This window comes from Streptomyces sp. bgisy100 (assembly GCF_057709105.1).
Window position 1 is genome coordinate 1 of record NZ_JBYITE010000038.1, and the last position, 57,671, is coordinate 57,671.

Sequence of the window (57,671 nt, forward strand, 5' to 3'; positions counted from 1 at the left end):
CCCCCCCCCCCCCCCCCCCCCCCCCCCCCCCCCCCCCCCCCCCCCCCCCCCCCCCCGCCCCCGAAACCCGCGACGACCCGCACCAACAAACCGGCACAGGCACCGATCCCGCACCCCGCACCCCGCAGGGGAACCCGCCCCACCCCGCCCCCGAGACACGCCCCACCCGGCGCTCCGCAGTCCGGAACCACCCCGCAGTCGGAACCACCCCGCAACCAGAACCACCCCGCACCACACTCCCGCGCACCCACACCCCGCCCGAGGAGGACCACCACCATGCCCCCCGACACCGCCCACACCCGCAACCCCGGCCACCGCACCCCCAACCCCCACCCCCTCACCGGCGTCATCGTCGCAACCGCCCTCCCCTACACCGAGGCCCCCACCGCCCCCGCCGCCCTCCGCCCCGACCTCGACCGCTACGCCGAGCACTGCCGCTGGCTGGTCGACAACGGCTGCGACGGCGTGGGCCCCAACGGCTCCCTCGGGGAGTACTCCTCGCTCACCGACGCCGAGCGCCGCGCCGTCGCCCGGACGGCCGTCGAGGCGGTCGGCCGGGACGCGGCCGTCGTCGTCGGAGCCCACGGACCCGGCGCCCACCAGGCCCGCCACTGGGCCGAACTCGCCGCCGAGGACGGCGCGGACGGGGTGCTGGTCCTGCCGCCGACGATGTACCGGGCCGGCACCGCCGAGGTGGTCCACCACTTCACCGAGGTGGCGAAGGCGGGCCTGCCGGTCATGGCGTACAACAACCCGATCGACACCAGGGTCGACCTGACCCCCGAGATGCTGCGCGAGATCGCCGCGATCGACAACGTCGTGGCGATCAAGGAGTTCTCCGGGGACATCCGCCGCATCCTGCACATCCAGGAGCAGGCACCGCGGCTCGCCGTCGTCGCCGGCGCCGACGACCTGGTGCTGGAGGCCCTGCTGATGGGGGCCACCGGCTGGTTCGCGGGTTTCCCGAACGTCTTCCCCGCCGAGTGCGTACGCCTCTACGACCTGGCGCGGGCGGGAAAGCTCACTGAGGCGCGGGCGCTCTACGAACCCCTGGTCGCGGCCTTCCGGTGGGATTCGCGCACCGAGTTCGTGCAGGCCGTCAAGCGCGGGATGGACCTCGTCGGCCGGTACGGCGGCCCGAGCCGCCCGCCGCGCGGTCCGCTGACCGGGGAGCCCCTCGCCCGGCTCGACGCGGACCTGCGGCAGGCCATCGCGTCACTGGAGCGGTTCGAGGCCGGGCCGCTGCCCTCCGAAGCCGGGCCGCTGCCCAACTCGTCCGGGCCGGTGCCCAACCCGTCCGAGTCGATGCCCGGCGCGGCCGGACCGACCTCCAGGACGCCCGGCCCGACCCCGACGGAGGCCGACTGATGCGAGCGGCCCGGTACTTCAGCGCGGTCGACTCGCACACCGAGGGGATGCCCACCCGGGTCGTCACCGGCGGGGTCGGTCCGATCCCCGGCGACACGATGGCGGCCCGGCGCCGGTACTTCGTCGAACACCTCGACCACATCCGCCGGTTGCTGGTGAACGAGCCGCGCGGCCATGCGGCGATGAGCGGCGCGATCCTCCAGCCGCCGACGCGGCCGGACGCGGACTGGGGCGTGCTGTTCATCGAGGTCTCCGGCTGTCTGCCGATGTGCGGGCACGGCACGATCGGGGTGGCGACGGTGCTGGTGGAGACCGGCATGGTCGAGGTGACCGAGCCGGTGACCACGGTGCGGCTGGACACGCCCGCCGGTCTCGTCGAGGTCGGGGTGGCCGTCCGGGACGGGCGGGCGGAGCACGTCACGCTGCGGAACGTGCCGTCGTACGCGGACGAGCTGGACGCGGCCGTCCGGGTGCCCGGCCTGGGGGAGGTCCGCTACGACATGGCGTACGGCGGCAACTTCTACGCCGTCGTTCCGCTCGAACGGCTCGGCATCCCGTTCTCCCGGGAGCACAAGGACCGGATCCTCGCCGTGGGCCTCGACCTCATGGCGGCGATCAACAAGGAGCGGCGGCCGGTGCACCGGGAGGACCCGGCGATCTCGGGCTGCCACCACGTCCAGTTCACGGCGCCGGGAACGGCGGCCCCTGGAACGGCGGCCCCTGGAACGGCGGCCCCTGGAACGGCGGCCCCTGGAACGGCGGCCCCTGGAACGGCGGCCCCTGGAACGGCGGTGCCCGGAACGGCGGCCCCCGGAACGGGGGTGCCCGGAACCACAGCACCCGGAGCCACCCCCTCCGGCACCGGCCACCCCGAATCCACAGCCCCCGAATCCACAGCACCGGAATCCACAGCACCGGAATTCACTGACCCCGCATCCGCTCTCGCCCCCACCCCCCTCAGCCACGCCCGGAACGCCATGGTCATCCACCCCGGCTGGTTCGACCGCTCACCGTGCGGCACCGGCACCAGCGCCCGCATGGCGCAGCTCCACGCCCGCGGCGACCTGCCGCTGCACCGGGACTTCGTCAACGAGTCGTTCATCGGCACCCGCTTCACCGGCCGTCTGGTCGGCACGGCACAGGTCGGCGGGAGGGAGGCCGTCGTCCCGACCGTCACCGGCCGCGCGTGGATCACCGGGATGGGCCAGTACCTGCTGGACCCCTCGGACCCGTTCCCGTCCGGCTTCACCCTGTAGCGCCGGCACGTCCCCGGCCGGAGCGACCCCGTCCGGCCGGGGCGGTGGCCCACGGGCCACGCCCTCCCACCCGAGGCGCACCGCCCCCCCGAGGCGCCCCCCCGAGGCGCACCCCCCGACCCGCACCACCCAGCCCGACGCACACCACCACCCCCGCCCCTCCCACCCCGCCGGCCGGCAACAGAGCCGCAGGATTTCCCGCCGTGGCGCCGCGCCTTCCCGCCGTGCCACCGCCTCTCCCTGTTGACTACGCCTATTCACCCAAGGAGTATGTGCAGTGCCCTATTCAAAGGTGCCGCATTCACCGGTGCCCATGCAGAAGTGTCCGACTCAGTAGGGTCCGGTCCCCGCCTCCGGCGGACGGGCGCGGACCGATGGCAGGGAGGCAGTGCCGATGTCAGGACCGCGACCCGTGCGAGCGCCGCGTGGTACGGAACTGAGCACGTTGGGGTGGCAGCAGGAGGCCGCCCTGCGGATGCTGCAGAACAACCTCGACCCCGAGGTGGCCGAGCACCCGGACCGGCTCGTGGTCTACGGCGGCACCGGCAAGGCGGCCCGCGACTGGCGCTCCTTCGACGCCATGGTCCGCACCCTGCGGACGCTGAAGCAGGACGAGACGATGCTCGTCCAGTCCGGCCGTCCGGTCGGCGTCATGCAGACCCACGAGTGGGCGCCGCGGGTGCTGATCGCCAACTCCAACCTGGTGGGCGACTGGGCCAACTGGGAGGAGTTCCGGCGGCTCGAAGCCCTCGGCCTGACCATGTACGGCCAGATGACGGCCGGTTCCTGGATCTACATCGGCACCCAGGGCATCCTCCAGGGCACCTACGAGACGTTCGCCGCGGTCGCCGCGAAGAAGTTCGGCGGCAGCCTGGCCGGAACGATCACGCTCACCGCCGGTCTCGGCGGCATGGGCGGCGCCCAGCCGCTCGCGGTGACCATGAACGACGGTGTCGCGATCTGCATCGACTGCGACCCGCGCGCCATCGAGCGCCGGATCGAGCACCGCTTCCTGGACGTCCGGGCGGACAGCCTGGAGCACGCGCTCGCCCTGGCCACCGACGCCCGCGACCGCCGCAAGCCGCTGTCCATCGGGCTGCTCGGCAACGCCGCCGAGCTGCTGCCGCGGATGCTCGCCGAGGGCGCGCCGATCGACATCGTCACCGACCAGACCTCCGCCCACGACCCGCTGGCCTACCTCCCGCTCGGTGTCGACTTCGCCGACATGGCGTCCTACGCGGCGGAGAAGCCCGCCGAGTTCACCCAGCGGGCCCGGGAGTCCATGGCCCGGCACGTCGAGGCGATGGTGGGCTTCCAGGACGCGGGCGCCGAGGTCTTCGACTACGGCAACTCGATCCGCGGCGAGGCCCAGCTCACGGGCTACGAGCGGGCGTTCGCCTTCCCCGGCTTCGTCCCCGCGTACATCCGGCCGCTGTTCTGCGAGGGCAAGGGGCCGTTCCGCTGGGCGGCCCTGTCCGGCGACCCGAAGGACATCGCGGCCACCGACAAGGCGATGCTCGACCTCTTCCCGGAGAACGAGTCCCTGGCCCGCTGGATCAGGATGGCCGGGGAGCGGGTCCACTTCCAGGGCCTGCCCGCGCGGATCTGCTGGCTGGGCTACGGGGAGCGGGACCGGGCGGGGGAGCGGTTCAACGAGATGGTCGCCGACGGCACCCTCCGGGCGCCGCTGGCCATCGGCCGCGACCACCTCGACTGCGGTTCCGTCGCCTCCCCGTACCGGGAGACCGAGGCCATGCTCGACGGCTCGGACGCGATCGCCGACTGGCCGCTGCTGAACGCCATGGTCAACGTGGCCTCCGGCGCCTCCTGGGTCTCGATCCACCACGGCGGCGGCGTCGGCATGGGCCGTTCGCTGCACGCCGGTCAGGTCACGGTCGCCGACGGCACCGCGCTCGCCGGGGAGAAGATCCGCCGGGTGCTGACCAACGACCCGGGCATGGGCGTCATCCGCCATGTCGACGCGGGCTACGACCGGGCCGACGAGATCGCCGGGGAGCGCGGCGTGCGCGTCCCGATGCGTGAGGGCGAGTCCCGTTGAGTTCCTCCTTCCACGAGATGTGGGCGGAGCTGCTGCCCATCGGCCGCAGCTCCGCCACCGGCGGCTACCGCCGCTACGCCTGGACCGGGGCCGACGCCGACTGCCGGGCCTGGTTCCGGGCCCAGGCCGAGTCCCGGGGCCTGGCCTACGAGCTGGACCGGAACGGCAATCAGTGGGCCTGGCTGGGCGACCCGGAGGCCGGGAACGCCGTGGTCACCGGCTCCCACCTGGACTCCGTGCCGGACGGCGGCGCGTTCGACGGGCCGCTCGGCGTGGTCTCGTCCTTCGCGGCCCTCGACGAGCTGCGCGCCCGCGGCGCGCAGCCCGACCGGCCGCTGGCGATCACCAACTTCGGGGACGAGGAGGGGGCCCGCTTCGGGCTCGCCTGCGTCGGCTCCCGGCTCGCCGCCGGACAGCTCACCCCGGAGCGGGCCCATGAGCTGCGGGACGCCGACGGCGTCAGCCTCCCGCAGGCCATGGAGCACGCCGGATACGACCCGGCGGGCATCGGGCCCGACCCCGAACGCCTCGCCCGCATCGGCGCCTTCGTGGAGCTCCACGTCGAACAGGGCAGGGCGCTCGCCCTGCCGTCCGACGGTGCCCCCGACGGGTCGCCGGTCGGGGTGGCGTCCGCGATCTGGCCGCACGGCCGCTGGCGCTTCGACTTCCGGGGCGAGGCCAACCACGCGGGGACGACCCGGATCGAGGACCGCCGCGACCCGATGCTCACCTATGCCGAGACGGTCCTCGCGGCCCGTGCGGCAGCGGTGCGGACCGGCGCGCTCGCCACGTTCGGCAAGGTCGCCGTGGAACCCAACGGCGTCAACGCCATCGCCTCCCTCGTCCGTGGCTGGCTCGACTCCCGGGCGCCGGACGAGGGGACGCTCGACGCCGTCGTCGGCGAGATCGAGCGCGCCGCCACCGGGCGCGGCGCCCGGGACGGCGTCGCGGTCGACGTCACCCGTGAATCCTTCACCCCCGTGGTCGAGTTCGAGCACGGCCTCCGGGACAAGCTCGCGGCCCTGCTGGGCCGGGACGGCACCCCCGTCCCGGTGCTGCCCACCGGCGCGGGACACGACGCGGGTATTTTGTCCGCCTCGGTGCCCACCGCCATGCTGTTCGTACGGAACCCCACGGGCGTCTCGCACTCACCCGCCGAGACGGCCGCCGAGGACGACTGCCTCGCCGGGGTGAGCGCACTCGCCGACGTACTGGAGGGCCTCGCGTGTCGCTGACGGCGCAGACCTACTGGGCGGAACACGCCTGGCTGAACGGCGTGGTGGAGCCGTCAGTGATCATCGACACGGCCACCGACGGGCGGATCACCGCCGTGCGCACCGGCGTGCCGGCCCCGCCCCCGGGATCGGTCGCGCTGCGCGGCCTGACCGTCCCCGGGCTGGCCAACGTCCACTCGCACGCCTTCCACCGCGCACTGCGCGGCACCGTCCAGGTCGGCTCCGGCACCTTCTGGACCTGGCGCGAGATCATGTACCAGTTCGCCGCCGGGCTCACCCCCGACAGCTACTTCGATCTCGCCCGGGCCGTCTACGCCGAGATGGCGCTGGCCGGCGTCACCGCGGTCGGCGAGTTCCACTATGTGCACCACGCCCCCGGCGGCGCGCGGTACGACAACGCGAACGCCATGGGGGAGGCGCTGATCCGCGCCGCGGCCGAGGCCGGCATCCGCATCACGCTCCTTGACACCTGCTATCTCTCCTCCGACATCGGCAAGCGCGGCCGGGGCGTCGCCCCCAACCGGCACCAGCTCCGGTTCAGCGACGGCAGCGCCGAGACCTGGGCGGAGCGGGTCTCGGCCCTCGCCGCAGCCGACCACGGCGGCCACGCCCGGATCGGCGCCGCGATCCACTCCGTACGGGCCGTCCCGGCGGCCGAGCTCCGCACCGTCGCCCAGTGGGCCCAGGACCGCCGGGCGCCGCTCCACGTCCACCTCTCCGAGCAGACCGCGGAGAACGACAGCTGCCGGTCCGTCCACGGCGTCACCCCCACCCGGCTCCTCGCCGACCACGGGGTCCTCGGCCCCCGCACCACCGCCGTCCACGCCACCCACCTCTCGGCGGAGGACATCGCCCTGCTCGGCGGCTCGTCCACCGGCGTGTGCATGTGCCCCACCACCGAGCGCGACCTCGCCGACGGCATCGGACCGGCGAAGCGGCTCCAGGACGCCGGCAGCCGGCTCAGCCTCGGCAGCGACAGCCACGCCGTCATCGACCTGCTGGAGGAGGCCCGGGCGATGGAGCTGGACGAGCGGCTGCGCACCCGCGCCCGGGGCCACTGGACGGCGTCCCAACTGCTGCGGGCCGCCACCGAACAGGGCCATGCCTCGCTCGGCTGGACGGAGGCCGGACGCATCGAGGAGGGCGGGCTCGCCGACCTCACGACGATCGCACTGGACTCCGTCCGCACGGCCGGACCGGTGCCCCGGCTCGGTGCCGAGACCGCGGTATTCGCCGCGACGAACGCCGATGTCCGGCACACCGTGGTGGCGGGCCGTCACATCGTCCGCGACGGAACCCACCAGCTCGTCCCGGACGTCCCGACGGCGCTGGCCGACGCGATCGCGGCCCTGCGCACCTGACGGACCGGAACCCGGATTCCCCGGCAGCCCCGCGCCCGCCCGGCCCCCGTCCGATCGCCCCGACCCCGAACCACCCGCGGCTGAAGGAGCACAGCGCGCATATGGCCACCACCGCCATCACCCACATCGCCGGCCTCGTCACCAACGACCCCTCCCTCGGCTCGGGCCCCCTCGGTCTGATCCAGGACGCGGCGGTCGTCATCGAGGACGACCGCGTCGCCTGGGTCGGTGCGTCCAGTTCAGCACCCGCCACTGACAACCGGGTCGACGCCGGCGGCCGCGCGGCCCTCCCCGGGTTCGTCGACTCCCACTCCCACGTGGTCTTCGCGGGCGACCGCACCGAGGAGTTCAACGCCCGTATGTCGGGCCGTGGCTACACCGCGGGCGGCATCCGCACCACCGTCGCCGCCACCCGCGCCGCCTCGAACAACGTCCTCGACGCCAACGCCGCCCGCTACGTGCGGGAGGCCCTCGGCCAGGGCACCACCACCCTCGAGATCAAGTCCGGCTACGGCCTCACCACCGAGGACGAGGCCCGGTCGCTGAGCATCGCCGCCGCCCACACCGACGAGGTGACCTTCCTCGGCGCGCACATCGTGGCCCCCGAGTTCGCCGACGACCCCGCCGCGTACGTCGCCCTCGTCACCGGCCCGATGCTCGACGCCTGCGCTCCGTACGCGCGGTGGATCGACGTCTTCTGCGAGCAGGGCGCCTTCGACGGCGACCAGGCCCGCGCGATCCTCACCGCCGGCGCCGCCCGCGGCCTGATCCCCCGGGTCCACGCCAACCAGCTGTCCTACGGTCCGGGAGTCCAGCTCGCCGTCGAACTCGGCGCCGCCTCGGCCGACCACTGCACCCACCTCACCGACGCCGACGTCGACGCCCTCGGCCAGAGCGGGACGGTGGCGACGCTGCTGCCCGGCGCCGAGTTCTCCACCCGCGCGACGTACCCCGACGCGCGCCGGCTGCTCGACGCGGGCGCCACGGTCGCGCTCTCCCCGGACTGCAACCCCGGCTCCTCGTTCACCAGCTCCATGGCCTTCTGCGTCGCCCTCGCCGTACGGGACATGGGCATGACGCCCGACGAGGCGGTGTGGTCGGCGACCGCGGGCGGAGCGGCGGCGCTGCGCCGCACCGACGTCGGCCGGATCAGCCCCGGCGCCCGCGCCGACCTGGTGCTGCTCGACGCGCCCTCGCACGTCCACCTCGCCTACCGGCCCGGCGTGCCGCTCGTCTCGGCCGTCTGGCACCGCGGCGAACTCGTCTGACCGAACCCCGCCGAGCCCGCCCCCGCAGCCTCGGCCGGGCCCGGCCCGGACACAGCCGGTCCGGGCGGGGGAGCCGGCCGGCCCGGGCAGGAACACACTCGGCCCGGGCCAGGAATCGATCAGCCCCTGGCCCGGCTCGGCTCGGTCCTGGACCGTGGCCGGTCCGTCACCCGGCCCGGAGACGCCGCCCGGACACCGTCCCCGCCACCGCGCTCTCCCGTCACCACGCCCCGACGCCCGGACGTGGCCTCCCCGGCGGCGGGCCAGGCGTGTCGCCCCGGCCCCCGCCGGCACCGGCATACGGTGTCCGGGCGGAGGCCGGATGCGGCGACCGGGCGTCCCGCTCGCCCAGGACCCGGGCCCAGGACCGGGGAAGGAGCCGCGTCCTTGCAGGCGACACGCGGAACGCTCCTGGTGGTGGCCATGGTGGCGCTCACCGTGACCACCGGGATGATCGAAGCTGTCAGCTTCCTCGCACTGGGCCAGGTCTTCACGGCGATGCAGACCGGGAACCTGCTGTTCCTCGGCTTCGCCCTGGCCGGCGAGGGCGGCCTCTCCGCCGCGGCGTCGGGGCTCTCCCTCGGCGCGTTCGCGGTCGGCGCCGTCCTCGGCGCCCGGCTGGAGGCCGAGGCGGACGCGGTACGCCGGCGCTGGTTCCTCGGCGGCCTCCTGACCGAGGCCGTCCTCCTGGGCGGCGCCGCCCTCGTGGCCTGGGGGAGCGATCGCTCCGGCGAACCGCTCACCACCCACCGCTACGCGCTGATCACGCTGATGGCCCTCGCCATGGGGCTGCGCAACGTCACCACGCTCCGGGCGGGCGTCCCCGACCTGCCGACCACGGTGGAGACCCGGGCCCTGACCGCGCTGCTCAACGGCCCGCCGGTGGGACGGACACCCGGAGCGGGCGAAGCCGTCCACCCCGCGCTCCGCCGCACGGCGTCGGTGGCCGCGATGTTCACCGGGGGCCTCGTGGGCGCCTGGCTGCTGCACGAGGGCCGGCACGCCCCGGGAGTGCTGCTGGTGGCCGCCGTCGTGGTGCTGGCCGTCGCGCTCGTGTACGGCGCGGCTCCCCGCCGCCCGCCGGGCGGAGAGGGCTGAGCCGTGCGCCGTTCCCGTGCGATCCGGCAGGCATGACGGCGTGACCCCTGGGCAGGCGGACGTCAGGGAAACAGCGGCGGCGCGCCGCCCGGTACCACCGAACGCAACACGACGGCCGAACAACAGGACGGCAGCTTCACGGTGCTTCTGCAGCCTCCCGCCACCGGACGGCCCACCGCCACCGGACGCGTTCCCGCGCCCGGCCGGTGTCCCGCCCCCGGCCGGGGAGCGGGACAGCGAAAAGCGCCGCCGGGCCACGGACGGCGTACGGCCGTCCACGGCACCCGACGGCGCCCTGTGCTCACCCGCGCGGTGCAGGACGGCGGCAGCGCCGGAACCCCGAGGGATCCGGCTCCGGGCGCGTCCCGGCGCGGGTCACTCCTCGATCATCAGGCCCTTGCGCAGCCGGCCCAGCGTCCGCGACAGCAGCCGGGACACGTGCATCTGAGAGATGCCCAGCTCCTCACCGATCTCGGACTGCGTCATGTTGCTGACGAAGCGCATCGACAGGATCCTGCGGTCCCGCTGCGGCAGTTCGGCGATCAGCGGCTTCAACGACTCGACGTACTCGATGCCTTCGAGGCCGTGGTCCTGGTAGCCGAGCCGGTCCGCCAGCGCGCCCTCGGTGTCGTCCTCCTCGGGCTGGGCGTCCAGCGAGCTCGCGGTGTACGCGTTGCTCGCGGCCATGCCCTCGGCGACCTCGTCCTTGGTGATCCCCAGGCGCTCGGCGAGCTCGCCCGCCGTGGGCGCCCGGTCGAGCTTCTGCGCCAGCTCGTCCCCGGCCTTGGCCAGGTCCAGGCGCAGCTCCTGGAGCCGCCGCGGTACGCGCACGGACCAGCTGGTGTCCCGGAAGAACCGCTTGATCTCGCCGATGATCGTCGGCATCGCGAAGGTGGGGAACTCGACGCCGCGGCTGAGCTCGAAGCGGTCGATCGCCTTGATCAGCCCGATGGTGCCGACCTGGACGATGTCCTCCATCGGCTCGCTGCGGGAGCGGAACCGGGAGGCCGCGAACTTCACCAGGGCGAGGTTGAGCTCGACCAGGGTGTTGCGGACGTACGCGTGCTCGTGCGTCCCCTCCTCGAGCGATTCGAGGCGGGCGAAGAGCGTCTTGGACAGGGCCCGTGCGTCCACCGCGCCCACCTCGTCATAAGGCGGGATCTCGGGAAGCTCGGCGAGGACGTCCTCGCCGTGGCCCTGGAGCTCGTATTCGACCTGCTCGGTGTCGATCTGCTCGGTCAGGGGGTCCACCCGCCGGGGGGAGGGGGCGGTTGTCGACGTCGCGGTCCGTGCGCTTTCATGGGCGCTGTCAACGGTGCGCGGTGCGTCGAGCCGGGGTGACATGGTCTCCTCCATCATTCTCGGCGTATGGCTGCCGATGCCGATATCTCCTACTACGGTGTGCGGCGCCTCCGAGCCGGCCGTGGTTGAACGTGTCCCTACTAGCCCTACCCGGTCGGACCCGAACAAAGCAAGGCCGGAATGTGGCGGTGTGACCGTTTCGAGGGGATGTTCGGCTACCAGACGGCGTATCGAAGGCGTAGGGTTCTCAGTGCGCCGTCGCAAGCAACCAGAAGGGGTGCGCATGGACCGCGGGATGGTCGGCAGTACCAGTCGGGGCCGACTCCAGGTCGAGGTTCGGCACCACGGGTCCAGCGCTGTCGTGACGCCTGCGGGTGAGCTCGACCACCACACTGCCGAGCTGCTGCGGGAGCCGCTGGAGGAGTGCGTGGACCAGGGGCGTTCGCGCCTGGTCGTCGACTGCTCACAGCTGGAGTTCTGCGATTCCACGGGCCTCAATGTGCTGCTCGGTGCCAGACTGAAGGCCGAGGCGGCAGGGGGTGGCGTGCACCTGACCGGCATGCTCCCCGTGGTGGCGAGAGTGTTCGAGATCACGGGTGCGGAAGCGGTCTTCACCGTGCACGACACTCTGGACGAGGCGCTCGCCGACTCGCCGACCGACTGATCGTTCCCCTCTCCGCTCGGGGCGTGATGTGCGCCGTTATATGCGTCACACGTTTCGTACCGAAGAAGTGGGTGTTCTCACCGATCGGTCGGGCAGGAGACAGCTGAATCTGATGAATCCGTCAGGTACTCGTTACCTGCCTATCGGCGAATCGGTGAGGTGAAGCACTGATGAGCACCACTCGGCCGTACTCGCCGGGCGATCGTGGCCCGGAGTCGGACGGTGCTTCCCCAGCCGTTCCCGCGGCCGGACAGGTGCGCAGGCTGCGACTCAATGGAGCCAGCGGCATCGTCCCGAGTGCCCGGGACTTCACGCGGCAGGCGCTCTACGACTGGGGCTGGCTGCCCGCGTCCACCGGCGACCAGCGCGCCGCGGCCGAGGACGTCCTGCTCGTCGTCTCCGAGCTGGTCACGAACGCCTGTCTGCACGCCGAGGGCCCCGAGGAGCTGCGCGTCGGCTGTGTCGGGAAGGTGCTCCGCCTCGAGGTCGTCGACCTGGGGACGGGCTCCCCGGCGCCGCGTACCCCGCACCGGGCCGGCCGGCCGGGAGGCCACGGCATGTTCATCGTCCAGCGGCTGTGCCTGGACTGGGGCGTCGTGCGCAACCCCGAGGGCGGCACCGGCAAGACCGTCTGGGCGGAGCTGGCCGCACCGGCCTAGCGCCACGGGCTTCACCGCTCTTTCCCCGAACACGCCGATCCGGCGTGTTCTTTGTCTTCCCTCCTTGACGGGCCCGGCGTACTGTCGGCGCCCGATCTGATGTGCCGTCAGCAAACGTCGCCGGGCGGCACGCGCCGAGAGGGGAGCCCGAGGTGTCCCACACGAAACGCCGGCCGGTCAGCCGCGGGGGCGCTCTCGCGGTGGCCGCGGCAGTGGCCGGGTCCGCCGCGCTCTGGGCGGCTCCGGCCGCCCATGCCGATGTCGTGGACGTCAACTACCAGTGCAAGACGCCGATCGGGGACAAGAGCGCGGTGTCGCCGATCGACATCAAGAGCGTGAAGAGCGGCAGTTCGTACAAGCTCACCATGTCCTTCCGGAAGGGCGTCTCCTCCAGCCCCGTGGAGCTGGGCAAGGGCGCGATGAACCCGAGTGCGCTGATCAAGCTGGGCGGCGCGGAGAGCGGCACGCTGCCCGTCTCGGGGCCACCGAACCCCGAGGCGATCCCCGCCAACACCCCCATCAAGATCACCGACCTGTCGGGTACGTACCGGCCGAAGGCGAGCGGCAAGGTCACCTTCACCGCCTCCACCCTCACCATCAAGGCGCTGGGCACCACCACCACCTGCACACCCAAGAACAACCCCGGGCCGTCGCTGACACTCGATGTGCAGGGCACGGGCGGGGGCTCCGGGTCCGGCTCCGGTACCGGCTCGGGCTCGGGCTCGGGCGGAGGGACCGGCTCCGGTACGGACGGCTCCGGGGGTGCGCCCGCGGGCCCGTCGGGCGGTGACGCGCTGCCGCAGACCGGACCGGCCGACTCGGCGGTCGCGCTGGGCACGCTGGGCGGGACGGTGCTGCTCAGCGGCGTGGCCGGCGCGCTCTGGCTGACCCGGCGGAACCAGCGGCCGGCCCGTTAGGGGCGGTCGTCCGGACCGGGCCGGGATCGCGGGCCGCGCCACGCCGCGGGGCGGTGTCGCCGTGGTCCGGGCCGGATCGCGGGGCCGCACCACGCCGCGCCGCGGGGCCCCCGGTCGCCATGGCGTCCGCCACGACTCCCGGCTCCGCCCTGTGACGCTCCCGGCGGTCCCGGGGGCTCCCGGCACCGGGCTCGCTCCCTGAGGCCGCCCCCGGTCCGCACACGACTGCCCCAGCCGCCCGCCCGATCCGTACGACACTGCCCCGGCCGCTTGCCCGATCCGTACGACTGCCCCGGCCGTCTACCCGGTCCGTACGACTGCCCCGGCCGCCCGTCCGATCCACACGACTGCCCCAGTTGTCTGCCCGGTCCGCCGCACGACAGCCCCCAGCTGCCAGCCCGGTCCGCACGACAGCCCCGGCCTCCTGCCCGGGGTGGCCGCCGCTGGGTGTGTCCGGACCGCGGCGGCCCGGGCCCCGCCCGTCCACCCGCGAGCGAACCTCTGGAGCCGCCGATGCCGCCCCGCCCGCGCAGCGCCGTCCTGTGCGCCGCCACCCTGTCCGCGGCCGCTCTGACCGTGCTGTGCGGGCCGCTGGGCCCGCGCCCCGCGGCTGCCGCCGGGCCCGGCGCCCCGGAACGGCCGGCGGGCGGACCGGACTGGTCGGTCGCCCCCGCGTCCGGCGGCGCGGGCGGGCCCCGGGCGGACCGGCGGCGTTACGTCTACCTGGAGGGCCGGCCCGGGGCCGTGCTCCAGGACCGGCTCTCGGTCACCAACCGCGCCGACCGGGCCCGCACGGTCCGGTTGCGCGGTCGCACCGGTCCGGAGACCGGCCCGGGCGTCCGGGTCTCCTTCGCCGAAGCGGCGGTGCGGATCCCGGCCCGGACCCGCGCCGACATCCCGTTCACGGTCGGCGTCGCCCCGGACGCCGTCCCCGGCGAGCGGACCGGGGCGATCGTCGTCACCGGTGGCAGCCGCGCGGCGGACGTCCGGATCCATCTGCGGGTCACCGGGCCGACGCTGGCCGCCCTGGCCGTCGAGGACGTGGCGGTCGTCCGGACCGGGGCCGGCGCCGAGATCCGCTACGCGCTCGTCAACCGCGGGAACACCGTCCTCCGGCCGCGCCTCGCCGTGCGGGCCGAGGGGCTGTTCGGCGAGGTGCTGCGCCGGGACGCGCGCCCGCTCCGTCGGAGGCTGGAGCCGGGGCGGCGGGTCCGGCTCACCGAGCGGTGGCCGGGGGCACCCCGGCTCGACGCGGTCGACGTCCGGCTCGTCGCCACCGCAGCGGGCGGTGCGCACGCCGCGGCCACCGCCCCGTACTCCGGAGTCCCGCGGTACGCGGCCGCGTTGCTGCTCGGCCCGGCGGCGGCCGCGGGAGCGTGGTGGGTCCGGGCCTCCGGACGGCGGCGCGGCGTCCGGAGCTGCCACGAGGAACCCGGTTCCGCCGAGAGACACCCTGAGGGGAGCTGTCCCGAGGGGGATCACCCGACGGTGAGTCGCCCAGGGAGGAGCGGCCCCGAAGCAAGCGGCCCCGAAGCGAGTGGCCGAGAGGGCGGGCCGCGGGGCCAGGACACGGACGGCCCGACACGGGGCCGGGGCACGGACGGCCCGGCGCGGGAGCGGACGGGGGTGGAGCGGTGATCGGCGACGGTTCCCGGCCGGTGCCACGCGGGCGACGGGCCCGGGCTCTGTCGTGGTCCTCCGATGTGCCCCGGATCCGTACAGCGGCCCGGTCGGGTCCCCGGGCCCCCGCGCCGGAACCCCCGGGACGTGCCCATCGCTGCCCTGACCTGCGCAGAGTCTTACGCGCTGTCCTGCGGCCCGGGCGCCGGTACGCCGCCCCGGTGACCGCTGCCCCGCGGTGGCCCGTCCAGGCGGTGGCCGTCCTCGCCGCCCTGCTCTTGTGCGCGCTGCTCCCGGTGCAGGCGAGCAGCGCCGCCACCGTCACCGCCTCCGGCCCCGGTACCGTCTCCGCCTCCGTCACCGCCATCGCTTCCGCCTCTGCCCCCGGCACCGCCGCCTTCGCCACGTCGACAGCCGCCGTCGGGCCCGCGCTGCGGCCCGCCGTCGCCCCGGAGGCCCGATCCCCGAAGAAGCGGGCCCCCGCCGTCACGGTGTCGAAGAAGAAGGCCGGAGCCGGGGGCAGCATCACCGTCCGCGGTACGGGGTGGCGGCCCAAGGCGCTGCTCACTCTGCTCATCTGCGGGCAGAACATGATCGGCGGGACCAACGCCTGCGCCAACGCCGACGGCCGCGCCGTCACCGCCCGCTCCGACGGCACCTTCCGCAGGGAACTGCCGGTGAGCGAACCGCCCAAGCCCTGCCCGTGCGTGGTCCACGCGGCGACCGTGGAGGGCGAAGCGGCGTCGGCGGACGCCGCGTTCGCCGTCGCCGGGCACCCGGTGAAGCCGCTGCCCCGGGAGGGCGGCACCGGCCGGCTCACCGTGCTCGACGCGCGGCTGGACGGTTCGAGCGGGCTGCTGACCTGGTTCGGCGCGCCCCCGCAGCGCCGGCTCGTGCTGACCGTCGGCAACGTGGGCTCCGCGGCCGTACGGAACCCGGTCTTCCGGGTGGGTACGTCGCACGGGGTGTTCGCCCCCGCGTGGGAGGAACAGCAGTGGCGGGGGACCGTACCGGCCGGGCGCCGGGCCCGGATCGACCTGCCGGTGGAACTGTCCGCGGGGGCGCACGGCGACTACCTGGTGTCGCTGAAGTACGGCGACACCGTCCTCACCGAACAGCCGTGGGGCGTGGGCCGGCCGTGGGGCGTCACCCTCTTCTGGCTGCTGCTCTGCGTCGTCGTGCCCGCCGCGGTCTTCCGGATCGGGATGGCGGTCGTCGACCGGGTGCGGCCCCGCGCCCCGGCCCGCACCGGACGCCACCGCACCCGGCGTCCCGGGGGCCCGGCCCCACCCCGGCGCGGCGGAAGGCCGTCCGCCGGGCAGCCGCCCGGCTTCGGGAGGTCCCGCACCGGGAGGCCCCGCACCGGGGAGCCAAGTGCCGGGAAGCAACGTGCCGGCGAGCAGTCCGGCCGGGACCGGGCGGGGGACGGCGGCGCCGGTGACCTGCCCTGGTTCAGCCCGGACACGCTGCCCGGCTCACCAACCCCTGTCTCCGCACCGTCCGATGACCCCTCGACGAAAGGAAACACGTGACCACGCAACGGAGGATGAGCGCGGCCGGTGTCGCGCTGATGCTCGGCGGCGCGGGGATCGTGATCGCCGCGAGCCCGGCGCAGGCAGCCGACGTGAGTTACGCGACGGAGTGCGTTCCGCCCCCGATCTCCGGAATGGATCCGGTGCAGGGCACCACGAAGGTGGAGGTCCGGGCACCGGCGACGGCCAAGGTGGGCGACGAGGTCGAAGTGGTGTGGAAGACGGTCGAAGCCGCTTCCAGGAACCCCGGCATCCTCGACCTGTCGAAGGACACCGTCCAACCGACCGGGAAGATGACGGTGGCCGGCGCGCAGACCGGTGAACTGGCCGTCGAAGGACCGCGCCAGAACCCGCCGATCCCCAAGAACAGCCCGATGGTGCTGTCCGAGATGAAGGGCAAGCTGAAGCTGACCGCGGCGGGTGAGGTGACCGTGTCGCCCGGCTTCTACAACATCAACGTCAACAAGCCGATCTCCACGGACACCAAGTGCTCCCCCAAGGAGACGGTCAAGCCCGGGGCGACCATCAAGGTCACGGACGGCGGCGGCACATCGGGCGGCACAACCTCCGGCGGCACCACGGCCGGGGGAACGTCGAGCGGCGGGACGTCCAGCGGCGGGACGACGGCCGGGGGAACGTCCAGCGGCGGTGCGTCCGGCGGAAGTTCGTCCTCCGGCGGTACGACGGCCGGCGGCGCGACCGGGGGCGGCAGCACGGCCGGCGGTTCGACGGGCGGCGGGACGACCGGCGGCGGGGGCGACCCCGACGGCACGGATCACCCGGGCAAGGAGGTCTCGGTCGACTACGCGTGCAAGACGCCGATCGGTGACAAGAAGGCGACCTCGCCGGTCCGGATCAACGCCCGTAAGAACGGCGGCGCGTTCGGTCTCACCGTCCAGTTCGGCAAGTCCGTGATGGACAGCCCCGCCGACATCCCCGCCGACTCCGTCAAGCCGTCCATGGCCGTCACGGTCGGCGGCGCGGACAAGGGATCGGTCACCGTGGAGGGTGCCACCAACAAGGACCCCGTCAAGTCCGGTGAGCCGATCGAGATCCCCGACCTGAAGGGCACCTACAAACCCGGTGCGAGCGGCAAGGCCACGCTCACCCCGGGCGTGCTGACCGTCAAGGCCCTGGGCACGACCACCACCTGCACCCCGGAGAAGGACCCGGGGGCCTCCCTCGAACTGGACACCACGGCCCAGCAGGGCGGGGTCGCCGGCGGCGGGAGCGGCGGCACCGGCGGTGCCACGGGCGGCGGTTCCGGTACGGCGGGCGGCTCGGCAGCGGCCGGGGGCGGGCTCGCCGAGACCGGTGCCGGCGACCACGGCGGCCTGCGGGCGCTGGCCCTGGTGGCGGGCACCGTCACGCTGATCGGCGGCGCCGTCTTCACCTTCACGCCGTGGCGGAGGCTGCGCGGCCTCCGCTGAGGCACCCGGCGGCCCTCCGGTTCGCCGGACGGGCCGCCACTGGCCGACGTGCCCGGGCCCGGCGGCCACGCGGGCACCCGGGAACGCCGCAGGGCCCCGCACGCAGCCGCGTGCGGGGCCCTGCGGACCGTACGGGCCGGACCTCGGCCCGGTCCGTACGGCAGCGTCTACAGGAGGTCAGCGGACGTCGCCCATCAGCTGAATGATCTTCTTCCGGTAGGCGTAGACCCCGGCACCGGCCAGGACCGCCATGGTGGCCTCGGTCGCCACCACGGCGGAACCGCTCAGGTCGACACCGCCGATGGAGAGCAGTCCGGTGATGCAGTCGCCGGCGGTGACGGCCAGGAACCACACGCCCATCATCTGGCTGGCGTACTTCTCCGGAGCCATCTTGGTCGTCACCGAGAGGCCGACCGGGGAGAGGCAGAGCTCACCGGCGGTCTGGATCAGGTAGATCGAGACGAGCCACATCGGGCTGGCCTTCGCCCCGTCCGCGGCCATCAGCATCGGTACGACGAAGACGAAGAACGAGCCGCCGATCATCAGCAGCGAGAGGGCGAACTTCACCGTGGTGGTGGGCTCCCGGTCGCTGCGCGCGAGCCACAGCCACAGCCAGGCGAAGACCGGGGCCAGCGCCATGATGAACAGCGGGTTCAGCGACTGGAACCAGGACGACGGGAAGTCGATCCCGAACACCTCGCCGGCGGTCTTCGTCTCCGCGAAGGCGGCCATCGTGGAGCCGCCCTGGTCGTAGATCATCCAGAAGATGGCGGCGACCACGAAGAACCAGATGTAGCCGCTCACCTTCGTCTGCTCGACGGCGGTGAGCTCCTTGTCGCGCTTGATGCGGACCAGCACCGCGGCCGGGATGACCAGGCCGAGCAGGGTGATCGGGACCAGCGCCCAGTTGAGGGTGAAGTTCCCGGTGAAGGTGACGACGCCGTAGAACACGGCGGCGACGACGAGCCAGAGCAGGCTCTTGATCAGCGTGGAGTTCCGCTCCTCGGCGGAGAGCGGGGTGGGGACGACGCTGCTCTGCGCGTCGAGGTGCCGCGAGCCGATGAGGAACTGGATCAGGCCCAGAGCCATGCCGACGGCGGCGAGCCCGAAGCCCAGGTGCCAGTTGTACTGCTGGCCGACCGTGCCGATCACCAGCGGCGCGAAGAAGGCACCGAGGTTGATGCCCATGTAGAAGACGGTGAAGCCACCGTCGCGGCGCGGGTCCTGCGGGCCCTTGTAGAGCTGGCCGACCATCGTGGAGATGTTGGCCTTCATCAGGCCCGAGCCGAGCGCGACGAGCGCCAGGCCGAGGAAGAACATCGCCTCGCCGGGCGCGGCCAGCGTCAGGTGACCCGCCATGATGACGCTCGCCGCGATGGCGACGGTCTTCCGCGGGCCCCAGACCCGGTCGCCGAACCAGCCGCCGGGCATGGCCAGCAGGTAGACCATCGCCATGTAGACGGAGTAGATGGCCACCGCGTCGGCCTCGGGCATGCCCAGACCGCCGCCCTGGGCGTCCTTGTCGGCGTCCGGGCCGCCGGAGATCAGATACACGACGAGCAGCGCCCGCATGCCGTAGAAGCTGAACCGCTCCCACATCTCCGTCATGAACAGGGTGGCCAGGCCGCGTGGGTGGCCGAAGAAGGTCTTGCCGCCGGCAGGGGTCTCCTGCGGGGAAGCGCCCTTCGTCTGGCTGGATGCCATGGTGGGATCCTTGCTCGCTCGGGACGCGCCGCCGCGGGGTGGGCGCCCGGAATGGGGGGAGGACGGCACCGGAGCAAGCAAGTACACAGGACCGCATCCGTGCACCGTGCGGCGCGCGGACCGGCCCAGAGGTCCTTCACCTTGTCCCATGCCGGTGGTACCGGCCCTGCACCGCAAAGGGACCCTCGGCGTGTCCTACGAGCCAAAGGTCCCTGAGGTGCTATGGGCGCATCGCCACCTTACGTCACAGTAGCGTGCTATATGAAAGGACTTGAGAGATGGATCACAGCCGCACCGGGAACTGTTGACGCGTATCCGACGGTAACTGACAGCCCGTCCAATGAGTCCTCCGGGGGGCTCCGTCCGAGCGGCCCCGCCCCACCACCTGCGCGGACTACCATCGGTCCATGACCCGAGTACTGCTCGCCGAGGATGACGCATCCATCTCGGAGCCGCTCGCCCGCGCACTGCGGCGCGAGGGGTACGAGGTCGAGGTGCGGGAGGACGGTCCCACCGCGCTCGAAGCCGGCCTCCAGGGGGGTGTCGACCTTCTCGTGCTCGATCTGGGCCTGCCGGGCATGGACGGCCTCGAGGTCTGCCGCCGCCTGCGCACCGAGGGCCATGTCTTCCCCGTCCTCGTGCTCACCGCCCGCGCCGACGAGGTGGACACCGTCGTCGGTCTCGACGCCGGCGCCGACGACTACGTGACCAAGCCCTTCCGGCTGGCCGAACTCCTCGCGCGGGTACGGGCCCTGCTGCGCCGGGGCGCCGTCGAGACCCAGCAGCAGGCCCCCGCCACGCACGGGGTGCGGATCGACGTGGAGTCGCACCGCGCCTGGATGGGCGAGGAGGAGCTCCAGCTGACCGCCAAGGAGTTCGACCTGCTGCGGGTGCTGGTGCGGGACGCGGGCCGGGTGGTGACCCGCGACCAGCTGATGCGCGAGGTCTGGGACACCACCTGGTGGTCCTCCACCAAGACCCTCGACATGCACATCTCCTGGCTGCGCAAGAAGCTCGGCGACGACGCGGCGAACCCCCGCTACATCGCCACCGTCCGGGGCGTCGGCTTCCGGTTCGAGAAGAGCTGACGCCGCTGACGGGCGCGCCCGCTCACGGCGCGTTCCGGACGCGGAGCTCTCCGCGTCCGCGGACCGGGGGGCCGGTGATGCGACATCATCGGATACCGGGCGGCGGAGACATCCGCCGCGCTCCGCTCCAGAGCGGACCCGAATCGCGAAACCGGCCCGGAGGGCACTGTGCGCCGCCGTCTGATCAACTCCACGCTCGCCGTGGTGCTCGTGGTGATCGCCGTCTTCGGCGTCTCCCTCGTCATCGTGGAAACCCGAACCATCGAGAACAGCGCCCGGGAGAGCGTCGAGTCCGAGGCGGTACGCCTGGTCAGCATCGTCGACAGCCGGCTCCTCGGCGGTGAACGGGTCAGCACCGAGGTGCTGCGCGACCAGGTCGGCCCGGGGCGCTACGCACGGATCGAGATGCCCGGCCGGCAGCTCATCGAGGTCGGCAAGCCGCCGGGGGGCGGGGTCATCGAGTCCCGCGAGACCGGCGAGCGGGGGGAGACGGTCACCGTCCAGGCGCCGGCCGCCGCCGTCAGCGAGGAGATCGGCCGGACCCTGCTGATCATCCTCGCGGTCGCCCTGCTCGCCGTCGTCGCCGCCGTCCTGCTCGCCGTACGGCAGGCGCACCGGCTGACCGCGCCGCTCACCGACCTCGCCGAGACCGCCGAGCGGCTGGGCTCCGGCGACCCGCGCCCGCGCCACCGCCGCTACGGGGTGCCGGAGCTGGACCGGGTCGCGGATGTCCTGGACGCCAGCGCCGACCGGATCGGACGCATGCTGACCGCGGAGCGCCGGCTGGCCGCGGACGCCTCCCACCAGCTGCGCACCCCCCTGACGGCGCTCTCCATGCGGCTGGAGGAGATCTCCGCCACCGACGACCCGGACACCGTGAAGGAGGAGGCGACGATCGCGCTCGGGCAGGTCGAGCGGCTCACGGACGTCGTGCAGCGGCTGCTCACCAACTCGCGCGACCCGCGGACCGGCTCCGCGGTCGCCTTCGACCTCGACGAGGTGGTCAAGCAGCAGATCGAGGAGTGGCGCCCGGCCTACCGGAGCGCGGGGCGGGCCATCGTCTGCTCGGGCTCGAAGGGGCTGCGGGCGGTCGGCACCCCGGGCGCGGTGGCCCAGGTCCTGGCCACGCTGATCGAGAACTCGCTGATGCACGGCGCGGGACCGGTGGCCATCCGCACCCGGGTCACGGGCAACCAGGTGGTGGTGGAGGTCACGGACGCGGGTCCGGGCGTGCCGCCCGACCTCGGGGCCCGGGTCTTCGAGCGCACCGTCAGCGGCCGGAACTCCACCGGTCTGGGGCTGGCGGTCGCCCGGGACCTGGCCGAGGCGGACGGCGGCCGCCTGGAGCTGGTGCAGCAGCACCCGCCGGTCTTCGCGCTCTTCCTGAGCCGCGAGGCGGGCCAGTAGCCGTCAGCCGCGAGGGCGGGCGCAGGAGCCGGCGGGGCGGCCGGCGGGCGGCTCCCGCGGTCGTGGGACGGGCCGGACGCCGCGGGGGCCCGAGCCGTCGGAAGCGTCCGTGAGCCCGTGCACCGGGCCGGGGCCGGGCGGGCCGGAGCGGAACCGGCGGCCGGAGCGGACCCGGCAGCCGGAGCAGACCCGGCGGAACCGCCGCGGCTACTTGATCCGGCCGGCCTGGTACCGGCCCTCACCGAGCAGCGCGTCCTCCTCGAGGAACGATTCAGCGGTCTCCACCGCCTCCCGCGCCGGAAGCGCGCGGAAGACCCAGGTCCGGTAGGACCAGAAGCGGAACGCCGTCCCGATGCCGAGCCCGATCACGTTCTTCGCCACGTTGTCGGCCACGGTCGAGGTGAAGCCGAAGCCGTAGTGCGAGAGGGCCAGGATGCCGTTCTCGATGATCAGGCCGATGCCGCTGAACAGCAGGAAGAGCGAGAGCTCCCGGCTGCGGTGGGACTTGTCGGAGCTCCGGTAGGTCCAGTAGCGGTTGCCGATGTAGTTGGTGCCGATCGCGACGACCGTGGCGATCACACCCGAGCGCACCACGGCCAGGCCGAAGGCGTGCATGCACAGGTTGAAGACGACGAAGTTGACCAGGAAGCCGACGGCGCCGACCGTCCCGAATTTGGCGAGTTCGCGGGCCAGCTGCCGCAGCCGCGAACGCAGTGTGGGCCGTTCACTCATAGGGATCGTGTGGCTCCGTGGTTGGCGTTGATCGTCTTTGTCCGGCTTCCTCATGCTAACCAGGGGGCGGACGCCCCGCCGCCCGGACGGTGCCGAAGGCGGCCGTCCGGGGCGGAAACGGAACGCAGCCGGAGCAGTACCGTGAAATTGGAGGATCCTCCAATGGTGAGAAGTGCGCCGCTCCGGTGTCCGGATACTCTGGTCGGGTGACATTCCCGGTAGTCGGCATGGTCGGCGGCGGTCAGCTCGCCCGTATGACCCACGAGGCGGGCATCCCCCTCGGCCTGAAATTCAAGCTCCTCAGCGACACCCCGCAGGACTCTGCGGCACAGGTCGTCAGCGAGGTCGTCATCGGCGACTATCGCGACCTCGACACGCTTCGTGCTTTCGCACAAGGCTGCGACGTGATCACCTTCGATCACGAGCATGTGCCGACCGAGCACCTCCGCGCCCTGGAAGCCGATGGCATCCCGGTGCGCCCCGGTCCGGACGCCCTGGTGCACGCCCAGGACAAGGGCGTGATGCGGGCCAGGCTCCGGGAGATCGGTGTGCCGTGCCCGCGGCACCGGATCGTCTCAAGCCCCGAGGACGTCGAGCGGTTCGCCGTCGAGGAGGGCGACGGGTACCCGGTCGTCCTCAAGACCGTCCGCGGCGGATACGACGGCAAGGGCGTGTGGATCGTCCGCGGCCGGGAGGAGGCGGCCGAGCCGTTCCGCGCGGGCGTGCCGGTGCTGGCCGAGGAGAAGGTCGGCTTCGTCCGGGAGCTGGCCGCCAACGTCGTCCGGTCCCCGCACGGCCAGGCGGTCGCCTACCCGGTCGTGGAGTCCGTCCAGGTCGACGGCGTCTGCGACACCGTGATCGCCCCCGCCCCCGGGCTGTCCGAGGAACTCTCCGCCCGGGCGCAGCAGCTGGCCCTCACCGTGGCCGAGGAGCTCGGCGTGGTGGGCCATCTCGCGGTGGAGCTGTTCGAGACCCGCGCCGCGGACGGAACGCCCGGGATCCTCGTCAACGAGCTCGCCATGCGTCCGCACAACTCCGGCCACTGGACCCAGGACGGCGCCGTCACCTCCCAGTTCGCCAACCACGTACGGGCCGTGCTCGACCTGCCGCTCGGCGACCCCCGCCCGCGCGCCACCTGGACCGTGATGACCAATGTCCTCGGCGGCGACTTCCCCGACATGTATCCGGCCTATCTGCACTGCATGGCCCGGGACCCGCAGTTGAAGATCCATATGTATGGCAAGGACGTGAAGCCGGGCCGTAAGGTCGGCCATGTCAACACCTACGGCGACGACCTCGCCGAGGTACGCGAACGCGGCCGGCACGCCGCGGACTACCTGCGCGGGACCGTCGTTGAATAGTTCCGTGGCCGAAGAGGAGAGCTCAGGAATGACCGCCCCGTCCCCCGGCCACGACTCCGGTACCGGCGCCGGACCCTCCGCTCCCCTCGTCGGCATCGTGATGGGCTCCGACTCCGACTGGCCGGTGATGGAGGCCGCGGCCCAGGCACTGGACGAGTTCGAGGTGCCCTACGAGGTCGACGTCGTCTCGGCCCACCGGATGCCGCGCGAGATGATCGCGTACGGCGAGCGGGCCGCCGAGCGCGGCCTCAAGGCCGTCATCGCCGGTGCGGGCGGCGCCGCCCATCTGCCCGGCATGCTCGCCTCGGTGACCCCGCTGCCGGTGATCGGCGTCCCGGTGCCGCTGAAGTACCTCGACGGCATGGACAGCCTGCTGTCCATCGTGCAGATGCCCGCGGGTGTCCCGGTCGCCACCGTCTCGGTCGCCGGTGCCCGCAACGCCGGGCTGCTGGCCGTCCGGATGCTCGCCGCCCACGACGGCGAACTCCTCGGGCGGATGCGGCAGTTCCAGGACGAACTGAACGAGCAGGCCACCGAGAAGGGCAAGCGACTGCGCGCCAAGGTCGACGGCAGCGCCGGCTTCGGCTTCGGACAGTAGGGCGGCGACGGTGACCGATCATCTCGCCGCGGCCGGGGAGCTCCTGGCCGCCCACCCCGTCGTCGACGGACACAACGACCTGCCCTGGGCCCTGCGGGAGCAGGTCCGCTACGACCTCGACCGGCGGGACATCGCCACCGACCAGAGCGCCCACCTCCACACCGACCTCCCGCGGCTGCGGGCGGGCGGCGTCGGCGCGCAGTTCTGGTCGGTGTACGTCCGCACCGACCTGAGCGGGGACGCGGCCGTCAGCGCCACCCTCGAACAGATCGACGTGGTGGGCCGGCTGATCGACCGCTACCCGGCCGACCTGCGCCGGGCGCTGACCGCCGACGACATGGAGGCCGCCCGCGCCGAGGGCCGGATCGCCTCCCTGATGGGCGCCGAGGGCGGCCACAGCATCAACTGCTCCCTCGCCACCCTGCGCGCCCTGTACGAGCTGGGCGTCCGCTACATGACGCTCACCCACAACGACAACATCCCGTGGGCGGACTCGGCGACCGACGAGCCGCGGCTGGGCGGCCTCAGCCGGTTCGGCGAGGAGGTCGTCCGGGAGATGAACCGCACGGGGATGCTCGTCGACCTCTCGCACGTCTCGGCCGGCACGATGCGGGACGCGCTGCGGGTCACCGAGGCGCCCGTGGTCTTCTCGCACTCCTCGGCGCGCGCCGTCTGCGACCATCCGCGCAACATCCCGGACGACGTGCTGGCGCTGCTGCCCGCCAACGGCGGTGTCGCCATGGTCACGTTCGTACCGAAGTTCATCCTGCCCGCGGCCATCGAGTGGACGCTGGCCGCCGACGAGAACATGCGCGCCCACGGCCTGCACCCGCTGGACACCACCGAGGCCGGGATGACGGTGCAGCGGGCCTTCGAGGCGGAGCGCCCGCGTCCGGTCGCCACCACGGCCACCGTCGCCGACCACCTCGACCACATGCGCGAGGTCGCGGGGATCGACCACATCGGCATCGGCGGCGACTACGACGGCACCGCCTTCACGCCGTCCGGCCTGGACGATGTGGCGGGCTATCCGAACCTGGTCGCCGAACTGCTGCGGCGCGGCTGGTCGACGGCCGACGTGGCCAAGCTGACCTGGCAGAACGCCGTCCGCACGCTGCGGGCCGCGGAGGACGTGGCGCGCGGGCTCCAGGCGGATCCGCGCCGCGGCCCGTCGAACGCGACTATCGAGGAGCTCGACGGCGCGGCGGTCGACGCCCGCACCTGAGACGGCGGAACGGCCCGCCCGCCCCGGCGTTCCGGGGCGGGCGGGCCGTTCCGTGGTCCGTCCCTTCAGACTGGCCGCGGTGCCGGTGTGCCGGGCACGGCGGGGGCAGGCGCCGGCGGGGTCAAGCGCACCGCGGGGCCAAGCGCCCGCGGGGTCAGGCGCGGGGCCGCCCCAGCGCCCGGTACGTCCAGCCCGCCTCGCGCCAGCGCTCCGGGTCCAGCGCGTTCCGCCCGTCCAGCATCCGCCGCTGTGCGACGACCTCGCCCAGCGCTGCCGGGTCGAGCTCGCGGAACTCCTGCCACTCGGTGAGGTGCAGCACCACATCCGCGCCGCGGGCCGCGTCCAGCGCGGTCGGCGCGTAGCCCAGGGTGGGGAACAGCCGGCGGGCGTTCTCCATGCCCTTGGGGTCGTAGATGGTGACCTGGCCGCCCTGGAGGTGGATCTGACCGGCGACGTTGAGCGCGGGGGAGTCCCGTACGTCGTCCGAGTCGGGCTTGAACGCCGCGCCCAGCACGGCCACCCGCTTGCCCAGGAAGCTGTCGCCCACCGCCTCGCGGGCCAGTTCCACCATCCGCGCCCGGCTGCGCATGTTGATCGAGTCGACCTCGCGCAGGAAGGTCAGCGCCTGGTCCGCGCCCAGCTCACCGGCGCGGGCCATGAACGCCCGGATGTCCTTGGGCAGGCAGCCGCCGCCGAAGCCGATGCCGGCCCGGAGGTACTTCTTCCCGATGCGCTCGTCGTGGCCGATGGCCTCCGCGAGCTTCACCACATCGCCTTCGCCCGCCTCGCACACCTCGGCCATCGCGTTGATGAACGAGATCTTGGTGGCGAGGAAGGAGTTGGCGGAGGTCTTGACCAGCTCGGCGGTCGGGAAGTCGGTGACGACGAACGGCGAGCCCTCGCCGATGGGGGCCGCGTACACCTCGCGCAGCTGCTTCTCCGCGCGCTCGCCGGCCACCCCGACGACGATCCGGTCGGGGTGCAGGGTGTCCCGGACGGCGAACCCCTCGCGCAGGAACTCCGGGTTCCAGGCCAGCTCGGCGTCGGACCCGACCGGGGCCAGCTCCGCCAGCCGCGCCGCCAGCCGCTCCGCGCTGCCCACCGGCACGGTGGACTTGCCGACCACCAGCGCCGGACGGGTCAGATGCGGGGCCAGCGACTCGAAGGCGCTGTCCACGTAGCTCATGTCACACGCGTACTCGCCGTGCTTCTGCGGAGTGTTCACACAGACGAAGTGGATGTCGCCGAACTCGCCCGCCTCGGCGTAGGAGGTGGTGAAGCGCAGCCGCCCGGTGGAGCCCTCGTGCCCCGCGACGTGCTTGCGCAGCAGCTCCTCCAGCCCCGGCTCGTACATCGGCACCCGGCCCGCCGCGAGCATCTCGATCTTCTCGGGGACCACGTCCAGACCCAGCACCTCGAAGCCCAGCTCGGCCATGGCGGCGGCGTGGGTGGCACCGAGGTATCCGGTGCCGATCACAGTGATCTTCGGGGCCATGTATCGCTCCGTGGTCGAACGGTCTGGAGTGCGCGCCCGAGCATAGTCGGGCCGCGGACCGGGCATGGGGCCCGCTGTCGGCAAGCTCACGTATGCCCGGATGGGGCTGCACCCCTAGACTCGGGTTACTTAACGGTAGTTAGCATTTGGGAGTGAGGACCCGTGGCGCCCTCGGGGAGCACAGCGAACGACTTTGACCTCTACCGGCCGTCCGAGGAGCACGACATGCTCCGGGACACGGTGCGCGCGCTCGCCGAGGCGAAGATCGCGCCGTTCGCCGCCGAGGTCGACGAGGAGGGCCGCTTCCCGCAGGAGGCCCTCGACGCCCTGGTGGCCTCGGACCTGCACGCCGTGCACGTGCCCGAGTCCTACGGCGGCGCGGGCGCCGACGCCCTGGCGACCGTGCTCGTCATCGAGGAGGTGGCGCGCGTCTGCTGCTCCTCCTCCCTGATACCGGCGGTCAACAAACTGGGCTCGCTGCCGGTCATCCTCTCCGGCTCCGAGGAGCTGAAGAAGAAGTACCTGGGCCCGCTCGCCAAGGGCGACGCGATGTTCTCCTACTGCCTCTCCGAGCCGGACGCCGGCTCCGACGCCGGCGGCATGAAGACCAAGGCGGTCCGGGACGGCGACCACTACGTCCTCAACGGCGTGAAGCGCTGGATCACCAACGCCGGCGTCAGCGAGTACTACACGGTCATGGCCGTGACGGACCCGGACAAGCGCACCAAGGGCATCTCGGCCTTCGTCGTCGAGAAGTCCGACGAGGGTGTCTCGTTCGGCGCCCCGGAGAAGAAGCTCGGCATCAAGGGCTCGCCGACCCGCGAGGTCTACCTGGACAACGTCCGGATCCCGGCCGACCGCATGATCGGCGCCGAGGGCACCGGCTTCGCCACCGCGATGAAGACCCTCGACCACACCCGCATCACCATCGCGGCGCAGGCGCTCGGTGTCGCCCAGGGCGCCCTGGACTACGCCAAGGGCTACGTCCAGGAGCGCAAGCAGTTCGGCAAGCCGATCGCCGACTTCCAGGGCGTCCAGTTCATGCTCGCCGACATGGCCATGAAGGTCGAGGCCGCCCGCCAGCTCACCTACGCGGCCGCCGCCAAGTCCGAGCGCGGTGACAGCGACCTCACCTTCCAGGGTGCCGCCGCCAAGTGCTTCGCCTCGGACGTCGCCATGGAGGTCACCACCGACGCCGTCCAGCTGCTCGGCGGCTACGGCTACACCCGTGACTACCCGGTGGAGCGCATGATGCGCGACGCCAAGATCACCCAGATCTACGAGGGCACCAACCAGGTCCAGCGCATCGTCATGGCGCGCAACCTGCCGTAGTCCCCGGGCACGCCGGCATACGCAGAAGGGCCCCACCGGTCGGTGGGGCCCTTCTGCGTACGAGGAATGGTGTGCGGCGGGTCGGTCAGTTGCTGGAGACGGTGACCTTCTCGTCGTTCTTGAGCTGGCTCACCAGCTGCCTGACCTTGGCCTTGTCCCACTGGAGGTTGCCGCCGACGCTGCCGGAGGTCGGCATGTTCAGCTGCTTGCCCTCGCCGCCGGAGACGCTCTTCATCGCGAAGAACATCTCGGACAGGTCGAACAGGCCCATGTCCTTGTCGACCACCAGCGTGTCCAGGCCCGCGCCCATCGTCGGGTAGAGCCGGAACGGGTTGAGCACCGTCGACGGGGTCGCGGTCTGGCTCGCCAGCGCGGAGAGGAACTTCTGCTGGTTCTTCGTCCGGTCGAGGTCGCTGCCCGGCAGGGCGTAGCGGGTCCGAACGAAGGCGAGTGCCTGTGGACCGTCGAGCGTCTGCTTGCCCGACTTGAAGTCCGCGCCCGACTTCTCGTCCTTGAAGCCCTTGGGGATGTTCATCTCCACGCCGCCGACCGCGTCCACGATCTTGGCGAAGCCGCCGAAGCCGATCTCCGCGTAGTGGTCGATGTGCAGACCGGTGTTGGACTCGACGGTGCGGACCAGCAGCTGCGGGCCGTCCTCGGAGTAGGAGGCGTTGAGCTTGGTGTGCCGGCCCTGGCCCGGGAAGAGCTTGCCGGAGTCGGAGCCGCGGTAGGACGGGATCTCCACGTCCGAGTCGCGGGGCAGCGAGATCATGGTGTTCCCGTTGCTGCCGACGTGCAGAATCATCATCGAGTCGGTGCGCTTGCCGGGAGCCGAACCCGTGCGGAGCTTCTTCTTGTCCGCGGCGGTCATGCCCTCGCGGCTGTCCGAGCCGACGATCAGGTAGTTGGTGCCCTCGCCGGTCTCCGGCCGCTCGATCACCTTGCTGAGGTCGACCCGGCGCTGGAGCTTGGAGTCGGCCCAGAAGTAGGTGCCGATCGAGACCGCCAGCAGCGCGACGACCAGGGTGATCGCGCCTATCTTGATCCGGCGGCGCCAGTCCGGCGCCGGGCGGCCGTACTGATCGCCGCCGGCGCGGCCCCCGCGCCCGCCGCCGTAGACCTGGCCGGTGTTGTAACCGTTGTCGTACTCCGCGTAGTCGTCAGGGCCCCGCTGGCCCGGGACGGAGCCGCCATGCGGCGACAGATGCGGCGGCATCGGCGGCTCCGCCTGCTGCCCACCGCCGTAGCCGCCACCGCCGCGCTGCACATGCCGCATGGCGCGGGCGGACTCGGGACGCGAGCTCGCGCTGCCGCGTCCGTACCTGTCCCTGCTGTCGCCGGTCCATCCCTCAGGCCAATCATTCATAGGCAGAAGTGTGCCTGCCCGGGGGGACCCTCTTACAGGGTGAGTGGCGAATCGCACCTGGCCTGTAGCAGATCTGATGCAAAGAGGGGAAGGCGGGGGCAGGGTGTTTCCCCGCATATGGTGGACGGCATGACTGACCAGGCCCAAGCCCCGGAGGGCGAGATTCCGGGCAAGCCCACCGCAGCCTCCCGTACCACGCTGTCTCACATCATGACCGGCAGTGACACCAACCTCCTCGGCACCGTGCACGGCGGCGTGATCATGAAGCTGGTCGACGACGCGGCGGGCGCTGTCGCCGGGCGGCACTCCGGCGGGCCGGCGGTCACCGCGTCCATGGACGAGATGGTCTTCCTGGAGCCCGTCCGGGTCGGCGACCTGGTGCATGTGAAGGCCCAGGTCAACTGGACCGGCCGGTCCTCCATGGAGGTCGGGGTCCGGGTGATGGCCGAGCGCTGGAACGAGTCCACGCCCGCCTCCCAGGTCGGCAGCGCCTATCTGGTCTTCGCGGCGGTGGACGCGGACGGCAAGCCGCGGACGGTGCCGCCGGTGGTGCCGGAGTCCGAGCGCGACAAGCGCCGCTACCAGGAGGCGCAGATCCGGCGCACGCACCGGCTCGCCCGGCGCCGCGCCATCAAGGAGCTCCGCGAGAAGCGGATCGCCGAGGGTTTCGACGACTGACGGCGGGTGACCGACGCCTTACGGCCGGCGACAGCGTGCGGCGGACGTGCCCCGGGGTGCCCCTCAGCGGCACATGATGTGGTCGCCGGTGAGCGCCGCGTCGTCCAGCGCGCCCGCCACCCGCACCCGCCGCACGGACCGGAAGTCCGGTCCGACCGTGACCCGCATCACCGGGCCCTGTCCGTACACCGGCCGCAGTTCGGCGCCGGGCAGCGCGGCGGCGAGCGTACGGGCCGAGCGGTCCCAGCCCGGGTCGTAGCCGATGACGGTGCGCCGCACCGGGGCCGCCGCGGTCACGGGGGCACCGGAGGTGACGAAGCCGGCCTTCCGCAGGGCCGTGTCCGCCCGGGTGCCCAGGCCGGAGCGGTCGGTGCCGTTCTCCACCTGCACCCGGATCCGCTGCGGCGCGACATCGACCAGCTTGCCGCGGCCGCCCCGCCGGTGGCGGACCGCGAGCGGCCGGTCGGCGCGGAGAGTGCGGAAGATCTTCGTGGCCCTCGCGGTGTCCCAGCGCACGGTGGAGCCCAGGCCCGGCACCCGGTACCCGGCGTCCGCGACCGGCACGGAGACGAACTCCGAGGAGGCGGGGGAGAACCCGCGCATCGCCCGGCCGAGGTCCATCAGTTCGTCCGCGCCGAGCCCCCGGTCCGCGCGGACCGAGCCCACCAGGGTGCCCGCCACCTTGTTGAGCAGCACCGGGTTCATCAGCACCCCGCCGCTGGTGACGCGCTGCACCAGCGCGGCCATGAAGTGCTGCTGACGGCGCATCCGCCCGAGGTCGGCGGCGCCGTCCACATGCCGGGAGCGCACGTACTGCAGGGCCTCCCCGCCGTTCAGCCTGCGGGTGCCGACCGGCAGGTCCAGGCCGGTGTAGCTGTCCCGCATCGGGCGCACGGCACAGATCTCCACCCCGCCGAGGGCGTCCACGGTCCGCATGAAGCTGGTGAAGTCCACTTCGAGGTAGTGGTCGATGTGGATGCCGGTCATCTGCTCGACGGTGCGGACGGTGAGCCGGGGGCCGCCCTGGGCGTAGGCCGCGTTGATCTTCCCCGGATGGGCGGGGAACTGCTCCCCGGTGGCCGGGTCGGTGTGCTCGGGCAGCTGGACGTAGCTGTCGCGCGGGATGCTGACGACGGACGCACGGCCCCGGTCCGCCGAGAGATGCACCACCATGATGGTGTCGGTGCACCGGCAGGGGGCGCCGCCGAGGTGGTACTTCCGGCGGGTCGCCGGGTCGAGCTTCTCCCGCCCGTCGGTGCCGACGACAAGGAAGTTCAGCCCCTCGGTGCCGCGCGGCCGGTCGTTGAGGCCGGCGAAGGGGTCGACCCTGCCGATCGCGGTGTCCAGCCCGGTCACCATCGCGTGCCCGGCTCCGGCGCCGGCCAGCAGGAGCGCGGCGCCCGCCGTGGCCAGCCGCACCCCCCAGCGGGGGCGGCGCGGCGGGGGCACGGTGCGGGGGTGCGGCTGGGTGGGGGGAGCCGGGGCGGTCACAGATGACACCTCCGCGGGCGCGTGGGGCGTGACCGAACTCACGGTAGGTCCATACGATCTGCATCCCGTGGCCCCACGCCGCCCGCGGACCGCCCTGCCACTCGGCCGCGTACGGGCGTGTCGGCCATTCGCGGTAACGTGAGTGCCGACCTGCAGTCTCCGGGGGCGCGGCCCCCGTACCCCCGAGGACCCACCGTTGCCCGCAGCACCCGAAGCGAAGCTCCCGGCCGTCTCCGTGATCATGCCGGTGCTCAATGAGGAACGTCATCTGCGCAATGCGGTCCGGCACATCCTGGAGCAGGAGTACGCCGGTGAGCTCGAGGTGGTGATCGCCCTCGGCCCGTCGGCGGACCGTACGGACGAGATCGCCGCCCAGCTCGTGGCCGAGGACTCCCGGGTGCACACCGTGCCGAACCCGACGGGCCGCACCCCCGCCGCGCTCAACGCGGCCATCAAGGCGTCCCGGCATCCGGTCGTGGTGCGGGTCGACGGGCACGGCATGCTCTCCCCGGACTACATCGCCACGGCGGTGCGGCTCCTGGCGGAGACCGGAGCGCAGAACGTCGGCGGCATCATGCACGCCGAGGGGGAGAACGACTGGGAGCACGCCGTCGCCGCGGCCATGACCTCGAAGATCGGCGTCGGCAACGCGGCCTTCCACACCGGTGGCGCCGCGGGCCCGGCCGAGACCGTCTACCTCGGTGTCTTCCGCCGGGAGGCCCTGGAGCAGCAGGGCGGCTACAACGAGGAGTTCATCCGGGCCCAGGACTGGGAGCTGAACTTCCGGATCCGTGAGGCCGGCGGGCTGATCTGGTTCTCCCCGGAGCTGAAGGTCGCCTACCGGCCGCGGCCCTCGGTGCGGGCCCTCGGCAAGCAGTACAAGGACTACGGCCGTTGGCGGCACGTGGTGGCCCGCTACCACCAGGGCTCGATCAACCTCCGCTACCTGGCTCCGCCGACCGCGCTGACCGCCATCGCCGCCGGAATCGTCGTCGGCGCGGCGCTGACCCCGTGGGGCTTCCTGGTCCCGGGCGGGTACCTCGCGGCCATCGCCGCGGGCTCGGTCCCGGCCGGCCGCGGCCTGCCGCTGAAGGCCCGGCTGCGCATCCCCGTCGCGCTGGCCACCATGCACATGACCTGGGGCTGGGGCTTCCTGACGAGCCCCCGGGCGCTGGCGCGGAAGGTCATCGCCAGCCGGCGTCCCGCGGTGCTCGCCGGATAGCCGCCCGCCACCCGTACGCAGCAGGGGCCGGACCCGATGGGTCCGGCCCCTGCTGGATAGCAGCTGTCACCAGACGTTCGCCGGGTTCACCTTCATGCAGGCGGACTTGTCGTCGCCCTTCAGCGCGTCGGCGCTGTCCGGGGCCTTCTCGTCGCCGTGCTTCTCGGATCCGGCGGACTTCGGGTACTCCGTGCCGGTCCGCCAGTCGGCCCCGATGACCAGGGTGACCTGCGAGACCTCCGCCGCCGGCCGCACCGCGCTGTCCGGCAGCCCCAGGGCCTTGGCCACCGCCTGGGCGTCACCGCGCTGGTCCGCCTTGGGGTACGAGACCGTGGTGTCCGCCCGGGACTTCGGGGTCGCGTCGGTGGCGGCCTGGGAGAAGCCGAGCCGGGTGAGCTGTCCGGCGATCGTGGCGGCCCGGCCGCGGACCGCGATCTGCGCCGCGGTGCCGGTGCCGTTCTGCACGGCGACCGGAATCTCCCCCTTGGGGGCGGCCGGGTCGCTGGGCACGGGCTTCTTCTTCGGCCCGTGCTTCTTCTTGTCCTTGCCGTCGAGCCCGACGTCGTTCCGCATCAGCGAGAAGGTCTTGTCGGCGTCGCCCGGCTTGGGGATGACATGGGCGGGGTTCTGCGCGTCGGGGACCCAGGGCATGGTCGCCATGGTGATCCGCTTCGTCGGCACCCGCTTGAGGTCGTTGCCCAGGTCGTAGAGCTTCTTCACGGTGCCCAGGCCGTCGTCCACGGTGAGGGCCTTGGTGGCCGCCTCGGCGAGGTCGGTGAGCTTGTCCGGGTCGGTGAGCTTCGTTCCGGCCTTGAGCTGGCGCACCATCGAGTTCATGTACAGGTGCTGGGCCTTGGCCCGGCCGATGTCGCTGCCATCCTCGAAGCCGTGCCGGGTGCGCAGCCACTGCAGGGCCTGCACGCCCTTGATGGTCGAGTCGCCCTTCTTCAGCCGCAGCCCGGACTTGGCGTCGTAGACGTTGTTGTCCACGCAGACCGGGACGCCGCCGACCGCGTCGGCCATGTCCACCACACCCGAGAAGTCGATCATCATGAAGTGATCGATCGGGATGCCGGTGAGCTCCTCCCAGGTCGCCACCGTGCAGCCCGGACCGCCGTGCGCCAGGCTGGAGTTGATGGTGTCGCTGGTCTCCGGATAGACCTTGTCGCTGTCCTTCTTGTCGGTGCACCGCGGGATCGTCACCCGGGTGTCGCGCGGGACGCTGATCACCGACATGTTGCTGCGGTCGGCCGAGACGTGCAGCAGCATCTGCACATCGGCGAGCGCCGGGCGGTCCCGGTCGGCCCGGGCCCCGCCCAGCTTGACGTTCTCCTTGGACTTCCGGCTGTCCGAGCCCAGCAGCAGGATGTTGAGCGGCGTCTGACCGGCGGCGTTCGGCGCGCTCTTGTCGAGCTTGTTGTCGCCGAGGTTCAGATCGTCCTTGTCGAGATTGCCGTTGAGGTGCTCGTAGTAGAGGTATCCGGCGCCGGCCGTCCCGAGTATCAGGACGGCCAGCGTGGTGGAGACCCAGCGCAGGACCCGGTGTTTGCCGCCGGGAGCCGGCGGCCCGCCCCCCTGGTGCCGGCCGCCCTGGCGTTGCCCCGGTAGGTCGCCCGGACCGGCCCCGTCCCGGCGCGGGCCCCCGCCCCGCTCCGTCGTCTCGGCACCGGAGGCGCGGCGTTGCGCTCCCGGTCCCTGAACACTGCTCTGCCGCATCGGGCCTCCCCCATGGATTCGGTTGTGCCGACCCGCCCGAGCGGCGGCCGTGTCACTTGGCGCAGACCTGCTTGTCCGCGTGGACCTTCTGGACACCGTCCGGTGCCTTCTGCGGCGCGGTCAGCGGCGTCCCGGCGGCCTTGAAGTCGGCGCCGAGCGTGAGGGTCATGTTCGCCCTCGGTGCGGCGGTCTTGCCGCCCGGCTTCAGAGCCGACGCCGACAGGCCCATCATGTCGGCGAGCCGCCGCGCCTGGTCGGCCTGGTTCGGCGCGTACTCCAGCGTGGTCTTCTTCAGCTTCGTGCCGGTGGCGTTGCCGCCGTTGCTGGACTTCAGCACACCCTCGGTGTTCTGCATCCAGTCGACGGTGTCCTGCGCGGCCCCGAACGGCCCCCCGCCGTTGAGCACCTCGACGCGCACGTCGGCCGGATCCGCCTTGGGCCCCTTGAGCTTGGCGGCCTCCTTGGCCTTCGCCTTCTTCTTGACCTCGGTCAGCGACTGGTCGGCCCGCATCATCGCGAAGAGCTGCTCCGCGGGCTGTTCATTGAGGACGACCGTGGTCTTGACCTTCTCGGCCGGATTGTCGATGACCGGCAGGGTCGCGAACGTGATGTTCTTGGTGTCGACCCCGCTCAGATTCTGGCCCAGGTCGCTGAGTTTCTTGATGCTGCCTATGCCGGTGTCGACGGTCAGCGCCTTGGTGGCCGCGTTCGCCAGCTTCCAGAGCTTGCTGCCGTCGGTGAGCGTCTCGTTCGACTTCATCTTGCGGATCATCGAGCTGAGGAACTGCTGCTGCAGCTCGATCCGGCTCAAGTCGCCGCCGGTGCCCACCGAGTGGCGGGTCCGGACGAACGCCAGCGCCTGCTCGCCCTGCAGGGTGTGCGGGCCCTTGTTCAGCTTGAGGTGGGAGTCCGGGTCGTCGATGTCCTTGCCGAGGCACACGTCGACGCCGCCCACGGCGCTGGTCAGGGACTTCACGGCGTTGAAGTCGGCCATCATGAAGTGGTTGACCGTGAGGCCGGTGAGCTTCTTGACCGTCCGCATGGTGCAGCCGGGGTCGCGCCCCTCCTGCCCGAGGCTGGTGTTGAACCGGGTCTTCGGCGTCCCCGGAACGACCTTCGTCGACCCGTCCTTCTGCTTGGTCGGGCAGTCGGGGATGTCGGTGATCAGGTCGCGGGGGATGCTCAGCGCCGTGGCGTTGGAACGGTCCGCCGACACATGGAAGAGGATCGTGGTATCGGCGTGGCCGACACTGCCCGAGTCGCCGTAGCCCTCGTTGCCCTTGCCGGTCCGGACGTCGGTGCCGAGGACGAGGATGTTCATCGGCCCGTCGGGAATGGTGTCGCCACTGCCCGCGTCACCGACGTCGACCGTGTTCAGATTGCCGTTGAAGTGCTCGTACACGAAGTACGCGCCCGCACCGCCGGCGACCAGGACGAAGGCCATCACGCCACCGGTCCAGTGCATGGCCCGCTTCTTGCCCGACGGCTTCGCCTTCGGCTTCCGGCGGCTGCTGCCGGGCGGCGGCGTACCGCGTCCGGCACCGGCACCCGCGGCACCCGCGGCACGCCGGCCGCGCTGCGTGGGCAGCGGGCGGGTGTCGTCGTCGACCGGCGCGGCGGCGGCCCTTCTGGACGCTCTGCGCTGAGTAGGGGCAGCCGACTGCTCTGCGGAAGGTTCCAGTCGCAGTTCGTAATTACCGGTGTCCGGGTCGAACACCCACTGGTCCGCGGGATCGATATTGCCCGCCCGCCCACGTTCTTGCGCGTCCACGGTCGCCTGAATCCTCCGTCGGTGCCACGCGGCGCCTCCCCCTCAAGGCGCTCGGTCCATCGTCCTCGGCTGCCCCACGAGAGGTCGGGCAGCACCGGGTCGCTCACACTATCCGCCCAGTTCAGCGTCGGGCGACGCCGGTGACAAATTCCACTCCCCTACAACTGGGCAATCTGCCCAATCCCTTTCGCGCGGGGTCTCCACGCCCCTCGAATTCATCCGCACATACCGTTCGCCGCTGTTGTTCCGCGGTAGGTGGGAGCCGGATCGGTCGGCTCGGCGCTGGGGCGCGCCGTCCGCTGATCACCGGTCATCGTTCCCGGTCTGTTGTCGGGCCGGGAGCCGGGGGTCGCACCGGCCTCGCGCCGCTTGGGCGCGACCGATACGGGGAGGTCGTTACGGAGGAGATTGAACAGCTGCGCCGCGTCCGGCTGGACCAGTTCGTCACGGTTCGCGTTGAGCGAGTACGCCCGGCGCGGCACGGTGAGGAACTGTACGCGGTCGGTCGGGATCTTGCGCAAACTGCGGGCCAGGTCGTACAGCTCCCGCAGCGAGTCCAGCCCGGAGTCCGTGGTGAGCGAGGACGTCGCGGCGTCCAGCACCGGGTAGAGCCGGGCCGGGTTCAGCAGCACCCCGTTGCTCTGCACCTTCTTCACCAGGGCGCCGAGGAACTGCTGCTGCCGGTCCATCCGCTCGGTGTCGCTGCCGTTGCCGATGCTGTAGCGGGCGCGGACGTAACCGAGTGCCTGCTCGCCGTTGAGCTTCTGCCGGCCGGCGGGCAGCTTCAGATGGGCCTCCCGGTCGTCCACGGGGTCCTTGAGGCAGACCTCCACCCCGTGCACCGCGTTCACCATCCGCTTGAACCCGGTGAAGTCCACGATCATGTGGTGGTCGACCCGGATACCGGTGAGGTTCTCCACGGTGCGGATCGTGCAGGCCGGGCCCGCCACCTCGAACGCCGAGTTGAACTGGGCGAACTGCGGCCCGGTGCGGCTGCCGTCCGGCTTCCGGCAGGCGGGCACGTCCACCATCAGGTCCCGCGGGATGCTGACCCCGGTGGCGCTCTTCCGGTCCGCGGCCAGGTGCAGCAGGATCGTGGTGTCCGAGCGCTGCGTGCCGTTGTCCCGGCCGTACTTGCTGTTGCCGTCGCCCCGGTTGTCGGAGCCGATGAGCAGGACGTTCCGGGCGTCGTGCACCATCGGCGCCGGGCGCTCGGCCTCGTACCGCTTCAGCTCCTCGGCCGTGCCGGTGTCCGTGGTGATGTTGCCTTCGAGCTTCTGGTAGATCATCCAGCTCGCGCCGGCCGCCACCAGCACCGCCACCGAGGTCACCAGGGCCGTCCGGCGCAGCCAGGGCCGCCACCGGCCGTGCGGCGCGGACTCGGATCCGTCACCCGCCGCGCTGTCACCCGCCGGGCCGTCACCCGTCGCGCCGTCACCCCGCGAGCGCTCTCCCGTCGAGGAGGCCGTCGCGGCGGCGGTGCCGTCCGGGACGTCCCCGTCCGAGGGGCCGGTGTCCTGCGGCGCCACGGCCTGCGGTGCCGCGTCCTCCGGCGCCGCATCCTCCGAGTGGGCATCCTCGGCAGCCGCGTCCGAGGCACCGGCCTTCGAGGAGCCGCCGGCGGGCGCGCCGCCCGGTGCCGGGTCCCCGGCCCGGGGCGTACCGTCCGCCCGCTCGCGCCCGGAGGGGTCCTCGGGCCCCTCGGGCGTGCCAGCACTGTCGGTCACGTCTGCGTCCATCCCTCACGGAGTAAGGCGGCTTCGCTCCGCGCGGGCCCGCCGGTCACAGGAGCAGACGGTCGAGCCCCTCGCTTGGTTGTGCGTACGGCTGCACTTTCGCGCCCATCATCACTCCGGGAGGTCGGCGCACCCGGCAGGCCAGGCCCGCTGTGCGCCGGACGAGTGGTGGTCCGAGCCGGTGCTCAGCCCGCCGTCGTGGTGACCCGTTCGCTTTCCCGCCGCTGCTCCAGGGCCTCCTGCGGCAGCCGGTCGAGATGCCGGCAGAGGACGACGGAACCGCCGGCCGCCAGCGGGGCCAGCAGCCCGGCCGACAGGCCCTCCCAGCTGTCGTAGGGCAGCCCGGACAGCTGGCGCGAGACGGGGGTCAGGCCGTGCGCCGCCGCGTCGGTCCGCGCCCGCTCGACCGTCCCGGCACCGGTGAGTTCGCCGGAGCCCGCGAAGGCCAGCGCGGGGGAGCCCGGGTCGACCGGGGCGTACGGGGCGAAGCGGTCGCCCTGGCTGGGCACCTCCACCGCGTAGTCGGCGAAGCCCGCCGGGGTCTCGGGGAAGCGTCCGCCCAGCGGGCGGAGGGCGAGCGCCACGCGCTCACCGCGGCAGGCGCGCGCCCGGTCGAGGGTGTCGGGGCCGCTGACCACCAGATCGGCGGCCGCGGGGTCGCCGCCCAGGTCCGCGACAACTCCGGTCGAGGAGCAGGCGAGTACCCAGACGGCCGTCTGCCAGTGGGCGGGCAGCAGCAGGGCGACCCGGTCGCCCGGCTCGGCCCCGAGGTCGTCCTGGAGCAGGTTGGCGGTCTTCGCCACCCAATTGGCGAAGGTGGCCACGGACAGTTCGACGCGTTCGTCGGTGGCGTCGTCGTAGAAGGTGACCAGGGGGCGGGCCGGGTCCGCGGCGAGCGCGGATCGCAGCAGGTCGGCAGGGGTGCGATCGGTGGCGTTCACCCGCGCAAGGGTACGCGGCCGGGCAAGCGGGAGGAGTCGGTCACGGGCCCGCGGGGCTCACCTGTTCGGCAGACAGTCCGTCAGATCACGAATAGACAGATTGTCGGGATATGCCCACGATTTTGTTCATGCGTGGACTCCTTGCTTCTTCCATCGGCGTCGCCTGCACGGCCGCACTCGCGCTCCCGCTCGCTCCGCCCGCCGGAGCGGCGGCCGCAGCCCCCGCCGAGCCCCATGTGCCCGGCAGCACCCAGTCGCTGCCCCTCGGTCCGCTGGGCGGCCCCGACCGCGCCGGGCCCAGCTCCCCGGACGCCGGCGCCCCGCAGGGCCTCCCGAAGCGTGACGTCCGGCCGTTCTCCCTGGTGGGTGTCGTCTGGGACGACCCGGCAGCCGACTTCCACGGCCAGGTGCGGATCCGCACCCGCGCCGCGGACACCGGCCGCTGGTCCTCCTGGCAGGACCTGCAGACCCACAACGACGATCAGCCCGACCTCGATTCGCCCGAGCGGAACGGCGGCCGGATGCACGGCAGCACCGCCCCGCTCTGGGTCGGCGACTCCGACGGCGTGCAGGTCCAGGCGCTGCCCGAGCCGGCCTCCGACCGGGGCACCCCGACCGCGCTGCCCGGCGGGCTGCGCATCGAACTCGTCTCACCGGACGACGCCCCCGCCGCTGGGGGCGGCCGGACCGCCGGACCGCCGGAGCAGACCCCCGAAGAGGCGGCGGCCTCCGCGGTCAACGCCGAACTGGCGCCGCTCGGCGCCACCGAGATCCCGGCCCTCGCCCAGGAGACGGCACCGGAGGACGACCCGGACGCCGTCACCGGCGCCAACGGCTCCGTCGCGACCCGCGCCCACATCGGCCCGCGGCCCGGCATCGTCACCCGCCACGGCTGGGGTGCGGACGAGTCGCTGCGCGAGCGGAACTTCCTCTACACCAAGACCGTGAAGGCCGCGTTCGTGCACCACACGGCCAGCGGCAACAACTACACCTGCAAGCAGGCGCCGTCGGTGCTCCGCAGCATCTACCGCTACCACGTCAAGAGCCTGGGCTGGCGGGACTTCGGCTACAACTTCGCCATCGACAAGTGCGGAAAGATCTACGAGGGCCGGGCCGGCGGCGTGGCCAGAGCCGTGATGGGCGCACACACGCTCGGTTTCAACACCAACACGATGGGCATTGCGGTCATCGGGAGCTTCTCGGGCGTCACACCACCCGCCGCGGCGGTGCGGTCCGTCGCCGCACTGTCCGCCTGGAAGCTCGGCCTGTTCGGCAGGAACCCGGCCGGCAAGGTCACTCTGGTGTCCGGCGGCAGCAACAAGTACAAGAAGGGCACCAAGGTCTCGCTCAACGTCATCTCCGGGCACCGCGACGGGTTCTCCACCGACTGCCCCGGAGCCCGCCTCTACAGCAAGCTGGGCTCGATCCGCAGCACCGCCGCCAGAGCTCAGGGGCGGTGAGGAACGTCCCGGTCCACTTCGGCTGAGCCGAGCGTCAGTCCACGTCAGCCGGTCGGCGTCTGCTTACACTGGCCGCCGGCCTCAACCGGTGGGGGCCCGTCAGCCGACCCCTGGCAGGAAGCAGAGAAGACAAGGTGACAGAAGCGATCCTCCTGGTCGGCGGCAAGGGCACGCGGCTCCGCCCGCTGACGGTGCACACGCCGAAGCCCATGGTCCCGGCAGCCGGTGTGCCGTTCCTCACCCACCAGTTGGCCCGCGCCCGGGCGGCCGGGGTCGAGCACGTGGTGCTCGCCACGTCCTACCTCGCCGAGGTGTTCGAGCCGTACTTCGGTGACGGCTCGTCCCTCGGACTGCACCTGGAGTACGTCACCGAGCACGAGCCCCTCGGCACCGGCGGCGCCATCCGCAACGTCGCCTCGCGTCTGCACTCCGGCCCCGACGAGCCGGTGCTCATCTTCAACGGCGACATCCTCACCGGCCTCGACATCCGCGCCCTGGTCGACACCCACCGCACCTCCGGCGCGGACGTCTCCCTGCACCTCACCCGGGTCGAGGACCCGCGGGCGTTCGGCCTGGTGCCCACGGACGCCGACGGCCGGGTCACCGCCTTCCTGGAGAAGCCGCAGACGCCCGAGGAGATCGTCACCGACCAGATCAACGCGGGCGCCTACGTCTTCAACCGCTCCGTCATCGACTCCATCCCCGACGGGCGGCCCGTCTCGGTCGAGCGGGAGACCTTCCCCGGCCTGCTCGCCTCCGGAGCCCACCTCCAGGGCATGGTCGACTCCACCTACTGGCTGGACCTCGGCACCCCTCAGGCCTTCGTCCGGGGCTCCGCCGACCTCGTACTCGGCCGCGCCCCCTCCCCGGCCGTCCCGGGCCGCTGCGGCGACCGCCTGGTCCTCGAAGGGGCCGAGGTCGCCGCGGACGCCAAGCTCACCGGCGGCACGGTCGTCGGCACCGGTGCCCGCGTCGGCGAGGGCGCCCGGATCGACGGCAGCACCGTCCTGGAGGGCGCGGTCGTGGACGCGGGCGCACAGATCCAGAACTCCCTGATCGGCGCGGGCGCCCGCATCGGCGCGCGGACCGTCCTGGACGGCGCGGTGATCGGCGACGGCGCGGTGATCGGCGCCGACAACGAGCTGCGCGACGGCATCCGGGTCTGGTGCGAGGCGGAGATCCCGGCAGGAGCGGTCCGCTTCTCCTCCGACCAGTGACGCCGCCTACCCTCGGAGGGTGACCCCTGAGGACCGGCTGACCCGCACCACCGTCCGCGGCGGCCGGCTGCGGGTGCCCACACCCCGGCACGAGTCGGCCGCCACCCGCCGCTGGCGCCCGGCGGGCCCGCTCGATCCCGGCCTGACCGTCGGCCCGCTGCGCCGCGGCCCCGGCGACCCCGCCTTCCGGGTCACCCCGGACGGCTCGGTCTGGCGCACCGGCCGTACCCCGGCGGGCCCCGGCACCCTCCGCTTCACCCGGCACGCCGGGGAGATCGAGGCCGAGGCCTGGGGCCCGGGCGCCGACTGGCTGCTCGACGGCCTCCCCGCCCTGCTCGGCGCCGACGACGACCCGACGGCGTTCACCCCGCGCCACCGCCTCGTCCACGAGATGCACCGCCGCACCCCCGGCCTGCGGCTCACCCGCACCGGGCTGGTCCTCGAATCCCTGATCCCGTCGATCCTGGAACAGAAGGTCACCAGCGACGAGGCGTACCGCGCCTGGCGACTGCTCCTCCAACGGCACGGCGAACCGGCCCCCGGCCCGCTCGACGGCCTCCGGGTGATGCCCGACGCGCACGGCTGGGCCATGCTCCCGTCCTGGGAGTGGCACCGGGCGGGCGTCGACGGCAAACGCGCGGCCACGATCGTCCGCGCCGCCCGCGTGGCCCGCCGCCTGGAGGAGGCGGCGGCCATGGACCTCCCCGCGGCCCTCGCCCGGCTCCAGCTGATCCCCGGCATCGGCCCCTGGACGGCCGCGGAGACCCTGCAGCGCAGCAACGGCGCGCCCGACGCGATCACCGTGGGCGACCTCCACGTACCGAGGATCGTCGGCTACGCCCTCACCGGCCGGCGGGGCACGGACGACGCGACGATGCTGGAACTCCTGGCCCCCTACGCGGGCCAGCGCCACCGCGCATGCCGCCTCATCCTCCTCTCCGGCCACACCCCACCCCGCCGCGCCCCCCGCTTCGCCCCGAACGACATCCGAGCCCTCTGACCCGAACCCGCAGGAAGCCACCCACAGAGCCGAAGCGCACTGGCCGTCAGGGTTGGCCGACGGTCTCCGTCCCCCCGCACATGGCGGCCACAGCCATCGAGACGAGCCACCACACCGCCCGGGGACGCCCCCCATCACTCCCGCACGAGGCCACTCACTGCACGTCACAGGCACCTCCCTGAGCCCACCGGACGCGAGGGGGCCGGGGCCCGCAGGGGTGGGGGCCCATCACTCCCGCACGGGCCCATCAGGGATGTTCCGAGGCACCTGCCCTGAGCCCACCGGACGTGAGGGTGACGGGGCCGCAGGGGTGGGGGCTCATCCCTCCCGCACGGGCCCATCAGGGATGTTCCGAGGCACCTGCCCTGAGCCCACCGGACGTGAGGGTGACGGGGCCGCAGGGGTGGGGGGTTCCGGAAGCTTCCGTGTATTTGTGGCCCCCAGGGCCGTAAATATACGTTCCGGAACCCCCCACTCCGGAGGCCCCGGCACCCGCCCGCACGCCCAGCAACCTGAGCCCAGCAGCGGCACCCGCCCGCACGCCCAGCAACCTGAGCCCAGCAGCGGCACCCGCCCGCACGCCCAGCAACCTCAACCCAGCAGCGGCGGCACAACCGGCACCCCGAACCCGCCCCCTGCCCGCGGCGGACCCCCCCCAACGCCCCCCCAACGCACCCCCACCGGCAGGTGCTACCGCACGGCGATGAACCCCTCCACCCCCCGCTCCCCCCGCTCCCGCGGCACCCCCGCCGCATGCCCCACCGCCACAGCCCCCATCGGATCCCAGTCCCCGGGCAGCCCCAGCACCTTGCGGACGACATCCCGGCAGAACATCGTCGACGACACCCACGCCGAGCCGAGCCGTTCCCCGGCCAGTGCGACCAGCAGGTTCTGCACCGCCGCCCCCGCCGCCACCACGAACATCTCGCGTTCGGCGCCCTGCCGCCGCGCGTCCGGGTAGGCGTGCGCCCCGTCGGCGACCAGACACGGCACCACCAGGTACGGCGCCCGCCGCAGCACGTCCCCGCGCCGTACCCGCTTCGCGATGCTCTCCTCCGTGAAGCCGTCGCCCCGCAGATCCGCCACCCACGCGTCCCGCATCGCGTCGAGCAGCCGCTCCCGCGCCTCCGCCGACTCGAGCAGCACGAACCGCCACGGCGTCGTGTGGTGCGGGGCGGGCGCCGTCACCGCTGCGGCCACGGCGCGCCGCACCGCCGCCCCGTCGACCGGTTCGTCCGTGAACTCCCGCACCGTGCGCCGCAGGGTCACGGCCTCCCGTACGGCCTCGGACGTCCCGAGCCGGAACATGTCGTCGACGGCGCTGCGCACCAGAACCCGCGCCCCCGCGTCACCCTGGCCCGAACCCGAACCCGAACCCGAACCCGAACCCGAACCCGACCCCGACCCCGAACCCGAACCCGACCCCGACCCCGAACCCGCATCCCGGCCCGCACCCGCGTCGCCCCCGACCCGGCCCTCCTCGCCCCGGACTTCGTCCCCGACCCCGTCCCCGTCCTCGACGACATGCGGCAGCCCGCGCACCACGGCAACGGGCAGCCCGTCGGCCTTCCCCTTCACCAGATCCCCCGCGGCGGCCAGTTCATCGGCGGTGGCCACGACGGTCGCCGCGAGCGGATTGCCGTACGCGTCGGTGCCGCCCCGCAGGTCGTCGAGGACCCGTACCCCGGCGGCGCCGATCGCCACATCGGTCAGCCCGTTGCGCCAGGGGCGGCCGAACGTGTCCGTCACCACCACGCCGATGTCGACACCGAGCGCGTCGCGCAGCCCCGCGCGGATCCGCCGGGCCGAGGCGTCCGGGTCCTCGGGCAGCAACAGCACGGTGCCGGCCGGGGTGTTGGAGGCGTCGACCCCGGCCGCGGCCATGACGAAGCCGTGCCGGGTCTCGACGATCCGGGTCGGCCCGCGCCGGGCGACGACCCGTACCGCCTCGGCGTCGATCGCCGCCTCGCGGTCCGCCGCCTCCATCACGCGGCCCTCGGCCTTGCTGACGATCTTCGAGGTCACCAGCAGCACATCGCCGTGGCCCAGGCCCGGCAGCCCCGGTGCGGTGGCCGCGTCCGCGATGAGCTTGGCGAGGTCGTCCCCGGACTGCACCTCGGGAACGCCCGGCAGCGCCCACACCGTGTACGACGGCGCCTCCCGGCGGGCGCTCACGGCCGGACCTCCGTGGCCAGTGCCAGTGCCTCGCTCGCCATCCGGGCCGTCGCCTCGGTGTCGCTCATGATCAGCGGGACGGCCCGGCAGCGGATGCCCGCCGCCTCCACCTCGTCCACGGAGGCGGCGTCGACGGTGTCGACGAGCCAGCCGTCCAGCAGCCCGGATCCGTAGTGCCGGGCGACGGCGGCGGCGGTCGACTCCACACCGACCGCGGCGAGCACCTTGTCCGCCATGCCCCGCACGGGTGCGTCGCCGACGATCGGGGAGAGCCCGACGACCGGCACCCCTGCCTCGGCGATGGCCTCCCGCACGCCGGGCACGGCCAGGATGGTGCCGATGCTGACGACGGGGTTGGACGGCGGGAAGAGCACCACGTCCGCCTCGCCGATGGCTTCGAGCACGCCGGGCGCGGGCTTGGCCTGCTCGGCGCCGACCGGCACCACCGCGTGGGCCGGGACGGAGGCCCGCAGCCGCACCCAGTACTCCTGGAAGTGCACGGCCTTCCGGCCCTCGCCCGCACCCCCGGCGGTGTCACCGAGGTCCGCCGTGTCGATGAGGACGTGGGTCTCGATCCGGTCGTCGGACATCGGCAGCAGCCGGACGCCGGGCTGCCAGCGTGCGCACAGCGCCTCGGTGACGGCGCTGAGCGGATAGCCCGCGCCGATCATCTGCGTACGGACGATATGGGTGGCGAAGTCCCGGTCGCCGAGCCCGAACCACTCGGGGCCCACGCCGTAGGCCGCCAACTCCTCCTTCACGGCGAACGACTCGTCCGCCCGCCCCCAGCCCTGTTCCTCGTGGATGCCACCGCCGAGCGTGTACATCACGGTGTCGAGGTCCGGGCAGACCTTGAGCCCGAAGAGATGGATGTCGTCACCGGTGTTGCCGATGACGGTGATGTCCGCGTCGGGGGCAGCCGACTTCAGACCACGGAGAAAACGGGCGCCGCCAATGCCGCCGGCCAGAACCACAATGCGCATACAGACAGTCTGTCAGCCGAAGGCTGGTCCACTGAGGGTGGTGGCGGGTGACGGGTGGGGCTGTCAGCCGAAGGCTGGTCCACTGAGGGTGGTGGCGGGTGACGGGTGGGGCTGTCAGCCGAAGGCTGGTCGCTTGTGGGTGGTGACGGTGGGGGTGTCAGCCGGAGACCGCTCCCGTGAGGACGGTCATGGGCGACGGTCCTGATCACCGACGGCCGCACACCCCGCCGCACCGCCGATCGCACCGCCGAGCGCACGGCCCCGCCCCGCCGTCAGACGGTGACGGCCTCGTCCGCCCGGGCCGAGCACTGACCGCTGTGCATGGTCATCTCGGTCAGGCCCGGGAAGTACACGTGCAGGCTGACGGCCGGGGTGAGCGCGTCGTTGGTGACCTCGTGGACGTAGCCGGGCGCGAAGACCCGCTGGGCGCCCGCGCCGAGTGTCCGCCGGGCCTGCCCGGACTGCTCGGTCAACTCGCCCTCCAGGACGGTCAGCACACCGGAGGAGCTGCCGTGGTCGTGCAGTCCGCTGCCCTGGCCGGGCACCCAGCTGAGCAGCCACACCTCGTAGCCGGGGCCGGTGCGCAGCCGGTGGTACCAGCGGCTGGTGGCGTCGTACCGGACGAGGTGCTCCCAGCTCGCGCGGTCCTCCGCGACGGAGCGGGCGAGGCCGGCGAACTCCGCGACGGTGGAGGGGTGCGCGGGTACGGGCGGCAGCAGGTGGGGGATGGCGAGCGGGTCACCGGCGATCGAAACGTCGCTGTTCATGTGCGGAAGGTTCCTCGGGAGAAGTTCTTGGGCACAGATGGCTGGAGCGCGGGGGCATCAACAGCTGGAACAGCGACAGTGAGTCTGCACAGCGCAACGGAACCCGCGGGGGCGGGTCCGGAAGCGGTCTCCCGTGCCCAGAGCAAGGGGAGCGTGCGTCACTGGCATGCCCCAAGGAGAGCGGTTCGCCCACCGGATGTCAACTTGACGCCCGTTTCGCCGGTCATCGTTCACCTCATCCGGTTGCTGTCTCCGGAGAAAGGTTTGTGCGCTCAACTGCCGGGACACACGGGGCATCAGTCACGCCTCTGGGCGCCGTTACCTTCTCGTCACCGCACTGTGATCCGCTCCGCTTCCGTGATCGGATCGCAACGAAACGAGTCGCGTTCTCGTCCTCCTCTGCAAGGAGAAGGGGAGTGGCGATGGAGCAAGGGCCGATAGTGGTTTATGGCGATTTGAACACTTTCCGCACGGCTTTGGTTCCGCAGAGTGAATAAGGGGCTCAATAGCAGATCTCGGCTTGACTGGCCCGGAGCCACACACTTGTAATTTCACTCGTGTCGTTCAGCCGTGACCGGTAACGGCAGCATCACGGGGACGCAAAAAAAGACAAACGAGGGGCGCACATGACCGAGCTGTTCCAGCAACTGCTGGTCGAGGAGGCGGACGAGGAGCTCGGGTGGCAGGAGCGCGCACTGTGCGCCCAGACCGACCCCGAGTCGTTCTTCCCGGAAAAGGGCGGGTCGACCCGCGAGGCCAAGAAGGTCTGTCTCGCCTGCGAGGTGCGCTCCGAGTGCCTCGAGTACGCCCTGGCCAACGACGAGCGGTTCGGTATCTGGGGCGGCCTGTCCGAGCGGGAGCGCCGGCGTCTGAAAAAGGCCGCTGTCTGACGGTCTTTCCGAACGGGCGTGGGCCGCGCCCATTCCCGCCGCCTTTCCCGAGCGGGCCTTCCGCCGTCGCGGCGCCCGGTGTCCGCGAGTTTCGGCCCGAAGTCCGGCCCGAAGTCCGGCCCGAAGTCCGGCCCCGGCGTTCCGGTTGCGTACTGCGGGGCTATCGGGCCAAGGCCCTGGGGTCCCTTCCGGTCACCGTTGCGGGACTACGGACGCCTCGGATCCCTCGGATCGTGGTGTGGGGTGGAGGAGTGCGGGACAAAGGGGCACCCTCACCCGCGAACGGCACTTCCGGACCACCCATCCGGATGGTCGCGTGGATTTGCCGGAGGCATTCGCCGAGCCGTAGGCATTCGCCGGGATTTCGGCCCGGTTTCCCGCCGGACGCCATTTGTGCCCGACGTCTCTTCTCGCGTTCGCCGGTGCGCCCGGCCCCCTGATCCGCCACCCCGCCCGGTACGGGCCGGCATCCGGGACAGCCGCCTCCCGGCGCCGGCGCACCGGCCGTCGCCGCTCTCCCGCCGGTCCCCTCTCCCGCTCCCGCAGGTCCACCCGCCTCCCGCCGTTCCACGCGCCTCCCGTCCCCCACCGGCGCACGCGTCCCCCACCCGCGCACGCGTCCCCCCGGCGGCCCGCTGTTCGACGGAGCCGGCGCATGCGCCGCGCCCGCCGGCGTCACCCGCGCGCCGCGCCCGCCGGCGTCACCCGCGCGCCGCGCCCGCCGGCGTCACCCGCACACCGCACCCGCACACCGGCCCCGCGACCGGACGCGCACCGGCCCGCGACCGGACCCCGACCTGCCGCGCCCCCGCGCGCGGGCCGGTACGGCCGTCCCGCCCGCCCCGGCGCACACGGCCGGTTCCGGGGTGGCCGCGAGCCGTTAGTGTTGGGGGCCGTCCGAGACGCACCAACGCCCCCGCGGGCGTGCGTCCACCGCAGTCCAGCGAACCGGGGCCCGTACCTCGATGTCCGTGCACAGTCACTCGGCGGCCCACCACGAGGCCGCCACTCCTGAGTTCCCGCGGCATGTCGTCACCGCCGTGCTCGTCGCCCACGACGGCGCCCGCTGGCTGCCACAGGTGCTCTCGGGCCTGGCGGGCCAGGAGCGCCCGGTCCAGAACGTGATCGCCGCCGACACCGGCAGCGCCGACAACTCCGCGGCCCTCCTCGCCGATGCCCTCGGCGACGAGCGGGTGCTGCACCTCGCCCGCCGCAGCGGCTTCGGCACCGCCGTCGACGAAGCGGTCCGGACCGCGGCCGTCCTCACCCCGGACGACCTGCCGTATCTGAAGCGGCCGAGCGGCTGGGACCCCGTCAACCGCACCTGGCGCGACGACGCGTACGACATGCCGGAGCTGCCGCACGGCGAGCCCGTCCAGTGGCTGTGGCTGCTGCACGACGACTGCGCCCCCGAGCCGGGCGCCCTGGCGGAGCTGCTGCGGGTCGCCGACGCCAGCCCGTCCACGGCCGTCATCGGACCCAAGCTGCGCAGCTGGTACGACCGGCGGCAGCTGCTGGAGGTCGGCGTCAGCATCGCCAACAGCGGGCGCCGCTGGACCGGTCTGGAGCGGCGGGAGCAGGACCAGGGGCAGCACGACCAGGTCAAGCCCGTCCTCTCCGTCTCCAGCGCGGGCATGCTGATCCGCCGTGACGTGTGGGAGGAGCTCGGCGGCTTCGACCGGCGGCTGCCGCTGATGCGCGACGACGTCGACCTGTGCTGGCGCGCGCAGGCCGCCGGGCACGGCGTGCTCATCGCCCCGGACGCCGTCATGCGGCACGCCGAGGCGTCCGCCCGCGAGCGGCGCCCCATCGACTGCGTCGGCCGGTCCGTCGCCAACCCGCACCGGGTCGACAAGGCGGGCGCCGTCTACACGATGCTCGTCAACAGCCGAGGCGCGGTCCTGCCGTATGTGCTGCTCCGGCTGGTGTTCGGCACCCTGGTGCGCACCCTCGCCTATCTGGTGGGGAAGGTGCCCGGCCAGGCGCTGGACGAAGTCACCGGACTCCTCGGGGTGCTGCTGCGCCCCGGCAGGGTCCTCGACGCGCGCAAACGGCGCGGGAAGCAGGCGTTGGAGGCCGGCGAGCTCCGGCAGCTCTTCCCGCCGCCCGGCGCGACCGTACGGGCCACCGTGGAACAGGTGGCCGGCAACTTCAGCGGACGCTCGGAACCCGAGCTGGCGTCCGGCGGGCGGCACGGGGCAGTCGAGTCCGGGCCCGGGGGTGACGACGCGGAGTTCCTGCAGGTCGAGCAGTTCGCCCGGCTGAAGCGGATCGGCCGCAAGCCGGGCCCCGTCCTCTTCCTCGTGCTGCTGCTGGTCTCGCTGATCGCCTGCCGTGGACTGCTGGGCACCGGTGCGCTGTTCGGCGGCGCGCTGCTGCCCGCCCCCGACGGCGCCTCCGAGCTGTGGGAGCGGTACGCCGCGGGCTGGCACCCGGTGGGGGTCGGCGGCACCGGATCGGCGCCGCCCTATCTGGCGGTCGTGGCCGCGTTCGCGTCCCTGCTGTTCGGCAGCACCGGCCTCGCCCTCACCCTGCTGCTCGTCTGCTCGGTGCCGCTCGCCGGGCTCACCGCCTATTTCGTCTCCCGGCCGCTGGTCGAGTCCCGGCTGCTGCGGGCCTGGGGGAGCGTCGCCTACGCCTTCCTGCCGGCCGCGACCGGCGCGCTCGCCGCCGGTCGTCTGGGCACCGCGGTCCTCGCCGTGCTGCTGCCGCTGCTGGCCCGCGCGGGGGTGGCCGCGGCCGGGCTGCGGCTGACCGCGCAGGGCGGCGCGCGCCCCGGCTGGCGGGCCGTGTGGGCGTACGCGCTGCTGCTGAGCATCGCCACCGCGTTCACTCCCGTGGTCTGGCCGGTCGCCCTCGTCCTGGGCTTCGGCGTCCTCGTGCTGCGGGCGCTCGACGGCCACCGGGACCAGCTGCCCGCGTACGGACTGCGGTTCGGCGCCGCGCTGGCGACCCCGCTGGTGGTCCTCGCCCCCTGGTCGCTGTCGCTGCTGACCCGTCCGTCGGCCTTCCTCCACGAGGTGGGCCTGGACTACGGCACCGGCTCCGCCTCCGCCCTCGACCTGCTGACGCTCAGCCCGGGCGGCCCCAAGGCGGCGGGCGGCGTGCTGCTCATCGGTGCGGTGCTGGCCGCGCTCGGTGCCCTGCTGCGGGAGGACCGGCGGACGACGGTCCTGGCGGCCTGGGCCGCCGCGCTGACCGGTCTGCTGTTCGCGGCGCTGTCCAACGGCTCCGCCTGGGCCGGTCCGGCCACCCTCGTCTACGGTCTCGCGCTGCTCGCGGCCGCCGTGGCCGGTGCCGAGGGCGCGCGCGAGCGGGTCGCGGCCCGGAACTTCGGCTGGCGGCAGCCGGTCGCGGGTCTGATCGCCGCCGCCGCCGCGGTGGCGCCCCTGGTGGCCGCCGTCGGCTGGATGGTCAGCGGCGCGGCCGGCCCGGTCGAGCGGCGGGAGCCGGTCCAGGTGCCCGCGTTCGTCGCCGAGGAGAGCGGGACCCGGGACCAGGCGCGCACCCTCGTCATCGGCGGGGACCAGGAGGCCCGGGTCGGCTACACCCTGGTGCGCGGCTCCGGTGCCCGGCTCGGGGACGCCGACCTCGCCGCCACGAGCGGCGGTGACGCCCGGCTGGACCGGATCGTCGCCAACCTCGTGGCGGGATCCGGCGCCGACCAGACCAGCCAGCTCGGCGGGTACGCCGTGCGCTATGTGCTCGTCCGGGACGGCGCCCCGCGGGAGATGAGCCGGGTGCTGGACGCGACGCCCGGGCTGACCCGGCTCAGCCAGGAGGACGGCAGCGCGCTGTGGCGCGTGGACCAGCGGGTCGCGCGGGCCGCCATCGTGCCCGCCGCAGGCTCCGGCGGACAGGGCGATGCCGCCGCGGTCCCGGTGGCCGCCGGGCCGGTCGAGGCGCACACCACCGTCCCCGCGGGCGGGAACGGCCGGGTCCTGCGGATCGCCGACAAGGCCGACGCCGGCTGGCAGGCCACGCTCGACGGCAAGCCGCTGACGCGGAAGACCGTCGACGGCTGGGCCCAGGGCTTCGAACTGCCCGCGAACGGCGGCCGGCTGGACCTCACCTACGAGACGCCGCTGACCCGCACCGCCTGGGTCTGGGCCCAGGGGCTGCTGGCTGTGGTGCTGCTGGTGCTGGCCCTGCCGGGTCGCCGCCGGGACGTCGACGACGACCTTCCGGACCAGGTGGCCGAGACCGTGCCCGCCGAGGCCGTCGCCGGGGAGGGCCGCCGGGCCCGCCGGCTGCGGGCCGCCGCGGAGGCGGAACAGGCCGCGCGGGGCGGCGAGCAGGGCCCCGGTGCCCCTGCCGGGCCGCCCGCCGAGCCGGAGCAGGCGCCGTACGCCGGTGCCGCAAGCGCGGGCCCCGGGGCGGACTACGCGGGTGCCGGAAGCGCGGGTCCCGGGCCGGAGTTCGCCGACCCGATGGGTCCGGTGCCCGCCGAGGCGATGCCGCCCGGCCCGCAGGATCCCGGCGCCGGCCCCGCACAGCCCTACGGCACCGTGCCGCACCAGCCCGCGTACGGCGAGTGGGACGGGCAGCAGCCCGCCGCGGGCCAGGGCGCCGATCCCTACCAGGCCGTGCACCCCGGTGAGCAGTACCCGGCCGACGCCTATCCGGCCGACGCCTATCCGGCGGGCGGCTACGGGGACGGGACGTATCCCGGAGGTATGTACGACACCCGGTACGCCGAGGGGCAGTACGCGCCCGGACCGTACGACCCGGGGCAGTACGGCGGCCAGTACGCCGACCCGTACGGCTACGGCGCGCAGCAGCCCTACGCCGACGGCACCTACCCTCCGGACGGCGAGACGATCCACGGGGACGGCACCGAGCCCGGCCCCCGCCGCGACGGGAGCGAGCACCAGTGAACCGCACCACCCTGTCCCTGATCGGCACCGCGACCGCGCTCGCCGCCGTGACCGGGTTCGCCGCGCTCACCGTCCCGGACGCGTCGTCGGGCGGCACCGCGGCGACGGCGGCCCGGCTGCCCGTCGAACGCTCCACGCTGCTCTGCCCGGCGCCCACCTCCTCGGACCTCGCCGAGACCACGTACACCTCGTTCACGCCGAAGGGGAAGGACGCCCGCACGGCCGGACAGCGGAACCGTGCCGAACTCCTCCCCGCGGAACGGGCCGTGGAGGGCGCCGAGAAGAAGCCGGAAGGCAGGGGCAAGGACGCCCGGCGCCCGGACAGGCCGGTGGTGACGCTGAAGCAACCGGGCACCCCCGTCACCGCGGAGACCTCCGACGCCGAGGCCCCGGCCCTGATCGGCACCGCGGACGGCACTCTCGCGCCCGGCTGGGCCACCCAGCAGACCACGGTGATCAGCGCGGGCGAGGCCCGCGCCGTGCTCGGCGCGAGGTGCACGGCGCCGGACACCGAGTTCTGGTTCCCCGGGGTCAGCACGGCCAAGGACCGGCAGGACTACGTCCACCTCACCAATCCGGACAGCTCCGCGGCCGTCGTGGACCTGGAGATGTACGGACGGAACGGGAAGCTGAAGTCCACCGCCGGGGAGGGGATCACGATCCCGGCCCGGTCCACCGTCCCCGTCCTGCTCTCCACCCTCACCCAGGAGCCGACGGCCGACGCCACGCTGCGCGTCCTGGCCCGCGCGGGACGGGCGGGCGCCGCCGTGCAGGCCGAGGACGACAAGCGCGGCGGCGACTGGCTGCAGGCCGCCGCCGACCCGTCCGGCAGCGCCGTGCTCCCGGGCATCCCCGCGGACGCCACCTCCGTGCAGCTGGTCGCGATGGCCACCAGCGAGGACGACGCCGACGTCAAGGTGCGGCTCGCCGGCCCGTCCGGCCCGATCACCCCCGCCGGCCACGAAACGCTGCACGTGAAGAGCGGCATGACCGCGGCGGTGGACCTCGCCGACGTCACCAAGGGCGAGCCGGGCTCCCTGGTCCTCACCCCGGCAGAGAAGGACGACGCGGCTCCGTTCGTCGCCGCCCTGCGGGTCACCCGCGGCAAGGGCGGCAAGCAGGAGACGGCGTTCATCCCGGCGACCGGACCGGTCGAGGAGCGGGCCACCGCCGCCGACAACCGGGCCAAGGGCACCTCCCTGTCGCTCGTGGCGCCGGGCGTCACGGGGCGGGTGAAGGTGATCGCCTCGGCCGGGAGCGGCGGCGGCAGCGCCACGGCCAAGTCCTACACGGTCAAGGGCGGTACGACGCTCGCGGTCCGGCCGCCGGTGCCGTCCGGGGCCAAGGGCAGTTACGCGGTCACCGTGGTCCGGGAGTCCGGGGGGCCCGTGCACGCCTCGCGTTCGCTCGAACTCCGGGAGGGCGGTGTCCCGATGTTCACCGTGCAGACCCTGCCGGACGACCGGGGCACGGTCGTCGTCCCGGAGGCGGAGCAGGACCTGTCGCTGCTGACCGAGTGACCGACTGACGGACCGGCCGGCCGACTGAGCGGCTCCCGCCGGAGGCGGCCGTCACCTCTCGGTCCGCGGAGGCCGGGGGCCGGCCGTCGCGGCTCAGTCCTGCCCGTACCGCGGATCCACGGACTCCGGTGCCAGCCCCAGCAGTTCGGCGACCTGTTCGACCACGACCTCGTGGACCAGGAGGGCGCGGTCGTCCCGCCCCTTGGTGCGGATCTCGACCGGACGGCGGTAGATCACGATCCGCGCCGGGCGGTCCCCCTGCGCGGCGACCATCCGGCCCAGCGGCACCGTCCCGTCGTCCCAGGTGCCCGTCCCCGGGGGCTCGGCACCGCCCGGCGGGGGCACCTCGCGGACGAGGAACTCGACGTCGGACAGCTGGGGCCACCGCCGCTCCAGCCGGTCCACGGAGTCGTGCACCAGGTCGACGAAGGTGTCGGCCCGGCTGACCGACAGCGGCACCTGAGGGGGTGCGATCGGCCCGCGCATGCCGCGGCCGTGGCGGTCACGGCGTCGTGGTCGCGGCTCGGACGGGCGGGGAGGTACGGGGTTGTCCATCACATCCGAGGGTAGCCGTCCCGTCGCACCCGGCACGCGCTGACGGATCCGCCGCACGGCATGTCGGTACATGAGTGTTCCAGCCATGGTTGCGCCCGTTTCAGCACACTCCTGCCATCGGTGATCGCGAGATGAATGCCACTATTTGGCCCCAGTGGTGACGGTGATCGTCGTCACCGGCCTGCCGCACCCCGGCCCTCCGCGCAGGTCAGAATGGGTGTCCGCAGGTCAGGCCCCGCGTGTCGGCGGGAACGACACGGCGGGGTGAGCTCGGGGAGAGTCGTCGCGGCCCGCTCAAGAGTGCGGTACCGTCCAACGTCGTGAGCCCTGTACGTCGCTGTTCGCGCACCGCGTGCGGCCGCCCCGCCGTCGCGACGCTGACGTACGTCTACGCGGACTCGACCGCGGTCCTCGGGCCGCTCGCCACCTACGCCGAGCCGCACTGCTACGACCTCTGCGCCGAGCACTCCGAGCGGCTGACCGCCCCCCGTGGCTGGGAAGTCGTCCGGCTCGCCGTCGACACCGGTCCCGCCCGCCCCAGCAGTGACGACCTCGAAGCGCTGGCCAACGCCGTGCGCGAGGCCGCCCGCCCGCAGGAGCGCGCGGCGGGAGGCGGTGGCGGCAGGGGGACGGAGCCCATGGAGGTCGCCCGGCGGGGCCACCTCCGCGTCCTGCGGTCGCCGGACTCCTGACGCCCGCGGGTGCCCCGGCGGATCTCCGCTCGGGGGCCCACGCCCCCTCCTGAACCCGTGCCCACCCGGGCCGGGTGCCCCCGCCGCGGCGCGGCGGCCCCGGAGCCCGCGGCGCAGCAGTCCCGAAGCATGACGGGGCCTGCGCCCCGCTCCGTTCCCCGTCCCCGCCCCGCTCCTCCTCGGGTCGGTGGTTCCGTCCTGCCCGACTTGTCACCTCGTCCGGGTACTGTGCTGTCACGAGGTCGCCAGCAGGGGCAGGACCGACTCCAGGAGGCGTACAAGGTGCCCGACTTGTCGCAGATCGTGAAGGCCTACGACGTGCGCGGTGTGGTCCCCGACCAGTGGGACGAGCCGCTCGCCGAACTCTTCGGCGCCGCCTTCGCCCAGGTGACCGGCGCGGACGCGATCGTCGTCGGCCATGACATGCGGCCCTCCTCGCCCGGCCTGTCGCGGGCGTTCGCGCGCGGCGCCGCGGCCCGCGGCGTGGACGTGACCGAGATCGGCCTCTGCTCCACCGATCAGTTGTACTTCGCCAGTGGCCAACTCGGCATGCCCGGTGCGATGTTCACCGCCAGCCACAACCCGGCCCAGTACAACGGGATCAAGATGTGCCGGGCCGGCGCCGCCCCGGTCGGCCAGGACAGCGGGCTCTCCGAGATCCGCGCCCTCGTCGAGGAGTGGGCGGACTCCGCGCCCCCGGCCGCCGCCCCGTCGCCCGGTGAGATCACTCAGCGGGACGTCCTCGAGGACTACGCCGCCCACCTGCGTTCGCTCGTGGACCTCACCGCGATCCGCCCGCTGAAGGCCGTGGTGGACGCGGGCAACGGCATGGGCGGCCACACGGTGCCCACCGTCCTCGCCGGCCTGCCCATCGAGGTCGTCCCGATGTACTTCGAGCTGGACGGGACCTTCCCGAACCACGAGGCCAACCCGCTCGACCCGAAGAACATCGTCGACCTCCAGGACAAGGTCCGGGAGACCGGCGCCGACATCGGCCTCGCCTTCGACGGCGACGCCGACCGCTGCTTCGTCGTCGACCAGAACGGCGACCCCGTCAGCCCCTCCGCGATCACCGCCCTGGTCGCCGCCCGGGAGCTGGCCAAGCACGGCGGCGGCACGGTGATCCACAACCTGATCACCTCCTGGTCCGTCCCCGAGGTCGTCAAGGAGGAGGGCGGCACGCCCGTCCGGACCCGGGTGGGGCACTCCTTCATCAAGGAGGAGATGGCCCGCACCGGCGCGATCTTCGGCGGCGAGCACTCAGCCCACTACTACTTCCGCGACTTCTGGAACGCCGACACCGGCATGCTGGCCGCTCTGCACGTGCTCGCCGCGCTCGGCGGCCAGTCCGGCCCGCTGTCCGCGCTGGTGGAGCAGTACGACCGCTACGCCGCCTCCGGAGAGATCAACAGCACCGTCGCCGACCAGGCGGGGCGCGCGGCGGCCGTCAAGACGGCGTTCGAGGGCCGGGAGGGGGCCGTGCTCGACGAGCTCGACGGGCTGACGGTCACCACGCCGGACTGGTGGTTCAACCTCCGGGCCTCCAACACCGAACCGCTGCTCCGGCTCAATGTCGAGGCCCGCGACACGGAGACCGCCGACCGGATCCGCGACGAGGTCCTCGCCATCGTCCGCGCCTGACCGGCCGCCGCGCCCCGGCCCGGCCGTGGGGCCCGACGCGTCCTGTCCGGGCCGGTGCCCTCGTGCGGGCCGGTGCCCCCGTGCAGGTCCGTGCTCCCGTGCAGGCCGTGCTCCGGTCCGGGCCCGTGCTCCCGTCCCACAGCGGGCCGACGCCCGTTGCGTCCCGGGCAGTGGGGCGCCCACGGCCACGAGGACCCGACGCGTCCACGCGGCCCGGTCGGCCGGTACCGCCCGGCCGACCCGCGCGGCCGGCCGACCCGCG

Annotated in this window: 42 protein-coding genes and 2 pseudogenes; 30 read left to right on the top strand and 14 right to left on the bottom strand. The window is 73.2% G+C overall.

Features of this window, described 5'->3' with window-relative positions:
- Positions 1-276: 276 nt before the first annotated feature.
- The 8 genes and pseudogenes from AC3EQ1_RS22815 (at position 277) to AC3EQ1_RS22850 (ending at position 9,645) form a co-directional block, all read left to right on the top strand.
- Positions 277-1,368 carry a dihydrodipicolinate synthase family protein gene (locus AC3EQ1_RS22815; protein ID WP_432096206.1) on the top strand — a complete coding sequence of 364 codons (1,092 nt, stop codon included), beginning with the start codon at positions 277-279 and terminating at the stop codon, positions 1,366-1,368.
- Positions 1,368-2,072 (top strand): annotated as a pseudogene (locus AC3EQ1_RS22820) (proline racemase family protein); the annotation flags it as partial. The gene AC3EQ1_RS22815 and the pseudogene AC3EQ1_RS22820, both read left to right, overlap by 1 nt.
- A 258-nt stretch (positions 2,073-2,330) precedes the next feature.
- A pseudogene (locus AC3EQ1_RS22825) lies at positions 2,331-2,624 on the top strand (proline racemase family protein); the annotation flags it as partial.
- A 394-nt stretch (positions 2,625-3,018) separates the two neighbouring features.
- Entirely contained in the window at positions 3,019-4,683 is a 1,665-nt protein-coding gene (gene hutU / locus AC3EQ1_RS22830) for a urocanate hydratase (protein ID WP_432096207.1), read from the top strand.
- A 17-nt stretch (positions 4,684-4,700) separates the two neighbouring features.
- Positions 4,701-5,918, top strand: coding sequence for an allantoate amidohydrolase (locus AC3EQ1_RS22835; protein ID WP_432096245.1), 1,218 nt, complete (start codon positions 4,701-4,703; stop codon positions 5,916-5,918).
- The gene (locus AC3EQ1_RS22840) at positions 5,909-7,279 is read left to right on the top strand and encodes a formimidoylglutamate deiminase (RefSeq protein WP_432096208.1); all 1,371 of its coding nucleotides are present in this window, start codon (positions 5,909-5,911) and stop codon (positions 7,277-7,279) included. Before AC3EQ1_RS22835 ends, AC3EQ1_RS22840 begins: the two co-directional genes overlap by 10 nt.
- A 101-nt stretch (positions 7,280-7,380) precedes the next feature.
- Positions 7,381-8,547, top strand: coding sequence for an imidazolonepropionase (gene hutI / locus AC3EQ1_RS22845; protein ID WP_432096209.1), 1,167 nt, complete (start codon positions 7,381-7,383; stop codon positions 8,545-8,547).
- Positions 8,548-8,934: 387 nt separating this feature from the next.
- A complete protein-coding gene (locus AC3EQ1_RS22850; protein WP_432096210.1) occupies positions 8,935-9,645 on the top strand; it encodes a YoaK family protein in 711 nt (236 codons plus the stop codon).
- A gap of 375 nt (positions 9,646-10,020) precedes the next feature.
- On the opposite strand, the gene AC3EQ1_RS22855 is transcribed toward AC3EQ1_RS22850, so the two are convergent.
- Positions 10,021-10,989, bottom strand: a complete 969-nt coding sequence (locus AC3EQ1_RS22855; RefSeq protein ID WP_432096211.1) for an RNA polymerase sigma factor SigF — start codon at positions 10,987-10,989, stop codon at positions 10,021-10,023.
- Between the two features lie 241 nt (positions 10,990-11,230).
- On the opposite strand from AC3EQ1_RS22855, the gene AC3EQ1_RS22860 reads away from it, so the two are divergent.
- The 6 genes from AC3EQ1_RS22860 to AC3EQ1_RS22885 all read left to right on the top strand — a co-directional run bounded on the left by AC3EQ1_RS22860 (position 11,231) and on the right by AC3EQ1_RS22885 (position 17,769).
- Entirely contained in the window at positions 11,231-11,611 is a 381-nt protein-coding gene (locus tag AC3EQ1_RS22860) for an STAS domain-containing protein (RefSeq protein ID WP_351515566.1), read from the top strand.
- 170 nt (positions 11,612-11,781) lie between these two features.
- A complete protein-coding gene (locus AC3EQ1_RS22865) occupies positions 11,782-12,270 on the top strand; it encodes an ATP-binding protein (protein ID WP_388859483.1) in 489 nt (162 codons plus the stop codon).
- 152 nt (positions 12,271-12,422) lie between these two features.
- Complete coding sequence (locus AC3EQ1_RS22870) at positions 12,423-13,187, top strand: LPXTG cell wall anchor domain-containing protein (RefSeq protein ID WP_432096212.1); 765 nt, start codon at positions 12,423-12,425, stop codon at positions 13,185-13,187.
- A gap of 513 nt (positions 13,188-13,700) precedes the next feature.
- Positions 13,701-14,825: a COG1470 family protein gene (locus tag AC3EQ1_RS22875; protein ID WP_432096213.1), complete on the top strand. Its 1,125-nt coding sequence runs from the start codon at positions 13,701-13,703 to the stop codon at positions 14,823-14,825.
- Positions 14,826-15,172: 347 nt separating this feature from the next.
- Positions 15,173-16,339 (top strand): hypothetical protein, encoded by a 1,167-nt coding sequence (locus tag AC3EQ1_RS22880; protein ID WP_432096246.1) that lies wholly within the window; start codon positions 15,173-15,175, stop codon positions 16,337-16,339.
- 14 nt (positions 16,340-16,353) lie between these two features.
- Positions 16,354-17,769, top strand: coding sequence for a hypothetical protein (locus AC3EQ1_RS22885; protein WP_432096247.1), 1,416 nt, complete (start codon positions 16,354-16,356; stop codon positions 17,767-17,769).
- A 177-nt stretch (positions 17,770-17,946) separates the two neighbouring features.
- On the opposite strand, the gene AC3EQ1_RS22890 is transcribed toward AC3EQ1_RS22885, so the two are convergent.
- On the bottom strand, positions 17,947-19,473 hold the full coding sequence (locus AC3EQ1_RS22890) for a peptide MFS transporter (RefSeq protein ID WP_432096214.1): 1,527 nt from the start codon (positions 19,471-19,473) through the stop codon (positions 17,947-17,949).
- A gap of 407 nt (positions 19,474-19,880) precedes the next feature.
- Between AC3EQ1_RS22890 and AC3EQ1_RS22895 the strand changes: the two genes are divergently transcribed.
- Positions 19,881-20,561, top strand: coding sequence for a response regulator transcription factor (locus AC3EQ1_RS22895; protein ID WP_351513349.1), 681 nt, complete (start codon positions 19,881-19,883; stop codon positions 20,559-20,561).
- 168 nt (positions 20,562-20,729) lie between these two features.
- Complete coding sequence (locus AC3EQ1_RS22900) at positions 20,730-21,968, top strand: ATP-binding protein (protein WP_432096215.1); 1,239 nt, start codon at positions 20,730-20,732, stop codon at positions 21,966-21,968.
- Between the two features lie 207 nt (positions 21,969-22,175).
- On the opposite strand, the gene AC3EQ1_RS22905 is transcribed toward AC3EQ1_RS22900, so the two are convergent.
- Positions 22,176-22,700: a GtrA family protein gene (locus tag AC3EQ1_RS22905; RefSeq protein WP_432096216.1), complete on the bottom strand. Its 525-nt coding sequence runs from the start codon at positions 22,698-22,700 to the stop codon at positions 22,176-22,178.
- A 206-nt stretch (positions 22,701-22,906) separates the two neighbouring features.
- On the opposite strand from AC3EQ1_RS22905, the gene AC3EQ1_RS22910 reads away from it, so the two are divergent.
- Genes AC3EQ1_RS22910 through AC3EQ1_RS22920 form a run of 3 tightly spaced genes read left to right on the top strand, consistent with a single transcriptional unit; the run spans position 22,907 to position 25,884 of the window.
- The gene (locus AC3EQ1_RS22910) at positions 22,907-24,061 is read left to right on the top strand and encodes a 5-(carboxyamino)imidazole ribonucleotide synthase (protein ID WP_432096217.1); all 1,155 of its coding nucleotides are present in this window, start codon (positions 22,907-22,909) and stop codon (positions 24,059-24,061) included.
- 28 nt (positions 24,062-24,089) lie between these two features.
- Positions 24,090-24,659, top strand: a complete 570-nt coding sequence (gene purE, locus AC3EQ1_RS22915) for a 5-(carboxyamino)imidazole ribonucleotide mutase (protein WP_432096218.1) — start codon at positions 24,090-24,092, stop codon at positions 24,657-24,659.
- Positions 24,660-24,669: 10 nt separating this feature from the next.
- On the top strand, positions 24,670-25,884 hold the full coding sequence (locus AC3EQ1_RS22920; RefSeq protein ID WP_432096219.1) for a dipeptidase: 1,215 nt from the start codon (positions 24,670-24,672) through the stop codon (positions 25,882-25,884).
- A gap of 154 nt (positions 25,885-26,038) precedes the next feature.
- On the opposite strand, the gene AC3EQ1_RS22925 is transcribed toward AC3EQ1_RS22920, so the two are convergent.
- Positions 26,039-27,379, bottom strand: coding sequence for a UDP-glucose dehydrogenase family protein (locus AC3EQ1_RS22925; RefSeq protein WP_432096220.1), 1,341 nt, complete (start codon positions 27,377-27,379; stop codon positions 26,039-26,041).
- Positions 27,380-27,541: 162 nt separating this feature from the next.
- Here AC3EQ1_RS22925 and AC3EQ1_RS22930 point away from each other — a divergent pair, with 162 nt between their 5' ends.
- On the top strand, positions 27,542-28,711 hold the full coding sequence (locus AC3EQ1_RS22930; RefSeq protein ID WP_432096221.1) for an acyl-CoA dehydrogenase: 1,170 nt from the start codon (positions 27,542-27,544) through the stop codon (positions 28,709-28,711).
- Positions 28,712-28,796: 85 nt separating this feature from the next.
- Here AC3EQ1_RS22930 and AC3EQ1_RS22935 read toward each other — a convergent pair whose 3' ends face one another.
- The gene (locus tag AC3EQ1_RS22935) at positions 28,797-30,077 is read right to left on the bottom strand and encodes an LCP family protein (protein WP_432096222.1); all 1,281 of its coding nucleotides are present in this window, start codon (positions 30,075-30,077) and stop codon (positions 28,797-28,799) included.
- Positions 30,078-30,206: 129 nt separating this feature from the next.
- Between AC3EQ1_RS22935 and AC3EQ1_RS22940 the strand changes: the two genes are divergently transcribed.
- On the top strand, positions 30,207-30,755 hold the full coding sequence (locus AC3EQ1_RS22940) for an acyl-CoA thioesterase (RefSeq protein WP_351513375.1): 549 nt from the start codon (positions 30,207-30,209) through the stop codon (positions 30,753-30,755).
- Between the two features lie 63 nt (positions 30,756-30,818).
- On the opposite strand, the gene AC3EQ1_RS22945 is transcribed toward AC3EQ1_RS22940, so the two are convergent.
- The gene (locus AC3EQ1_RS22945) at positions 30,819-32,246 is read right to left on the bottom strand and encodes an LCP family protein (protein ID WP_432096223.1); all 1,428 of its coding nucleotides are present in this window, start codon (positions 32,244-32,246) and stop codon (positions 30,819-30,821) included.
- A 196-nt stretch (positions 32,247-32,442) separates the two neighbouring features.
- Here AC3EQ1_RS22945 and AC3EQ1_RS22950 point away from each other — a divergent pair, with 196 nt between their 5' ends.
- Entirely contained in the window at positions 32,443-33,468 is a 1,026-nt protein-coding gene (locus AC3EQ1_RS22950) for a glycosyltransferase family 2 protein (protein ID WP_432096224.1), read from the top strand.
- 66 nt (positions 33,469-33,534) lie between these two features.
- Here the strand turns inward: AC3EQ1_RS22950 and AC3EQ1_RS22955 are convergent, their stop codons facing one another.
- From AC3EQ1_RS22955 to AC3EQ1_RS22970, 4 genes are all read right to left on the bottom strand, one after another.
- The gene (locus tag AC3EQ1_RS22955; protein WP_432096225.1) at positions 33,535-35,184 is read right to left on the bottom strand and encodes an LCP family protein; all 1,650 of its coding nucleotides are present in this window, start codon (positions 35,182-35,184) and stop codon (positions 33,535-33,537) included.
- Positions 35,185-35,236: 52 nt separating this feature from the next.
- On the bottom strand, positions 35,237-36,955 hold the full coding sequence (locus AC3EQ1_RS22960) for an LCP family protein (RefSeq protein WP_432096226.1): 1,719 nt from the start codon (positions 36,953-36,955) through the stop codon (positions 35,237-35,239).
- 215 nt (positions 36,956-37,170) lie between these two features.
- Entirely contained in the window at positions 37,171-38,694 is a 1,524-nt protein-coding gene (locus tag AC3EQ1_RS22965) for an LCP family protein (RefSeq protein WP_432096227.1), read from the bottom strand.
- 182 nt (positions 38,695-38,876) lie between these two features.
- Positions 38,877-39,632, bottom strand: a complete 756-nt coding sequence (locus tag AC3EQ1_RS22970) for a TIGR03089 family protein (protein ID WP_432096228.1) — start codon at positions 39,630-39,632, stop codon at positions 38,877-38,879.
- A 128-nt stretch (positions 39,633-39,760) separates the two neighbouring features.
- Here AC3EQ1_RS22970 and AC3EQ1_RS22975 point away from each other — a divergent pair, with 128 nt between their 5' ends.
- The 3 genes from AC3EQ1_RS22975 to AC3EQ1_RS22985 all read left to right on the top strand — a co-directional run bounded on the left by AC3EQ1_RS22975 (position 39,761) and on the right by AC3EQ1_RS22985 (position 43,309).
- The gene (locus tag AC3EQ1_RS22975; protein ID WP_432096229.1) at positions 39,761-41,092 is read left to right on the top strand and encodes a peptidoglycan recognition protein family protein; all 1,332 of its coding nucleotides are present in this window, start codon (positions 39,761-39,763) and stop codon (positions 41,090-41,092) included.
- Between the two features lie 134 nt (positions 41,093-41,226).
- Positions 41,227-42,309 (top strand): mannose-1-phosphate guanylyltransferase, encoded by a 1,083-nt coding sequence (manB, locus tag AC3EQ1_RS22980; RefSeq protein WP_432096230.1) that lies wholly within the window; start codon positions 41,227-41,229, stop codon positions 42,307-42,309.
- A 67-nt stretch (positions 42,310-42,376) separates the two neighbouring features.
- A complete protein-coding gene (locus AC3EQ1_RS22985; protein ID WP_432096248.1) occupies positions 42,377-43,309 on the top strand; it encodes a DNA-3-methyladenine glycosylase family protein in 933 nt (310 codons plus the stop codon).
- A 690-nt stretch (positions 43,310-43,999) separates the two neighbouring features.
- Here the strand turns inward: AC3EQ1_RS22985 and AC3EQ1_RS22990 are convergent.
- The 3 genes from AC3EQ1_RS22990 to AC3EQ1_RS23000 form a co-directional block, all read right to left on the bottom strand.
- The gene (locus tag AC3EQ1_RS22990; RefSeq protein WP_432096231.1) at positions 44,000-45,484 is read right to left on the bottom strand and encodes a coenzyme F420-0:L-glutamate ligase; all 1,485 of its coding nucleotides are present in this window, start codon (positions 45,482-45,484) and stop codon (positions 44,000-44,002) included.
- A complete protein-coding gene (gene cofD / locus AC3EQ1_RS22995; RefSeq protein WP_432096232.1) occupies positions 45,481-46,467 on the bottom strand; it encodes a 2-phospho-L-lactate transferase in 987 nt (328 codons plus the stop codon). The genes AC3EQ1_RS22990 and cofD overlap by 4 nt, the downstream gene beginning before the upstream one ends.
- Before the next feature lie 272 nt (positions 46,468-46,739).
- The gene (locus AC3EQ1_RS23000; protein ID WP_432096233.1) at positions 46,740-47,234 is read right to left on the bottom strand and encodes a cysteine dioxygenase; all 495 of its coding nucleotides are present in this window, start codon (positions 47,232-47,234) and stop codon (positions 46,740-46,742) included.
- 626 nt (positions 47,235-47,860) lie between these two features.
- On the opposite strand from AC3EQ1_RS23000, the gene AC3EQ1_RS23005 reads away from it, so the two are divergent.
- The 3 genes from AC3EQ1_RS23005 to AC3EQ1_RS23015 all read left to right on the top strand — a co-directional run bounded on the left by AC3EQ1_RS23005 (position 47,861) and on the right by AC3EQ1_RS23015 (position 54,521).
- Complete coding sequence (locus AC3EQ1_RS23005; RefSeq protein ID WP_004952403.1) at positions 47,861-48,124, top strand: WhiB family transcriptional regulator; 264 nt, start codon at positions 47,861-47,863, stop codon at positions 48,122-48,124.
- A gap of 965 nt (positions 48,125-49,089) precedes the next feature.
- Entirely contained in the window at positions 49,090-53,001 is a 3,912-nt protein-coding gene (locus AC3EQ1_RS23010) for a glycosyltransferase (RefSeq protein WP_432096234.1), read from the top strand.
- Complete coding sequence (locus tag AC3EQ1_RS23015) at positions 52,998-54,521, top strand: DUF5719 family protein (protein WP_432096235.1); 1,524 nt, start codon at positions 52,998-53,000, stop codon at positions 54,519-54,521. The genes AC3EQ1_RS23010 and AC3EQ1_RS23015 overlap by 4 nt, the downstream gene beginning before the upstream one ends.
- 93 nt (positions 54,522-54,614) lie before the next feature.
- On the opposite strand, the gene AC3EQ1_RS23020 is transcribed toward AC3EQ1_RS23015, so the two are convergent.
- Entirely contained in the window at positions 54,615-55,076 is a 462-nt protein-coding gene (locus AC3EQ1_RS23020) for a metallopeptidase family protein (protein ID WP_388859402.1), read from the bottom strand.
- 239 nt (positions 55,077-55,315) lie between these two features.
- On the opposite strand from AC3EQ1_RS23020, the gene AC3EQ1_RS23025 reads away from it, so the two are divergent.
- Both AC3EQ1_RS23025 and AC3EQ1_RS23030 read left to right on the top strand, forming a co-directional pair.
- Positions 55,316-55,768 (top strand): DUF3499 domain-containing protein, encoded by a 453-nt coding sequence (locus AC3EQ1_RS23025; protein ID WP_388859399.1) that lies wholly within the window; start codon positions 55,316-55,318, stop codon positions 55,766-55,768.
- Between the two features lie 282 nt (positions 55,769-56,050).
- Positions 56,051-57,409, top strand: a complete 1,359-nt coding sequence (locus tag AC3EQ1_RS23030) for a phosphomannomutase/phosphoglucomutase (protein ID WP_432096236.1) — start codon at positions 56,051-56,053, stop codon at positions 57,407-57,409.
- Positions 57,410-57,671 lie beyond the last annotated feature (262 nt).

Bases quoted from the DNA above. Each gene is read 5' to 3' on its own strand.
- AC3EQ1_RS22815 (WP_432096206.1), top strand. From the start codon at position 277: ATGCCCCCCGACACCGCCCACACCCGCAACCCCGGCCACCGCACCCCC.
- hutU (WP_432096207.1), top strand. From the start codon at position 3,019: ATGTCAGGACCGCGACCCGTGCGAGCGCCGCGTGGTACGGAACTGAGC.
- AC3EQ1_RS22835 (WP_432096245.1), top strand. From the start codon at position 4,701: ATGTGGGCGGAGCTGCTGCCCATCGGCCGCAGCTCCGCCACCGGCGGC.
- hutI (WP_432096209.1), top strand. From the start codon at position 7,381: ATGGCCACCACCGCCATCACCCACATCGCCGGCCTCGTCACCAACGAC.
- AC3EQ1_RS22855 (WP_432096211.1), bottom strand. From the start codon at position 10,989: ATGTCACCCCGGCTCGACGCACCGCGCACCGTTGACAGCGCCCATGAA.
- AC3EQ1_RS22860 (WP_351515566.1), top strand. From the start codon at position 11,231: ATGGACCGCGGGATGGTCGGCAGTACCAGTCGGGGCCGACTCCAGGTC.
- AC3EQ1_RS22865 (WP_388859483.1), top strand. From the start codon at position 11,782: ATGAGCACCACTCGGCCGTACTCGCCGGGCGATCGTGGCCCGGAGTCG.
- AC3EQ1_RS22875 (WP_432096213.1), top strand. From the start codon at position 13,701: ATGCCGCCCCGCCCGCGCAGCGCCGTCCTGTGCGCCGCCACCCTGTCC.
- AC3EQ1_RS22885 (WP_432096247.1), top strand. From the start codon at position 16,354: ATGAGCGCGGCCGGTGTCGCGCTGATGCTCGGCGGCGCGGGGATCGTG.
- AC3EQ1_RS22890 (WP_432096214.1), bottom strand. From the start codon at position 19,473: ATGGCATCCAGCCAGACGAAGGGCGCTTCCCCGCAGGAGACCCCTGCC.
- AC3EQ1_RS22895 (WP_351513349.1), top strand. From the start codon at position 19,881: ATGACCCGAGTACTGCTCGCCGAGGATGACGCATCCATCTCGGAGCCG.
- AC3EQ1_RS22905 (WP_432096216.1), bottom strand. From the start codon at position 22,700: ATGAGTGAACGGCCCACACTGCGTTCGCGGCTGCGGCAGCTGGCCCGC.
- purE (WP_432096218.1), top strand. From the start codon at position 24,090: ATGACCGCCCCGTCCCCCGGCCACGACTCCGGTACCGGCGCCGGACCC.
- AC3EQ1_RS22925 (WP_432096220.1), bottom strand. From the start codon at position 27,379: ATGGCCCCGAAGATCACTGTGATCGGCACCGGATACCTCGGTGCCACC.
- AC3EQ1_RS22935 (WP_432096222.1), bottom strand. From the start codon at position 30,077: ATGAATGATTGGCCTGAGGGATGGACCGGCGACAGCAGGGACAGGTAC.
- AC3EQ1_RS22940 (WP_351513375.1), top strand. From the start codon at position 30,207: ATGACTGACCAGGCCCAAGCCCCGGAGGGCGAGATTCCGGGCAAGCCC.
- AC3EQ1_RS22955 (WP_432096225.1), bottom strand. From the start codon at position 35,184: ATGCGGCAGAGCAGTGTTCAGGGACCGGGAGCGCAACGCCGCGCCTCC.
- AC3EQ1_RS22965 (WP_432096227.1), bottom strand. From the start codon at position 38,694: ATGGACGCAGACGTGACCGACAGTGCTGGCACGCCCGAGGGGCCCGAG.
- AC3EQ1_RS22975 (WP_432096229.1), top strand. From the start codon at position 39,761: ATGCGTGGACTCCTTGCTTCTTCCATCGGCGTCGCCTGCACGGCCGCA.
- cofD (WP_432096232.1), bottom strand. From the start codon at position 46,467: ATGCGCATTGTGGTTCTGGCCGGCGGCATTGGCGGCGCCCGTTTTCTC.
- AC3EQ1_RS23000 (WP_432096233.1), bottom strand. From the start codon at position 47,234: ATGAACAGCGACGTTTCGATCGCCGGTGACCCGCTCGCCATCCCCCAC.
- AC3EQ1_RS23005 (WP_004952403.1), top strand. From the start codon at position 47,861: ATGACCGAGCTGTTCCAGCAACTGCTGGTCGAGGAGGCGGACGAGGAG.
- AC3EQ1_RS23010 (WP_432096234.1), top strand. From the start codon at position 49,090: ATGTCCGTGCACAGTCACTCGGCGGCCCACCACGAGGCCGCCACTCCT.
- AC3EQ1_RS23020 (WP_388859402.1), bottom strand. From the start codon at position 55,076: ATGGACAACCCCGTACCTCCCCGCCCGTCCGAGCCGCGACCACGACGC.